Genomic DNA, 56684 nt, shown 5'->3' on the forward strand with positions numbered 1-56684 from the left:
ATAAAGCTTGGCTAATCGCTTTTAATATTTTCTTAATTTTTATTTACTATAATGTATATTATTCAATCATAATGGTAATTAATATGCCAAAATTCAATGAAATTGGTCCAAATGAAGCAGCCAAAATGATAGTAAGGGGCGTATTATTTGGTGCGTCAAGTGACATAAAAGATAAATATCGCTCTTTTGTTGAACCCTTTTTTCTTTCAGAAACAAAACTCGAGACCGAAGAGAAAGTGCCTGAATCGGCTAATAGGTTGTTAGATGCCTTTGTCGATGATCTTAAAGCAATTGAGCCTATTAATTTAGAAACTAGTAAGCTATCAAAAGAAGAAATCAGAATGTTAGTGGCGAAACAAGTCAAAGATGTGATTGAAATAGCAAGAAAATATATTGGCATAAAGGAATTTGAGCACTATGCAAATTATTTGAGCACAATAATGGGAAACGTCGCTAGTCGTAAATTTGTTACTTATAATTATGAAGATAAAGAGAGTGTTCAGGAGTTTACTGACAGCAACTGTAATGATAGCCAATTAGATTATAAAGGCAGGTTCTTTCACCATTTTGAAGTGGACAAAGAGTATGCAGCTAGAATAAATGCCATTAGAGCTCAAGGAAACCAAACAAAAAGCTTAGAAGATATCTCTATTGAAGATGGCCAAGAAATGTTAGAGGATTTTTTAGAATCAAAAGCTGATATCTCTATTGAAGATGACCAAGAAATGTTGGAAGATTTTTTAGATTCAGGGGATGAGTCATCTCTTAAATTTTAAAGTAATGAAAATTCTCCAATAAGATTCATGTTAGGCGGTATAAACTAAATTAACCCTTCAATATAACACGAATCTCTAATGCGTTTTTTCAATTAATTTTAAGATACGATGCTGATCTCTGGATAGCTGGTCTGCAAAAATAACTACTACCTTACACTCTCTTTCGCCACTTAATTCTAATAGAAAGAAAAAGCCACAATCAAGGATGATTCGCATTTTCTGATATCTAAGCTCCATATCAAAACCATTAGTTAAAATCCATTCATCTTTTAGAAAAATTAATTTTTTAAAATGTTTGTAAGGAAAGGGGTTAACATAAATAGAGATATAATTGAATATTAAACCAACTAGTAGGCCAGTCTGAATAGGCCGCCAAACTTGACTATTAACTAATATATAAGCAGCAAAAATATAGATGAGAAAAGTAATACGAAGATAAGTTGATGACCTACTTAACTCGATTGCACATCTGGATAAGTTCGACAATGGCTAATATCTCCTTATCAGCGGGTTTTTCACTACCCATTAACCAACAATATAATTCTGGATCAGACGCAGTGAGTAACTGCTCAAATGTACCGACTTGGTTATCCTGTAGTTTATCTAATGATTGTTCAATAAATTGGTTAAGTAACAGATCAAGTTCAAGCATCCCCCGCCGACAACGCCACTGAATTCTAGATTTCCGAGTTTGATCAATCATCGTCTTTTAATTGTCAAAAATAGCGATATTACACTAAACTTTGTACTCATCGCAAATAAGGTTAATACAACCATGAATCAAGAGTCTTACATCATCAATACACGTAAATATACTGCAGTTCAGGGTCTCAATCGTGAGCTTCTTTTAAATAAAGATAAAAATTATCTTTTTGATTTATCGTATTTAACAGTCTTAAGTGTTGAAGGCAATCAAGCTGAATCCTTTTTACAAGGGCAACTAACCTGTGATGTGCGCGATATAAATCATAATACTATGCGTCAAGGTGCATTATGTAATTTAAAAGGTCGCATCCAAGCTTTACTTGATATCGTTAACACCACAACTTACCAACTTATCTTAGCTACTGATTTAGTTTCAGATACGCTAGCCAGTTTAAGTAAAGTGGCCATGTTATCGCGGGTAAAATTACAAGTTAGAAGTGACTATAGAGTGTATGGATTTTATCACGGTAATAAAAATGACGAGCTACCATTTTATACTCGCTTACCTAAGAATAAATATGACTTATCTATAAATGAAGAGTGTTATTGTTACTGTCTTGGGGAATCGTATTTTATAATTGTTAGTCCTGCGGCTAATCATAATGCTTTGACAATACCTTTTATAAGGAATCAACAATTTTGGGGCTCACTAGCTTGGCATCGCCTGCAAATTAGACAAGCAAAAGTAGAAATTTATCCTAATACGCGTGGTTTATTCTTACCCCATCGGCTTGAACTTCATAGTCAAGGTTATATTAGTTTTAATAAAGGTTGCTATAAAGGGCAAGAAATTATTGCACGGACCCATTATCGAGCTAAACTAAAACATCACCTCGCAGTTTTTGAAATTCATACTAATGAATCGTTTAGTGCGGGAAATAAACTTTTTGATGAATCAGGTCAACGAGAAGTGGGAGAAATTGTTGATTATTGTCCTTTATCAATAGAGAGTAAATTCTTAATTGCTGCTAGTATTTTACACGATCATCCTAATAAAATTATTATTGAAGGTCAAAAGAAGAGTATTGTATTGGAAAAAAATTAACTTAGTTCAATTGCTTACGTGCTGTAACTTATAGGCAGCATCTAGTAATTAAGATCCTTCTCTGAATTCCGCGAACCAGTAGTCGCGGAACATAAGTATAAAAGTTACGGCTTGCGGATAGTAAATTGTCAACATACCGTATTCAATAGTCAATTAAGCTTCTTTTATCGCCTTGATAAAAATCTTAGGTAATGTGCTAAATAATAAAGCCACCCATTTAAATTTTCATTAACTGGCTTAATCAACGTTGAGCACTAGGATTAAAACCACAGTGCTCTAATAATGAAAGAATACTTAATATTAAAAAGATTCTAAGGTTCATATTTAAAATCAAACAACAGTAGTATCTTTTTCAGACATTTGAATGGTCGTTTGAGTAAGAGCTAATAATTCACGTATTGCAACAAAAAACATTGTATAATTGAGTGTAGTTGCAGAACGCAAGTCAGTTAAGACATGACGCCACCTGTTAATAAGTCCTGCGTGATGTTCAGACCACTCTCTAAAACATGTCATATAATCTCGTTTATCATCACCCAATCTGATAATACCAGCAGTTAATTGTCGCTGTTGCCAATCGAGATCATCTCGCAGTGCTTCTCTTGATAATGATTCCCAATTATTTTCAGCCGGATGAGCAATGACCTGATTACGAATCCATGCTAAATCTAAAAACTCACCAATACCAAAATAAACTTCCGCAACGCTTGTTACACTAATATCAAGTTGTTGAGAAACTTCAATAATATCCATCGCGGAGAATAATGGACGTGTCAGAGCTATTTCATGTGCTAAACTAGCCGGAATACCTAGCTCTAAGTACTGATTTAAGTATTCCTCATACTGAGCACGATTATTTTCACCAAATATAACTGGAATTGCACCTTTTAACTCAATTACACCAGGTGAGTATGCTTTAATTGCTTTACCTATATTTAAGCGCATTCGCTGATTACGTAAGAACCAGCGTGTAACACGCCTTAATAAACGTATATAAAGCATAATTAATTCCATCTGCTTATCAGCCGTCACAATCGGCTCAATACTTTCAATCTGCTTCCAAATATTATCAACTTCAAGCACACGCCGAGCGATTATATAAGCACGTACGATAGCAGCTACTGGCGCTCCAGTTTCTTCTTGCATTCTAAATATAAAAACAAAACTCATCTCATTTAAGATAATGTTACTGAGTTTAGTTGCAATAATTTCTCTTTTTAGCGGATGATTTTGCATTTCCTTACTAAACCTTTCTTGCAGCGGCTTAGGGAAATAATTAATTAAAAAGGCTTTAAGATAAGGATCTTCAGGAACATCAGAAGCTAGAATTTGCTCCTTTAGGATCATTTTACTGTAGCAAAGGAGGACGGATATAGTAGGCGGTGTTAAGCCTTTACCCATTAACTTTCGTTCCATTAGCAACTTTTCAGTCGGTAAAAACTCAACTGCTCTATCAATTTTACCCGTACGTTCTAATTCATTTAGGTAACGATTATGCAATTCAACCATGCGTAAACCTTGATTTGATGTAAGACTGATTGCTCGGGTTTGCATAAAATTATCAGCAAGTACTAAAGCGGCCACTTCTTCTGTCATTTCGCTTAATAACTCATTACGTTGCTTAAATGTTAAGTCACCAGCGGTAACAATACTATTGAGTAAAATTTTAATGTTTACTTCTTTATCTGAACAACTTACACCAGCGGAATTATCAATAAAGTCGGTATAAATAAGACCACCATTTAGAGCATATTCAACTCTTGCTAATTGCGTTAAGCCGAGATTACCGCCTTCAGTAACTACCTTACAACGTAACTGGTTAGCATTAATACGGGTAGCGTCATTAGTTCTATCACCTACATCAATATGGCTTTCGTTTTGAGCTTTGACAAACGTACCTATTCCAGCGCTCCAAAGTAAATCAACTCTGGCCTTTAAAATAACTTTTATTAACTCATTAGGTTCAATTTCATTAACAGTAATATCAAATACTTGTTTCATTTCCTTACTAACAGGAATTGATTTTGCAGTTCGATTAAAAACACCGCCACCTTTAGAAATTAATTTTCTCTGATAGTCCATCCAAGTTGAACGGGGTAGGTGGAACAACCGCTCGCGTTCTTTAAAACTCACCTCAGTATCAGGATGTGGGTCAATAAAAATATGAACGTGATTAAAAGCAGCAACTAACTTAATGTGCTTAGAAAGCAGCATACCATTACCAAATACGTCCCCCGACATATCGCCAATGCCAACTACCGTAAAGTTGGTTTTATTAATATCGACATTCATTTCATAAAAGTGACGCTTCACTGATTCCCAGGCACCTCTGGCGGTAATACCCATTTTTTTATGGTCATAACCGACTGATCCGCCTGATGCAAAAGCATCACCCAACCAAAAATTATATTCCAAAGAAATAGCATTAGCTATATCAGAAAAAGTCGCCGTCCCTTTATCAGCAGCAACAACTAAATAAGGATCATCTTCATCAAAGCAGATTACCTGTGGTGGTTTAATAACCGTACCTTCTTTGTAATTATCGGTAATATCAAGCAAACTGCGTATAAATAGTTGATAACAAGCAATCGCTTCAGCTTGTATATCTTCTCTATTACCTGTAGCAGGTAGACGCTTAGGTACAAATCCTCCTTTTGCGCCTGATGGAACAATAACCGCATTTTTAACTTGTTGAGCTTTCATAAGCCCTAAGATTTCAGTACGGAAATCTTCACGACGATCAGACCAACGCAATCCACCTCGCGCAACTTTGCCGCCTCGTAAGTGCACGCCCTCAAATCGAGGTGAATAGACAAAAATTTCAAACATTGGATAAGGTTTAGGTAATCTTGGAATTAGCTTGCTATTAAGCTTAATAGCAATACAAGATTTATGTTTACCCTGATTATCAACTTGATAAAAATTAGTTCTTACAGTTGCAGTAATAGCTTGAATATACTGTCTAATAATTTTATCTTCGTCTAAATTTGAGACATCATCTAATGATTTAAGAATTTGATTTAATTGATCTGTAAACTGCATATCACGAGTCGTAGATTCCTGCGGGTTAAATCGAATATCAAAAAGCTGAACTAATTTCCTCGCAATTGTAGCATTGTTATTGAGTGCAGTTTCTATATATTCTTGGCTAAAAGTAAACCCAATTTGCTTGAAGTACTTAGCGTAAGTACGAAGAACAGCAACTTGGCGCCAATTTAAGCCAGCACCAAGTACTAATTGATTAAAACCATCATTATCAGCCTCGCCTGTCCATATGTGAGCAAAGGCATTTTGAAAGAGATCTTTTATTTCATCAATATCAAAAGACATTTGCTTGGTATATTGCAAAGCAAAATCATTAATCCAGGTAATGCGACCATCTTCAAATTTTAAAACATACGGTCTTTCACTAATAGCACGCATGCCTAAGTGCTCAACTATTGGCAATACATCCGATAAAGGAATAGTGACATCATGCTGATAGATTTTTAAACGAAAATTGTCAGCCAATTCATGCATTGGACGATAAAAATTCATGACTAGCGGGTTATCCTGAGACAAGGCTTCAACATGCTTGATATCATAAACGGCCGTACGAGCTGTGAAATTATCGCGATAATTACTAGGAAAAGCATTTTTATAGCGTGAATAAAGTCGATTGGCTACTTCTTCTCCAAATGCTTCAGACAGAAAATGAAGCAGATCATCCGTCCAAGATCGACCCACCTCAATTAGCTTTCGCTCAATTTCCTTAACATCCCACTGTGCATTATCGTCAGGATTGGTTCTGATTAAGAAATGAATACGGGCTAGAATAGATTCTGTAAACGTAGTAGAAAATGTAATCTCTAAAGCATGAAAGCTTTCTTCTAATATTTTTTCCATTGCATGGCGCAATTCAGAAGTAAAACGATCTTTAGGTACATAAACCAAGCAAGATACAAAACGTCGGTATGGATCGGTACGTACAAATAATCGAATACGTCGACGTTCCTGCATATAATAAATACCCATAGCAATTTCTAACAATTCATCCTCTGAGGCTTGAATGAGTTCATCTCTGGGCAATGTTTCTAAAATATTTAATAGTATTTTACCAGCATGGCTTCGCGGCTCTAAATTAGAGTTTTTCATTACTTGCGCCACTTTATGGCGTAAAAATGGAATATGTTTAGGATTAGTATTGTAAGCAGCTGACGTATAAAGGCCTATAATACGACGTTCACCAATCACCTGGCCTTCCTTATTAAAACGTTTAATGCCAATATAATCGGTGTAAGTACGCCTATGTACAGTGGCTTCAGTATTAGTTTTAGACATGACTAATATGCGTGGCGATAGAGTTAACTCACGTGCCTCAGGAGTCATGGATGAGATACTGCGTGCATTTGATTTACTTAAACTAGGTCTAAGCACGCCTAAGCCCGTCTCAGGTAAAGGCTGCAAAACCACTTCCTCGCCTTTTTCTACTAATTCATAATCTCGCACGCCTAAGAAAGTAAAATGATGATCTTCTATCCAATTTAGAAAGGCTTTAGTTTCTTCAGCCTCAGCTGGGTCAAGAACCCCCTTAAGGTGGTCAATTTCTTCAATCGCTTCACATACTTTTTTACGCATTTCCGGCCAATCTTCAACGACAGCGCGGTTATCATCTAAAACTCTTTCAATATTGCGATGTAACTCTTCAAGAATAGTGGGATTAGTTTGCCTATCAATTTCCATAAAAATAGGTGCTTCTACCAAAACATCAGGCTTCTTTCCACTACCACGAGGTAAAACAGCTATAACATTATTATCAGTATCTCTTCTTACACATAAGCCGCCTAAATAAATAACTAAATGGGAAGCAAGTCCTAGACGCGTAATGACCATACGTAATGAATCTACTAAGAATGGAATATCTCTTGTAATAACTTCAACGACAGTATGTGTCGTTTGCCAGCCGTGTCGTTCAAATTCAGGATTATAAATGCGGACCTTTGTTTCATTGGGTGCTCTGTGTTGCATAAAAGCCCAAAAATTAATAGTAGCACCGTATAAATCATCAATATCCCACTCTTGAAGGTCGTCTAATGCTACAGTACCTAAAAATTGCTGTACAAAAGCAGCACATAGCTCTGCCTGCTCTGGATTCATCTTCTGCTTAATTTTAGTTACTACATCATTAATAATTAAAACTTTGCTCTCTTCAAATTTGTAAGACATTCATTCACCTCATTAGGCATGAAAAAAAATTGTACGAATTATATACCGTTGCTGTAATGCGGTATAGATGAAGCGCTTGTAAATTGTTAATTTTTTAACAACAAGTTTTTTATTTCTCTTAGCCCTTAGACAAGCCCTTTAAAAGACTCATTATACAGTTCAATCTTCTATTTAATATTAGTCTTAATGTTACTCAATGCACACATAAGTATTAAGTTTGACCCAATCAGCAAATCTTATAATATCGGTACTACACATACGTATACAACCATGTGATTGAGGCTTACTTATATCAGTATCATCCGCTATGCCATGAATGTAAATATAACGCTCTAAACTATCTACATTACCCTCTTTATTACGTCCTTTTTCTAATCCATCTAATTGCATAATTCTTGATAAAATCCAGTCTCGCTTTGAATACTTTTTAGCTAATTGAGGAGAATAGATCTCACCTGTCCATTTCCTACCTACAAAAATACTATTTATAGGAGCGTTCCTGCCAATATGCGAATAAATCCGATGCCAACCTCTTGGTGTACACTCACTTCCCTTTAATTCACCTATTCCATTTTTTGCTGTTGAAATAGGATAGATTTCTAAAAGAATATCATTATCATAGCAATACAATTGCTGTTTTTTAATTGAAATAAAAACAAACTGATTAGTCATTTAATTATCTATCCCTAATAACTCTTAACACAAAGTTACTTAATTGAGACTGTTTTAGTATTAACAAACTCAAGAATTCCTTCTCTCGATAACTCTCTGCCATAACCTGAGAATTTCACACCACCAAAAGGCACTCTAGGATCTGACGAAACAAAAGCATTTACAAAGCACACACCTGTATTTATTTCGTTCTTAGCAATGGCTTCACCACGAGCTATGTCACGCGTGAAAATGGCAGCTGCTAGACCATAACGACTCTTATTAGCAAGCGAAATCGCTTCCTCTTGATTTTTACAGCGACTAATAGCAATGACAGGCCCAAATAATTCTTCATCAAAAGCAGGCATACCAGGTTTTACATTTATAAGTATAGTAGGTGGATAATAATAGCCCTTTCCCGCTGGGATCTTTCCACCTGCCAGCAAAACGGCCCCTTTATTAATACTTTCTTCTACTTGTTTATGTAGGGTATCTCGTAAATCTTTACGGGCCATGGGACCAAGCTTAGTAGAAGAATTTTTAGGATCACCCGACGTGTAGGCCGGTAATAATGACAAAATTTTAGAAACTAAATCATCGTGAATGGCTTCTTCAACAATGATACGTTTTGCTGCAATGCAAACTTGCCCACAATTATTTAAACGTGATGCCAGAATATTTTGGGCAGCTAATTCAATGTCTGCGTCAGCCAAAATTAAATAAGGATCATTACCACCAAGCTCCAAAACAGATTTTTTTAGATTTGCTGCAGCAAGACTTGCAACTAAGCGACCTGTTTTTTCGCTACCTGTAAAGCTTAGTGCTGCAATTTTAGGATAAGCAATTGCTTTTGCGGTCACTTCATTTTCTAAAATAATATGTTGAAATAAATGAGGTAAAAATCCCGCATCCTTAAATAATTGCTCAATTGCATCCCCTGCGCCTATTGAATTTGGTGCATGTTTTAAAATAGCGGCATTACCTGCCATAATCGTTGGAATTGCAAAACGAAAAACCTGCCAAAAAGGGAAATTCCAAGGCATTATCGCTAGAATAACACCAATAGGTTCATGGGCCACAAATGTTTTAGTCATTTCTGTTTGTACAATGCGAGGCTTAAGAAATTCTTCTGCATGTTCAGCATAATATTGACAAACCCAGGCACATTTTTCAATTTCTGCTTGACTTTGGCTAATAGGCTTACCCATTTCTTGAGTAATAAGATTACTTAACGTTTCTTTCCTTGCCTGCAATAGATTTATCAAATTAGTCATTAATAAACTGCGCTTTGAAAAAGGTACACGTCGCCATTCTTTAAATGCCAAATAACCTTGGTCAATTACTTGATACATAGCTTCTTCATCACAAGGAGTATAGCTTTGCAATATATCTTCAGTAGCTGGATTGATAGTTTGAATAATCATAGCTCGTCCTTTCAAATTATTTCTAAAGTGTAGACCACGAGTCGACTGAAGCCAATGATATAGATAAAATTGCTAAGTTGATTAAAATATAACAATTAATTTATTGAATCATTATTAAATTATTCTTCCCCTTTGCAAATTCTTGCGTATTCGATTTAATTGTTGTTACTATTTTGCGTGTTGAATTATTTGATCTTAAATTAGTTTTTAATTTAGAAAAAATAACATTATTTTGTACAACTTAATTTTTTTTAATCAAGTTGTTTGAAAAACAAATTTTTAATAGAGAAATTCATTAAAAACTGTCTAAATATTAGACCATTAAAACTATTGCTTAAGGGCTTAGGATAAAAAATGACGAACAAAACGCTAAGCTACCATCCTGCTCATTACCTAGCTGCATGGGCTGTGCATGCTTTTACTGCAAGTGCTGCCTGCGCTGGACTTTTTACACTTATCAAAATTTATCAACATGAATATATTCATGCGCTTTGGTTTATGGCAGCTACCGTTGTTATTGACGCTGTTGATGGTACTCTAGCTAGATTGGTAGGCGTTAAAAGAGTACTACCAAACATTGATGGTGCCCTGCTAGACAATATAGTTGACTATTTAAATTATGTTATTACACCTTGTTTTTTTCTTTTTGTTAAAGCAGATATGCTTCCACCTGATTTAGCAGTTTTAATTATTGTTGCAATTATTATTACTTCATCTTATCAATTTTGCCAAGCTGATGCAAAAACGCCAGATCACTTTTTCAAAGGCTTCCCTTGCTATTGGAACATTGCTATTTTCTATATGTTTATTCTTGATACTTCCATGAACACTAATGCTTTAATTTTATCCATTCTTTGTATTTTAATCTTTGTACCTATTAAATATGTTTACCCCTCTCGATTAGATTACCTTACTGAATCAAAACTATTAAAAGTATTAATGCATAGTTTTTCCCTTTTATATGGGATTTGTTCGGCGATTGTTTTATGGACTTACCCTACCATTAATCGCCTCTGTTTAGTTTTGTCATTAGGTTATATTATAATGTATTTGACTTTAAGTATTTATCGAACTTACTCACCTATGTTGCTTTCTAAAATTGCCTCCTATAAAGATTAATTTAAGGGAAGATATACTCTTATTATCTAAAGAGGCTTTCACCAGTAAATAGCCATTGAAAATACTTTTAATCACATTAAAATAACAACATTACTTAAAGTTGAAAAGGGCATCATGTTTATAAATAGATTAGTTTTACTGGCTATATTTTTAACAATAGATACAATAGCCCATGCTCGCTTCCCCCGGGGTTGTGAGGTGACAGGTTTTGGTTACAATGGTCCGAATCTTGTAATAAATGATAAAGGGGGGCAAACGTTTTATTTAATGCAAAATCGCAGTGATTACCTTATTGAGCTAAGGCGGGTAGAAACAGAAGATGCGTTTATGAGCCCGTCACTAACAGCTAAAATAAATCCTAAAAACTGGGCTGCTTTTGCATCAGATGTAGACAACCTACATTTCCAATGCTTTCATATTGAAGACAATAATACAAAACAAGTTGATTGTCGGGAAGTTTTAGATGTTTGTCAGTATCCGCGAGTAAAATTTGCCCTTAGCAATATGGGCAATTACTGGGTTTCTGTTAATAAAACACAGCGTAGTGTAATTAATGATTCAACAGCTAAAGGCATCTATTTACGCTGGTAAATTTAAAATTAAACTAAGCTGCCAGTATTAGAAAAACCTTATTGGACGAAATTAACTAAATATCATTCTCAATAAACTTAAGCAAACAGTGTTTATTGTTGAAGAAACGTAAAGGGATGCAATGTTAAAAAAGGAGGTTGTTTTTCTTTTTATTGGAATCTTAGGTGCAATTATATCACTTATTGGCTTAACACAAAGTTTTGCACCTGTTTTTTATGTTATTGGATCAACGTTATTACTTATTACGGCTAGTTATTTTAAGTTATTTTATTTTATTGCGCTTGAAATTATTTTAGTGGCTGGGCATGGCGCTCAATTGTTAGGTATAGGGTTTATTGTACAAGCAGCTATACCTATATTACTCTGTATTCAGTTATTGGTTTTTTATCTTTTAAGTGGACGATTAAGTAATATTTTTTTAATTATAGGTATTGTTGGTATTGCTGCTCTATCTATTGGATTATCCTATGAAAATCAGTGGATATTTTTTCTTGGTAGTACAGCAATTGCAATTTTTGCTTATTCTTATTCGTACAGAAAACCACCTGCACTGATATGGGCAATCATGAATACAGTTTTTGCGTTAACAGCACTTATTAGAATTATTTTTTTTCATAATTAGTTTAGGATAAAGAATGGCTAAAACAGCTTCTAAAATGGTACCACTAGGCAGCCCAGCTCCAGCATTCTGTTTACCAGATGTTATTAGCGGGGAAAACATCAATTTAAGTGAACAAGAAGATATTAAATGTACCGTCATTATGTTTATTTGTAATCATTGCCCTTATGTTAAACATATTAATAAAGGGCTCGTTCAGTTAACAAATTCCTATCAGGATCAGGTACGTTTTATTGCTATTAATTCTAATGATATTGAGAGCTATCCTGATGATTCACCTGAAAATATGAAAATCACCGCTTTAAGAGAAGGTTATTCTTTTCCCTATCTTTTTGATGAGACTCAAGAAATTGCAAAGGCATATCATGCTGCTTGTACGCCTGATTTCTTTGTCTATGATAAAAATCTAAATTTGGTTTATCGAGGCCAATTTGACGATTCGCGCCCTGGTAATCAAATTCCTGTTACAGGAGAGTCACTCCGTCAAGTTATTGATTGTCTGTTAGCAGATAAACCTGTCTCAGAAATCCAAAAACCTAGTTTAGGATGTAATATAAAATGGAAAAAGTAGAATTTAACTATAAGTTATCTTTTTATGTTCCAGAAAGTCATTTAGATACAGTAAAAGAAGCCTTATTTGCTATAGGGGCCGGTACGCAAGGCGATTATGATAAAGCCTGTTGGCAATGCTTAGGTCAAGGCCAGTTTCGTCCTACAGGCAATGCAAATCCAGCTATTGGTGAAATCAATAAACTAAATTATGTTCCTGAATATAAAGTAGAGATTTTATGTCGTGCAAAAATCATAAAAAAAGCTGTTCAAGTACTATATGAAAATCATCCTTATGAAGAGCCTGCTTATGATGTTGTTCGAATAGAGAATATTTAAATAGAATTAGAAATAATTATTCTGCATAAATTATAAATTGGCAGTTATATTTTGTAAGGACAATTTAGGTATCCAGATATGACAAAACAGCTCAAAACTTCTTGTTTGAATTTACTTGGCTGCGTCTATCATTGGGCTTAATTGATTGCTATGCACTAGTTAAACTTTTTCTTCAAATATTTTACTACTATTTAAATTAACAGCAATTAGAACAGCTTTTATACATAGCGTGGTATATACCATGATTATTAAAGAAGAATAATTGAGCTAAAAGAAAATGCAATACATAGATTGCTTATCCTGCTTAATAAGACAGCCTTTTACAAATTGATATCGATTTAATCCACCTCTAACATAAACTTAAAACGCGAATTCCGAATTAAAATCGGTTAAAATCAAGAAAAATCAACGCAATAAAGGCAAAACAATCTGTTTGCTATTTGTTTATTTCTTTTCACTAAGTTGTCTATTTCTAACCTGGGTTACAACTTTATTTGCTACCCAGGTTAAGGTTATAAGGTTATTTAGATTATTTTGCTGAAACAACTTGTACTTGAACTTGAGCAGTGATATCGCTATGAACATGGATATCAATTACATAATCACCGACTGAATGAATTGGACCTTCAGGTAGAGAAATCTCACGTTTACTCACTTCAATTTCTTTAGCAATTAAGGCATCTCTAATTTCACTAGCACCAATTGAGCCATAAAGCTTGCCCTCATCACTGGCTAGTGCAGAAATAACAATTGAAGTATCATTTAACTTAGCTGCACGTTGCTCAGCACGCGCTTGATCTTGTTGAGCTTTCTTTTCTAATTCGGCACGACGTTTTTCAAAATACTCAATGTTTTTCTCTGTTGCAAAAACAGCTTTATTCTGTGGTATTAAGTAGTTGCGGCCGTAACCTGCCTTGACTTCCACTCTATCACCTAAATTTCCTAAATTTCTTACTTTCTCTAATAAAATAACTTCCATCATTCACCTCTTGATTCTTGAATTTTTATCTAAGGATAAATGTAACCTTAGATCAAATAAACTATCTAATGAGCCGAAAAACACATAGATTGGGAGCATTATATAGGGCACGATTATAAGTGGCACAAATAATAGAAAAATAGTAATTAAATCTCTTTTTCTAGCCATTATATTAAAAAATAAACTAACCCCAGCAAACATTAGATAAACCACTAAAAGCGGTAGACAGCTAATGGCAATAGGATTATTTTGATATACCCCAAAAGTAGCCATAATTAATAACAATACACCAATACGACTTGCTCGAAACGCAAGCATTTCTTTTCTAAATCCACCTGGATAAAATAACAGCGATTGAATTCCTCGTGCTAGCATTAATGAGCCTAGGGCAGAAAAGACTAGACTTAATACTCTAATACTCAGCAAAGAATTAATGATCAAATTAGGACTAGCGCGTTGCTGGCTCTCTAAGAGTTGCACCAACATGTGATTTGGATCTATTTCCTTTAATGCAGCAAGTAATAGAGCATACTGTTCATTAGCGTAATTAGGTAAAAACCCGTGAACTAAGCTAATAATTATTAGTGCAGCAATTAAAATACCAAATACTACTATTTTCCAATTTGCAGTTAACCTTAATACTAAGGCAGCACTAAAACCTATAATAAATGTTATTATAGTCATAGAAAAAGCGTGCCCTAAATTAGTATTAAATAGATAAGAAATGTAACTTGCAACAATTCCACAAATAAATACCTTAAAGCCATCAATAAATCCCTTCCGTAAGGTAACTAGGGTTATCACTGCTAATGATAGCCAAGTAGTAAGGGGGGTTAAGGCCAATATTGCAGCTACAAAAAATGCCCAAATTTCATTTTTTAATAAATATTGACCCTGATTGCGCAAAAAGGTATTCATAAATTTCTATTATCGATGACTGTCACAATAAGGCAATAGCCCTAAGAAACGAGCACGCTTAATAGCTTGTGCTAACTGCCGCTGAAAACGTGTTGGTACACCTGTAATTCTGCTTGGTACAATTTTTCCAGTCTCAGTAATATAGTTTTTTAATAAATTAATATCTTTGTAATCGATTTCGCTAGAGCCTTCGGCATTGAAACGACACATTTTTTTACGACGGAAATAGGTTGACATCTCAATTCTCCTTAAGCTGCTCTCGTATCTTTATCTTTATCTTTTTTCATTAATGCAGATTCCTCAGTCACTGCATGCTTTTTAAGGATAATCAGATTACGAATAATGGCATCATTAAACTTAAACGCATTCTTTAATTCATCAATTGCGGCTTGATTACATTCAACATTCATTAAAATATAATGTGCTTTATGAACATCTTTAATTGAATAAGCTAATTGACGACGGCCCCAATCTTCTCGACGGTGAATAACGCCGTCGTGTTTGGTAATAATACCTTCGTAACGTTCAATCATACCTGGCACTTGCTCACTTTGATCAGGGTGAACAAGGAATACAATTTCATAATGTCTCATGAATTCTCCTTATGGATTAAAGCCTTCTTTAAATAGGAAAGTAAGGCAAGGGTTTGAAACGGGCGATTTTAACTCATTTTTGTGCAGGGAGCAAACTTCACTATCAATGAAAATTCTTTAATAATCTTAACTAATTTTAGCAAATTTTTATAAGTAGCTGTATTAATTATTTACTTCTATCTAGAAAGATAAATGTATTAAATAAAAGTAAACAAATTATTAAAGACATAACTAAGCTTTAAATGAGCTTAACTTCTTCATTATGCAAGAAATTAGTTACTTCATATATAGAATCTGATTTAAGTTTATAATGACTGGTGATTTTATATAAACCCTTTTCAAACTGTTTGTGTTCAATATGCAAAAACGTTGCTTTTACATAATCCATACGATATAACGTCTTAAAAAAAAGAGATTTATATGGATATCGTTACTGTTAACTTTGAAGAAACGTTAAAAATCACTGTCAAAAATAAGAGTATTTTGCTTGTGGCGTTTAAAACGCTAGAACATGGTAATATTAAATTTGGCGTTGAGGCACCCCGCTCAGTAAAAATTCATCGAGAAGAGATTTACCAAGCAATCCAATTAAAAGAGAAACAAAGTGAAGTTACTTAACTTTACTGCTTTAAAACGTCCTGATAGAGCCTGCTCGATTATAGCAGGATTATTAATAGGCTTACTTTCAAGTCTAGCTTTTTATGTTAATTCACATTATTACCACTATATAGGTAACAATTATTTTCCACCTTTCGCACTATGGGCTGCAATTTGCTTGTTTCTTATTTTAATTGGTCTAAGGTTACAATTTGGTAATAATGACTATTTCATCGAAATCACGCATGCCTTCGCGGGTATTTATCTCACCATGCTACTTATTGCCCTAGCGACTAATGCAGCGCAATACAGTCCCTTTCCACCTATTGATAAATATATTGTTGCTCTAGAGTCTCAATTTTATATTGACTTACCTGCTCTAATGGCTTGGACTAACCAACATCCTAATTTTAAATTAGTACTTGGTTTAGCCTATGATAGTCTAGCTTGGCAAATGGGCTTCTCCCCTTTGTTAGTAGCACTATTAGGTCAGTTTTCCAAAGTTTGGGAATATTTTTGTTTATTATTAATTTCAGCAATAATTGGGTTTACTTTTTACTATTTTTTTCCCACCACAGCACCTGCAAGTATTTTAAAAAGTCCTTTTTTCTTACCGGAACAATATATCACCGGCATAAAATTTATGCAGATTCATAATCATCAACAACCTACTTCCCTTGAAGGCGGTATGGTTGCCTTACCTTCTTTTCATTTTATTTGGGCTTGGTTATGCCTATATATTGTTAGAGGTTTTAAACTCTTATTTATAGTAATGATACCTATTAATTTCTTTCTTGCTTTAGCTTGTATCTTATTAGGCTGGCACTATCCTTTAGATTTGATCGGTAGTGTTCTTGTGCTACTTATAGCCCATTTTATTTATAATTATCTTAAAAAAAGAAGCTGGCTTAACCAATCTTAACTGGAATACCAGAAGGAAAATTAACTTCAGCTTGAATTTGCTTGTTATGCTTATCCAATATACTTCTGTGCTTTGCCAACAGATTAGCCGCTAACAGACTTAAATTCGTGCTTTGCTGTTCAACCAAAACAGGATGCGCTTCAAGAAAAATTGCGCCATTTGCGTAGCCTAGTTTGACAGGTTCATTAATAACTCTGACTGAGGTACCTACTTTTATATAATCAAATAAAAACTCAATATCTTCAGGCATCATACGAATACATCCTGCACTTACACGTGAGCCAACAATATCACGACGGTTGGTACCGTGAATTAAATAAGTTGGCCAACCCAATCTTAACACATGTCTACCAAGAGGATTTCCCTCACCAGGAGGAAATTCCTCAGGAATTGGGGTGCCATGTCGAGCAGCTTCTGCTCTTACATTCGCCGTAGGTCGCCAGTGCGGATCCCGCTCTTTTGCAATAATTTTAGTAACACCAAGAGGTGTTTTCCAACCTTCCCTGCCAATACCAACTGGCATTGTGATGACTACATTATCGCCTGGCACATAATAATAGAGCCTAAACTCAGCTAGATTAATAACTAAACCTTGGCGGGGCCCTGGCGGCAATATATATTGCGAAGGAATGATAACTTTGGTTTGAGGATACAGTGGCCGCAATGGATCTAGTTTTGGATTAGCCTGTACCATTTCATGATAACCAATATCGTAACGTATTCCTACATCACTTAAGGTTTCTCCAGCTTGGACAGTTGCATACTGTATTTTGCCAATTAAATCACTGTGCCCAGAAAGAACCCAAATTGCTGCATAATTGGTTGACGTGATTATTAAAAACAACAAGCAGATAAGATATTTGATAAGTATCATTGAAGCTGCTCTCTTTGTCATAGCGCATGATAACCTGAATACAGAAATTGTATCCTCTGTATTCAGGCTTCCTAACTACTTAATTAACGTAAATTCGGCATAAAAGATATCAGATATTTTTTATGCCGAATTTGTCAATTTTTGATAATTTTCGTTTAGCGACATAAGAAGAGCCTTCAGCTCTCTTATGTCGAACTCACGTTAATTAGAACTCTTACTAAATTGCTTATCAAGTTTAAAACGTTGACCATATTGATTTTCTAATTTAGCAAATAATTCATTTAATTTATCATGACCAAAGTGTTTAGCATAATTCATTGGTCCGCCACGGAAAGGAGCAAATCCTGCTGCAAAGATCATTGCGCCATCTAAAAGATCACTATCTGCTACCACACCTTCTCGTAAACAAGCAGCTGACTCATTTACCATTCGTAAAATTAGACGGTTAGCAATGTCTGAATAAGATTTGTCTGTCTGTGGTTTTTTCTTGATTGGTTTGCCATCTTTATATTTATAAAAACCTTCGCCTGTTTTACGACCAAGCTTGCCTGCTTTAACCATATCACGTAATTTTTGTGGAACAGTACCGCCATAATACTTAGTTAGATTCTCAGCAACTGCTAGACATACGTCCATACCTACTGTATCTGCTAATTCAACAGGCCCCATAAACATACCAAATTCTTTAGCTGCTTCATCAATGGTTTCACCTGAATAACCTTCTTCAAGTAACTGTACGCATTCCATTAAATAAGGCATAAGAACCCGATTCACTAAGAAGCCGGGGCTTGATTTCACAGGTAATGGGAGACGACTAATTTGATTGACAAAAGCGCAAGCTTTATCACGTATTTCGCTTGCTGTTTTATTACTACTGACTACTTCAACTAATTCCATTTTTGCAACAGGATTAAAATAATGAATACCAACAAGGCGACTCGGGTCAGTCATCACTTGACTGATTTCATCTAAAGGAATACTTGAAGTGTTAGTTGCTATAATGGCATCTGCTTTTGCCCTTTCTTCTAGCTGCTTCATAATGGTTTGCTTGACTTCTAAGTTTTCAAACACTGCTTCAATAATGACATCAGCGCCTGCTATGCCAAAACCGTCTGGATCGGCAATCAACCTATCCATTGCTGCTTGAATTAAGCGCGGTTGCTTTAATTTCTTTTTAAATAAGGAATATGCTCTTGCTTTTGCTGAACCAATCTGAGCATAAGACTTATCTTGTAATGTGACTCTAAGCCCACGCAATGCACACCAGGCAGCAATATCACCACCCATCACGCCAGCGCCAATCACATGAACATGCTCCGCTTTAAAGTCACTTGCCTTCGCAAATCCCTTCATACGCTCTCGTAGTAGAAAAGCACGAATTAAATTTTTAGCAGTTTCATTACGAGTAACAAGTTGCTCAACTGAATCTATTTCCTTCAGATAAGCCCGCTCACCGTATCCGCCTTCCTTTTCCCATAAATCAATAACAGCAAAAGGCGCAGGATAATGTTGTTTACGAACCCGTTTAGCTACATTGTAGCGAATAACTGGTGCAAGAATTGGTCGTACCCAAGCATAGTTAGTTAGGGATTGCATAAAAGTGGGCTGATGTTTTTTAGGTTTATTTTTAATAAAATGAATAGCAGCACGCTTTAATTGGCGTATAGGCACAACCTCATCTACAAAGCCCATCCCTTTTGCTTTGAAAGCCGCAATAGGCGCGCCTGTTAAAATAACTTTGGTTAATGCGTCAAAGCCGCCGATTAGCTGAACTAAGCGAACTGTTCCACCCCAGCCCGGATGAATGCCTAACATGATTTCAGGCAAACCTAACCGAGTATCAGGCTCATCAGATGCTATACGATAGTCACAAGCCAATGCTAACTCTAGACCACCGCCCATACAAAAGCCATCAATCATAGCGACCGTAGGTATCTTTAATCCTTCTAAACGAGCAAAGACCGCTTGACCCTTTCTTAAAAAATCAATCGCTTCATCAGGTGTTTGGAATTTGGAGAATGCATTAATATCAGCGCCAGCAATAAAGCCTTTATCTTTCGTTGAATAAATAACTAATCCTTGGGCTGAAGATTGTTTAACAATCTCTTGTAAAATACTATTTAATTCATCTAAAACTTCAGAGTTGATAGAATTTAATGCTGCATCCGCACGATTAATACCTAACCAGATAATATTCTCAGAGTCAGTTTCAATTTCCCAATGTTTATAATTATTCATTATCCTTTCACCCCAGTCACTCTTTCTAAATACATTGCACCGCCCTGGCCACCACCAATACAAATTGCAGCAATACCATGAGTACCATTTGTTTGCTGTAATGATTGTAATGTGTGTAAGACAATTCTTGCTCCACTTGCACCAATTGGATGGCCGACAGCAATTGCACCACCATCTTTGTTTACTTTATTTAGAGATGGTGCACCTAACGCCTGTTTTAAACCTAGCTGCGTACGGCAATAATCAACATCATCCCAAGCTGCTAAACAACCTAGAACTTGAGCTGCAAATGCTTCATTAATTTCCCAGCAGTCTAAATCAGCCGGTTTTAAATTATGCCGCTCTAAAATAGGTGTTGCAGCATGAACAGGTCCTAATCCCATGTGAGCTGGATCTAAAGCTGCCCAGTGAACGTCAACAATCCGACCCAGCACAGGTAAATCGTACTTTTTAACTGCATCGGCACTTGCTAAAACTAATAAACAAGCTCCGTCTGTGACTTGTGAACTATTGCCTGGCGTAACCATACCGTATTTCTTATCAAAGAAAGGTTTAAGGGTTGCAAGCTTCTCTGGGGTAGTATCTTTTCTTAAGCCGGTATCTTCTGTATAGACTTGACCTTTATTATCAATAATCGGTGTAATCTCAGTCATTCTTCCTTCATCATAAGCACGAGCTAGGCGCTGATGGCTCTCATAGGCAAACGCATCCATTTGCTCACGGGTGATATTAAAGCGATAGGCAACTTTCTCAGCAGTCTGGCCCATATTTAAACCCACTATGGGATCCGTTAATCCCCGTAATAGTGCAATAACGGGTGCTAGATATCCTGGCCTAAATTGCATAATTAATCGTGCACGTTGACCTGCGCTTTTAGCAGCCATCCAATTACCTAACCAAGAAGCCATTTTTTGATTAAATAGCAAAGGGGCATGACTCATCGCCTCGGTACCACCGGCTAAAATTAAATTACTCCGCCCTGAGGAAATTTGTAAGGCAGCGTTATCTAGTGCTTGCATGCCAGATGCACAATTACGCATGACAGTAAAGGCAGGCATACGTTCGCCACATCCTAAGCGTAAAGAGATTACCCGAGCAATATTGGCTTCATCAGGGCCTGGCATTGCAGCACCAATAATAACCTCATCTAGATCAGTAGGTGAGAAAGGCTGGCGACTTAGCAGAGACATCCCTGCGGCAACAGCTAGGTCAGATCCGCTAAAGGGCCCTACATTTTTAGCCTTAAGAAAAGGGGTACGATTACCATCGACAACATACACCTCTCTACCGCCTAGATTTGATTTGTGTTTCATTAATCCTCCTATCATTCATCATGCGCCACATAGTAACTGCCAGTCATTCAAATTATAAAGATTACCCCAAACTATTTTTTTAATATCAGGAGTTTACACTAAATTTTGCTAAAGTCAGAATGAAATGGATTATAGAGATCAATCGTTTGTTGGGCCAAGGGTCCAACTTACATAAGATCAATATGACGCCAAGCTTCACTAATTCATTACTATATATGAAAGATAGCAGTTAATTAAATAATATGTAAATGACACTTAGTCATTAAAAATTAATATTTTTTATCATGAATTTTATGCCCGCGATTGACGTAAGAAAAATAACTGTTATACTTCGCCGCATTACCTGGAGAGATGGCCGAGTGGTCGAAGGCGCTCCCCTGCTAAGGGAGTATGGGAGAAATCCCATCGAGGGTTCGAATCCCTCTCTCTCCGCCAGTCGTTTATGCGCCCGTAGCTCAGTTGGATAGAGTATCTGGCTACGAACCAGGAGGTCGGAGGTTCGAATCCTTCCGGGCGCGCCATTTTTAGCTTAATAATCAATAACTTATAAAAAAATTTAAACTTGTAAAAAATGTGGTGTAGCAAAATTGTAACACTTCTTTTTCTACCCTTGTTACATGTAACCATTTTCACCACATGCTAACGAACTAATTCTATTTGCAGCAATTTGTAAATGAGCACTTGAAAGATGTGCATATCGCAACACCATTTCAAAATTTGACCATCCACCTAACTGCTGCAACTCTTGTAAGCTTGTTCCGTTTTGAACATGCCAACTTGCCCAAGTATGCCTCAAGTCATGCCAGCGAAAATTGTCTATACCAGCTCGCTTTAAAGCATTTTTCCAAGCTTTCGTATTACATTGCTGAATTGGTTTGTCCTTATACGTAAAAACATACTTAAGATGTTTACCGAGTCTATTAGTTAATATAGCCATTGCATCTTTATTAAGCGGAACTGGAATGGCTTTCTTTGTCTTCGCTTCATCTGGATGAATCCAGGCATGTTGCTTTTGCATATCAATATCTTGCCACTGCAATCCTTTAACATTAGATGCTCTTAACCCCGTTGCCAAACTAAAAGTAACCATCTCTTTTAAGTGAGGTGGCAATTCACGCAGCAACCGAGTTGCTTGCTCTTGGGTAAGCCACCTTATTCTCTTTTTTTCTACATGTCGCATTCGAATAACAGGAACTTTATCTAACCACTCCCATTCTCTATGTGCTTTACGCAGTATAGCTCTAACAACTTCCATCATACGATTTACTGTAATTGGGGTTACGCCTGTTGCTTCTTTTTTATCAGCAATATTCTCAAGAATATCTCTGGTAATCTCATGCAACTGGTAACTATGTAAATACTTATCCAGCCAACGTAAATGGGCTTTGTCATCTTCAATACTGCGTTTATGGCTACTTTCCTTCAACCATCTTACTACCGCATCTCTCCAAGAATAGACCGTTTTTTTACTGAGCTTTTCAAGACTCCAAAGCTCAGCTTTAAACTTATCATGATACTCTTGAGCAGCTACTTTATTGGAAGTCCCAGTGCTTCTCTGTATTCTTTGTCCATTGTGGGTGATGCTGATCCACCAGACTGAGTTTCTTTTGTATAGCGCCATTTTTCCTTACTCCCATTAATAGCGCCTTGCGATGTAACACCCTCAGCATACTGAGAGCGCATGTACAACACAAGATCTTGCTCAATAAAACGCCAACCTTTTCCAATTTTTACGGCAGGAACCCTGCCGCTAGAAGCCAGACGTCTAACTGTTTCCTTATGAGCACCAAGAAATTTAGATGCTTCGATAATGTTCATTGTTCTAACTGGAAAACCTTGAGATGAAATGAAAGTTTCCTTACAAATAAAATTATTCATGCTTAATCAAAATACTCGATATGAGCATATTTAAACATATCGAGTATTTCCAAGCAAGAGTAACATTAAATATATGAAACTTGTAAATTAAGATGTCACTAAAATTTTTTGCACGCTTTATTTGCTGTCTTATGGCTTCAGAGTAATAATAGTAGTTAGTACATTGATTATTACATTTAGACAAATAAAATGATTATTCATTAAGAAAGAAATAAATTATTAAGCAAGACTTGAATTATAAAAAGTTATTAATTTGACATAAAATCAAAGCTTATGGCTTGTTATTCTAAAATCATCCATCGTTCTATATACAGCGTTTTAATCTATAATTTTATTATAAAAGGAACTTTATAATAAAATTATGAAATGCCCAGCATGTGGATATATTAGAAAAGAAAATGATTACGCTCCAGAGTGGCAATGCCCATCTTGTAAAATTGCTTATAACAAATTTCATAGTAGTGTAGATTTAAATAAAGTTAGAGCAAAATTTAAAACCACTACTGAAAATCAATCATTTTTTAAAAAATATTGGTTACCAATCATTTTAATATTAACCAATGCGTTATTAATCTTCAGCTGGATACACTTTATATATAAACAACATAATAAAAGTACGTCTTCATCGACTTCTTATATACAAACACAAGAGAAGGCACAATTAAACTTAGATGGAATTGACCTCAATAAAGTCGAATCACACCTTGAAGCTGCAAAAAGTTATTCATTAGATTGCAAGTATAATGCACAGATATACCACAAGAAAGATGAGTCCTGCTATAAGATTATAGAATTATTAAATCCAATTAAACCTGATATAGATAAATTAATAACTCGAACTAAGAATCAGGATTTAAATCAATTCAACTACACTGATCGCACTAAACTAAACGATATTCTAAAAATGCTAGAAAATATTTCGAAAGATATAGAAACAGTTGAGCTTTTAATAGATAGGAATTAACTATGGAAATAAAAAAAGTTTTAGGCCTATTAGGATGTATTATTTTATTGATTGGCGTATTTACCCCTCTTGTGGGTAATTTAGACTCTTTTAGCGAAGGATATGGATTTGGCGTAATAATTATTTTGCTCTCTGTAAATGCTTTTATTTTAACCTTGGCCGGAAAATTTAAGTATACTTTTTTTATAGGTTGGTTAACTCTTATAATTGTAGGCGGGATGTTTTTTTACTGTATTTATGTATTAAGTAAGATTAGAAATCAGGCCGAAGCTAGCTTAAGTGGCAATCCTTTTAGAGGGTTTGCTGACTTAGCAATGCAATCATTTCATATAGAATGGGGATGGATTATATTATTTGCAGGATCAGTTTTATTAATTCTAACTGGTATAAAAAAGATTATTAGCTAAATTACTTAAAACAATATAAGTAATAAATGATCACAACCACTAAATAAATATTTGCCTCAAATTAAAACAGACAGTAGCTCTATACCTATGAGTATTTTATCAATACAATATGAATGCAACTTAGACTTAAAGGAAATAACATGAATTTTTTAGACGAAATTGAATTTGCAGTTGGCAATGAGTATCTAAGTGATTATGAGCATATTGATTCAAAATTACTTTCTTCAATTACTAAAGAACAATTAACCAATCTATTAGTACAACCACATTCTAATACAATCTGTGATATAACTGATTAAATGCATACACTCATTGTTGCTGGCTCAGGGATTAAGTCTATTGCCCATTTAACAGCAGAAACTAGGCAAGTTATTAAAAAAGCGGATAAAGTTCTTTATTTAGTTAATGAAAATAATTTCAAAGCCTGGCTTAAGCGTGAAGCAATAGAAGCAGAATCCTTAGAGCCTATTTATTTTAAATCAATTAAACGAGCTGATGCATATAAGGAGATAAGCAATTATATCGTTGATCAATACCATCAAGTAAAAAATCTGTGTGTCATTTTTTATGGACATCCCACTGTTTTTGCGCAATCAGGGTTAGATGCAGTCAAGCAAATCAAAAAAGAAAAAGGAAATGCTATCATTCTACCCGCTGTAACAGCTATGGATTGCCTTTTTAGTGACTTAGAAATAGATCCAGGCCAACATGGCTGCTTTACAATAGATGCTACAGAGCTTTTAATTTATGAACGCACTCTAGATGTGCACGGACATCTTATCATTTGGCAAATTGCGAATTTAGGTCGAGCAGATACTCAAATTACATCTAAAATAAGTGTCTTGCAAAATTATTTGGAAAAGTACTACGCTCCAACACATCCTATTTGTATTTATGAAGCAGCTCTTTTACCAACACACAAACCTAGAGCTGATTGGCATCAGGTAGCTGAGTTAGGATTGCTAAATATTAATCCGTTGTCAACGCTTTACCTTCCACCCACTGAACAAAAGAAAATAAGTCAAGATTATTTAGCTCTTTTAGAAATTGATCCGCAGGATTTTCAATCATCTACTTAACTGAACACAGCCACGAAATAATTTAGCATCGGCTGAAAATGTCGTGCTATTCTGGCTGTAAGAAAATAAGAAGCGTTTATCTTGTTCTAATAATTCTGCAGGCCCTCTTATTGAATGTTGTTCATTCGCTTGATAATGATAAAATGTAAATTTCAGTTCTTTACTTAAATGGTAAAGAGGACTTCCATAAGCATCACTATTTTCCGCAGTAAATTCCTCTTGATAAGCATGCAAAACATTTTTTAATGTTTCAAGTTCAGTAAGAGTACTTTTGCTTTGGTTTGACTTGAAAGTATTAATATCAGTAAATGGACACTGTAATGGATAATAAATCATGTCTCTACACCCATTAAGTGAGGCTGGCACCATGACGGTAGGCGTATAAACTAATCCATAACATTCAGCATAAGCATGCTGAATAGTTTTTAAGGGTAAGTATTGCTCATCATTGGCTGGCTTTGCTCCAATACCAGGCCCCATACAAATATTAAAAATGTATTTTGCTGTATCGATAATAAAAGGCGTCGGCCGAAAACGATTCACCTTTTTGGCATTTAAAAATAAATTATTACTTGACATATCAAACGTATCTCGAATAATTTTTTTCCTTAACGCCTCGGAAAAATAAAGCTTTAACTTAAGCCAATGTTCATCATTTTTAACTTTTTCAATAAAAGATTCAGAAAAATATAAAATTTCACTACACCAATTGTCTGTCTCATTACGCACTATTTCTTGAAAAACTTGGTAGTGTTCATAGGGTAACTTGGGGGCAGGAGTTGTAATTTTAAAATATTTTTGAATTTGCCCATGCTTTCTCGCACAACCAATGTTGGGCAAAAGGTAAGATGAAAGCGCTCCTGACGAAACCGATAAAATGTTATTATCAACGGTCTTATCTTCATCAAATATAATTTTCATATTAAAAATAGCACCAGGGCCTTGAACGTATTCAGGAAAAATACGTTCATTTTCACCAAAATAATGCCATTCACAATATTTGTCTAAAATCATCCCTAAGGGAAGACTGTCTTTACCATAACCTAAGTGCGTATTTAACTCGTTATCAATAGCTGAGCTGCCAATTTTAGCGAGTTGGCCAGAGTTAGTAGGTAGATAAGCATGATTTTTTACACCAAAGTGTGCGCCAAATTGGTAATTAGCTAAAAAGAAAGGAATATTGTTATCAAGTTGAAGTTGCTCTAAGACTTCATAAATGGCGGGATTAACTATTTTAACTTTGTTTTTAACTTCTTCCCAGAATACTCTTTTAATACGGTTCATTCCTAAACACCTTAACAACAGGCTGTAAACTTATAATGTTTAAAGATCTAGATAAATAGCAGCAAGCCTTAATAATAGCCATCTTTAATGATAGAGTCACCACTTTCAGGATGTATAGGAAGTAAAAATGAATAAGCAGCAAGCAAAAATGCCCAAAGGAGTTATCCCTCTCTATTTTATTAAAGCATGCTCTACCTTTTCGTATGCTACTCTTTATTCTTCATTAGCACTGTTTATTACAAAGGAACTAGGTTTAGAGAGCTCTTTTTCAAATAATATTATTGCCTTGTTTTTAGCTTTTAATTATATCATGCAATTATTTGGCGGAGTATTAGGCGGAAGCTACTTAAGTAATCGAGTATTATTTCTTATCACTGTTGTTATACAAAGTAGTGGCTTATTTTTTCTCGCCAAATTTCAGGGTAATCTACTTTATATAAGCTTAAGCTTATATTTAGTGGGGTGTGGGCTTAATACAACAAGTTACTATAATATGCTGACTCAACGTTTTGACGCAAACGATAATCGGCGTGAGAAAGCCTTCTTTTTTAATTATGCTGTGTTGAATTTTGGTTTTTTTGTAGGTTATTTTTGTAGTGGCTTTTATGATTATTCTAACCATTATGGCCCTTTATTCTATTTAAGCTCTTTAGCTAATACATTATCTTTATTTTTTTTGGTCGCTAATTGGAAAGTACTAGCCGATCGAGAAACACCTCTGCTTAAAATTAATAACACATTAAAGCAGCAAGCCAAAAATATTAAAGGCGTTATTCTTATAATGTTCTTAGTTCCTTTAATCTTATTTTGTTTTAATTGGGCAACCTTAAGTAACTATTTAATTATTATACTCAGTCTAATCATGTTTGCTGTAGTTCTCTATTTAAGAAAACAACAGAAAAGCCTTGTTGATAAACAAAAACTACTTGCTTATCTTATTTTAGCAGTCACCTCTATTATATTTTGGATGATATATTATACAGGACCCATGGGCATTACGCTTTTTATTAAAAATAATGTGGATAAACACCTTTTTAATTTTGAAATCGCTACTCAATGGATTTTAAATGTTAACACTGTTGTAATTATTTTAGGGGCGCCTACTCTTTCTATAGTTATCGATAAATTACGCCACAAAGGATTTATTTTCTCAATTTCAAGGCAGTTCTTTAGTGCGTTTATAATGTTATCATTGTCATTCTTTTGCTTAGCTTATGGAATTAAATTTGCTAATAGCGAAGGCTATAGTAGTGTAAGTTGGGTAATAGGACACTACTTCTTTCAAGCTATTGCTGAGTTATTAATTGCACCTGTAGGGTATGCTATGATAGGACGAATCGCCCCTATAAACTTACAGGGTTTGCTTATGGGAACCTGGACAATGACATCTGGAGTTGCCGCAACGTTATCTCATTACTTTTCCAATACCATGACTAAGGCATCTTCCATTCACCCATTAATAACCAATAACAACTACTTATATGTTTTCCAAGAACTAGGAATGTGGGCTCTCGCAGGGGCAATCTTTCTTTATTTCATTGCTAAAAAAATCAGTCAATATATGGATGATTCTAATCAAGAAGAACTTGTTTTAGCTGAAGGGGCTTCTACTTAGTTGTATTTTATTAGTAATTTTTTCGAAGTAAAAATACTAATTTTTTCACCGATCCCATTATGGTTAACTTCTGTTTATGAAAACAGTTTATTGTTGTTAAGTTGTAAACAGGAGTTTTTTACATGGGAAGTCTACTTAAATTATTAACCTCTACTAATCAAACTATCCAGTATAAAAGAGAAGCACAAAAGTATCTAATCGAGTTTATCTTATTTCAAGGTAATTATGATTTAAAAGCCCTAGCTGAACTTTTAGATGTAAATCCACTTTATTTAAGCCAAGTTGCCAGCGGCAAAGTTACATTTGAAGAGGAAGTTGCAAATAAACTATTTAAATGGTTCCTAGTGCTCATTAGTGACTAATTATGCCACTAGAAATTAGGAATATATTTAAAGCGATAGATGACGAATTGGTAGTAACTAAACAAGCCGAGAACTTCTTGAAATAGTTGGGTATAGACTATAAAGAATTAAGAGAGTTAAAAAGGCAATTTGCTAAACCATGTCTTGATTGAACCGAAAGAGAATATCATCTTAGAAGTAGTTTAAGAAACGTCCTCTTACATTATCTATTAAACAATAGACTATTAATTCGCTCTCCTAAGAAATCAGGCGTTCTTATTTTAACTGAGAAAGGACGGCCGTGGCTTAAACATTATCTTGCCATTGAATAAAGTAAGTGTTTGAAACCTTACCGTAACAATATATTTGTTAATAATTCGTAAAAAACCAAAAATATTGCTCTATAACGCAAGCTTATATATTAAAATTTGAACAAGTACAAGTAGATGATGTTATGGAGTGCGAAATGCCAACTAATGCAAAAACTAAAGAAAAGAGAAAGGATGAGCGAGCAAATGCTTTAGATAGCAATCCTTGCAGTATGTGCCGTGCAATGGGCTCAACTGTTTGCAAAGGTCATGGCGGCGGAGGCGGCGGTGGTGGTGGTAATAAAGGTGAAACATCCCAAAAAGATAATGCGCCTACTCCAGAATTTAAACCTACAAATCTAGAAGTCAGAGCATTATCCTCTTACCTAGAGCAGAGTGAAGTTTGGCAAACTGAAGATGATTTCCTTTATAATTTTAATAGTGACTTTGCAGTATTTTCAATGGCATTAGATTTGGGAAAGGGATTGATCCATGTTAAAGCTGATGAATCTCTCGAAGATAAAGATGAAAAGGATCTAAATGAGCTTTATGATAAAATTGAAGAGGAACTCAAACTATTTACTCAGGAAGTCAAGGCACAAAATATTAACGTCTCAAGAAAAGGGAATGACCTGAAAATTAGTATCCCCGATCAAAAATTATATGATCAATTCGTTACTAAGCTTTTGAATAAAAACCTTGTTCCAAACAATAACTATAATGCAGATCTTACTTATAAGGCAAATCCCGTTACTAACCAAAAAGTTGATCTTGCTTATAAGGCGAATCCTGTTACTAACCAAAAAGTTGATGTGAAAGAAGCGGCGGATGCTACTTATAAATCACCCAATCCATTTGATATATCGAAAGGACCAAGGCCTAAAAATGATTTAGAGAGTAATTAAACTAGACTTACATTTATTAAAAATTGAAAGCAAATAACTAATCTTTGCTTCTAATCTAATAAAAAAAACGCGATACACTCTTTAAAATAAGTTTACTTGTAGCGGTAAAGACTGCAACTACCAGTCACAAAGATTTGTTTTATAATGAATATATATTTAGATTGTTTTTAATACAGTATGCCTAATCCGTCTGTTGATACTTTACAAAAAATAACAGTACCTGCTCATATACCAGCCATAAGCTATGCTTATGTTGAGCCCAAAGAGCAAAACAACACTGAATTTGAAAGTACTGCAATAGCTTTTGGCAAAAAAAACGCCGACTCCCCCGCTACTGACGTAAATAATAATACCCAATTTCCGGCCTCCTCCCTTAGCAAAATTGTATTTACTTATTTAGTATTACAATGGGCTGAGGAAAATAAAATTAAATTGGATAAACCAATTTACGAGATCGTCAAGGAAAAACAATTCGAAGTGCGCAAGCAATTAGATGAGGCTCCAAAAGAAACTACACAATTAGAGAAACAAGTTAAACAATTAGATAATGTTTTGGAATATGAGAGATTCGTGGATAAGGGAAAATATCCTGAACAAGCAAAAAAGTTAACCATTAAACATGTATTATCCCATACCACAGGCTTGCCAAATGTAGGGGTTAACCCACATTCAACCTTGGCATTTAATTCAGAACCAGGTGAGGAATATTCCTATTCAGGTGAATCTTTTCTTTACTTACAAAAAGTCCTTGAGGCCACAACGGGGAAAAACTTAGAAGAGCTAGCAAAACAGTATATGTTTGACCCTTTAGAAATGGAAAACTCAACTTTTTTGCCTCAATCAGAGAACACGCCCACTATTGTTAAAGTTCATACAGAACTAGGCCAACCAAAAAATATTTATATAGGCGACCCGCCAGTGCATGCGGCGGGCTCCCTAATAACAACAGCTCAGGATTTTTCAAAGTTAATGGTGGCTTGGTTAAAGAATATGGGAGACGCATTTAAGCCAACGAGCGCTGATAGTTTTCCAACTTGTGGTTTAGGTTGGCATATCTATAACTATAAAAATAAAGATAACAAAGATGAGATAATCGCCTACCAGTATGGTGAAAACCCTAATACAAAATCCTTTGTTGCAATTAATGTAACACATAAAAAAGGTGCTGTTTTTTTTACTAATTCTGAAAATGGAATGAGAATTGCAAACGAGCTATTCAGTTCTGCTGATTTAGCGCCAATTGGTAACACAGAAGAGCTATTTAAACGTATGCCTAATTATCCTCAAGGCTGCAATCCAGTTTGGCAAAATACGCTTGAAGGGTTGATCGCCGAAAATCAAGGAAAATTTGACCTTGCAAGAGATAAGTTTACCAAAGCGCTTGAGTTTTCAAATAATCACGAATCCACTAGACTCCGTTTAGAATGGTTTAATCAAGCTCACCCGCCTACTTCCGAAGAGCAGACATTTGAGAAACCACTACAACATTTTGAAGGCATGTTAACAAACAAATATAATGAACAGAGAAGACTATTTATTAGAGAAGGTAATTTAATTCAGGAGCAATTTGGTAAAGAAATAAAGCTTGTTAGAGTATCAGAGACTGATTTTTTACCTGAGAAAGATCAATCTTTTAGAATAAGATTTAATGGCAATCAAGTAATTATTGATTTTATCGAGGGCCCTCCTAAGCAATTCGATAACCACCCTTTACAAAAGTCTCAAGAAGGATTATCAGAAAATCATTCAGTAAATGAAATAACCAATACAACCCATTTAGAGTCTGCTAGAGAAGTAAATCAAAGATATCGAAATGTTGTGGACGGTGTTCGGAATGAGGCAGATACGGTAAAACAAGAAAATTCATCTTCTTTTCAAACTAATCAATAACGTAGTTATTATATATACTAATTTTTAGATAATAAGAACTTCAGAATTTACGAAAAACTCATTGATGATTTGACTAGCTTAATATCAAGGAAAAATTAAATAAGCAGATCCCGCTGCAACCTTGAAATAATAGTACTGCAGTTTACTCTATAATGTCTGCATGTTAAGGAAATTCGTGTGAAAATTAAAATAATTTTGGACATAATATTGACATACCCAATAACCTTATTTTAAAATTGAACGTTAATTAGAGAACATGTTTTAACAATAGGTTCATATCGTCATGGAAATTACATCTTAAGTACGCCCAATCTATAGGGCAAAGCGAACAAAGTCATTTTTGACTTTTTTGTTTTTTTAATGTCCTAACAGACATACTTAAGAGTAAATCATGAACCACAAATCAATTCTATCTAAAGACATACGTCTTATTCATTCTCAAACCAATTTTGAAGCTAATGATTTGCCTAATCACTTAGGCTCTTTTATATGGTATTTTTTAAAGCCCTATCGAGCTATCGTTTCTCTGTTTATCCTGCTTGCTGTGTTAGCTGGATTATGGGGGCCATTTAATAGTTTGTTGGTGAAATCCTTCATCAATACATTAACAGCGAAGGCAAACATTGATATGTCTTCTCTGTATTGGATAGCTGTATTATTGGTAGCGAACTTTATTATTTTCGATAATATTACTTGGCGAACGCTTGGGTATTTAAACTATAAATACCAAGCGTCTATCAAAAACAAAATTATTAGCCAAACGTTTGAGTATGTATTGGGAGCAAGTTCGCAGTTTTTTCAGGATAATTTATCGGGACGCATTGCCGATCAAATCACAACCCTTGCTGATAATATTGAAATTATTCTACACCGCGTATCGATGGATTTTCTGCGCGGCTCATCCCTGCTGATTGTCTCATTTATTATGGCATATTCTGTCAATGTTTTGTTTTTTTACATATTATTACTTTGGTTCATTGCTTTTGCATCGTTTAGCGTTTGGATGTCCAGGCGTTTAGTAAGACTGTCTGACGATTATGCCAGTTCAGAATCACAGTTATCTGGCCAATTGGTAGATAGCCTATCTAATCAAGCCAATATTCGCCTATTTTCACAAAAACGTTATGAAGTAAATCGAATGAATCATTTCTTTCATTTAGTGCAAAAAGCGTTTCAACGAAAAGAGCTTTTTATTGTTTTATTATGTTGTGTCCAAGGTGGGATGATTGCAGTAATGATGAGTTTGGCTTCCTTTACTCTAATCCACTTGTATAGCAAAGGGCTGATTAGTATTGGTGATTTTGCATTAATCCTTGGTATTTCAATGGAACTGGGGCATATGATGTGGTACACCATGTCCCAAGTAGACCAATTTAACCAAGCCTTAGGGAAAGCAAGACAAAGCTTAAACGCCTTGATAATAGCACACGACATTTCAGATAAAAATAAAGGGGCTCCATTAGTAATTACTCAAGGAAGCATTGAGTTTTCTAAGGTTAAATTTCACTACCATGGTGGGCAATGTCTTTTCCAAAATAAATCAGTCACAATTGCGCCTGGTCAGAAAGTAGGTTTGGTGGGTTTTTCTGGAAGCGGCAAATCAACTTTTGTGAATCTCATTTTAAGACTCTATGATGTTGTGGATGGCCAAATTTTAATTGATGGTCAAGACATAGCTGGCGTTACTCAAGAGAGTTTAAGGCGAGCTATTGCCATGATTCCGCAAGACCCAACTCTTTTTCATCGCAGTCTTATAGATAATATCCGTTATGGCAAGTCAGATGCTACTGATGGAGAAGTTATTTTAGCTGCCAAAAAAGCACATGCTCATGAGTTCATCCATCTCTTGCCAGAAGGCTATGACGCCTTAGTTGGCGAGCGTGGTGTTAAACTTTCAGGCGGACAGCGTCAACGTATTGCCATTGCGCGTGCCATCTTAAAAAATGCACCCATTTTAATACTCGATGAGGCAACTTCCCAGCTCGATTCCATCACCGAAGCAACGATTCAGGAAAGTCTCTGGGAACTTATGCAAGGAAAAACAACATTGGTTATTGCACATCGCTTATCAACCCTTTTACAGATGGACCGAATACTAGTTTTTGATAAAGGGCACATTGTTGAGGATGGCACACATCATGAATTACTTAAGCAAAATGGTTTGTATAAAACCCTCTGGAATGCTCAAGTTGGTGGTTTTTTGCCAGATAAGCAAAATGAGGAACGTCAGAATAACTTCGCTAATGAGGTAGTTTATGAATAAGCATATTCAAGAAGGAGACTAAGTTATGTCTGCTAAACAAGAGCAACGACGTATCGAAGTTGTACCTTACAATACTAGTTGGCCTATGCAGTTCGTTCAAGAAGCAGAGAGAATTACCAAAGCGTTAGGTAATAATTGCATCGATATTCATCATATTGGGTCAACATCCGTACCTGGTTTGGCTGCAAAACCAGTGATTGATATGATTCCTGTTGTGTTAGATATTACCCAGGTAGAAAACGCCAATGCTGCCATGCAAGCGCTTGGCTATGAAGCAAAAGGAGAATATGGCATTCCTTTCCGCCGCTATTTCCAAAAGGGTGGTAATCAACGAACACATCATGTCCATATTTTTGAGCTTGGAAATTCCGAAATTGAGCGGCATTTAAAATTTAGGGACTGGATGAGAATGCATCCAGAAGATAAAGAAGCTTATGCACGTTTAAAACAAGAGTTAGCGCGTCAACACCCCTATGATATTAACGCCTATTGTTTGGGAAAAGAGAACTTTATTACAACCATTGATAAAAAAGCAGGATTTAATGGATTAAGAGTGGTTAAGGCGTTAACGCCACGCGAATGGGATAAAGTACGCTATTTTAGGCAATTTTATTCTTTTGATGCAGCTGGGCTTTCAGATCCTTATACTTGGACTTTTGAGCATAATGCTCATGTTCATTTTGTTTTATGTCAAGGAAGTGACATCATTGGTTATGCTCACTTGCAACTATGGCCTCATCACAGAGCAGCACTACGGATTATCGTTATTGATAAGCCTAAAAGAAACCATCAATACGGTAGCCAATTCCTGGCTTTATGCGAAAAGTGGCTCAAAGACCAGAGCTATCATAGCTTGCATGTTGAGTCTTCACCGGCTGCGCTAAACTTTTATAGAAATAATGGTTATATCGATATGCCGTTTGATGATCCGGATGGCTATGAAGGGGATGCTCGAGATATTGCGGTAGGAAAGATTTTATGATTCAAATTGAAAAAATAACGGGTGAATTGGCTCAAGCCACGTGTCAAACAATTACAAAAGATTTACCTGAATACTTTGGTTTACCAGAAGCTAACAAGCACTATGCAATAGGTGTAAAAACACGTACTAATTTTGCAGCGAAAGATGAAGATAACACTATTGGTCTAGTTTCGATTGATTTTCCTTACCCCAATAATGCCAATATTTATTGGATGGCTGTAAAACGTGATTTTCATCGTCAAGGTATAGGTAAACAATTAATTGAAGCAGCTTGTCATTTTGCTAAAACACAAGGCGCTATAACCATAACTGTTGAAACACTAAGTCCTTCTGAATCAGAAGAGAACTATCTTAAAACATACTTATTCTATCAATCAGTTGGTTTTCATGCTCTTTTTGATTTAAAGCCGAAGGGGTATGAATGGAATATGGTGTATATGGTAAAAAACTTAGACCTATAGCAATAAACCGGCGTTAGATTTCTGGCGAATAGCCATGTCAGGATTTAGCTATGACGATTACTTGGAAAAGTGTACAAGGTTCCTTATGATTCTCATCAATCTAATGGATATATCTTAAGTTCCAATCAAGGCAGGATTAACCTCATGACTCAATTATATTTTATAGGTGGTGCTAGTGGCAGTGGTAAAACAACAGTAATGCCACATTTAAAAGAGCTTTTGGGCGATAATATTGCCGTTTATGATTTTGACGATATTGGTGTTCCTGAGAATGCCGATAAAAAATGGCGTCAGGAGTCAACTGAAAAATGGATCAAAAAATTACTAAGCGAAAGCAAAGATGCTTGTTTGTTAGGACAAATCGTTTTAGGTGAAATCCTAAGCAGCCCTTCTGCCAAGCAGATTGATAAAATTAACTTTTGTCTTTTAGATGTGAGAGATTTTGAACGTATTCAGCGCCTCAAGAAACGTAACACCTATGGCGTAGATCAGAATATGCTTAACTGGTCTGCGTGGCTTCGTATGCATCATCAAGATCCAAAATGGGCTGTGCATGTTATTCAAGAATCTGCGGCAAGCATCATGGATTTTAGTCGATTCAACCAGTTAACAAATTATAGTGATTTAGCTAATATTCAGATTCTTGATACAACAGAGCTCGACTTAAAGGAAGTGGCTTGGAAGATAGGAGATTGGATAAAGAGCACAGCTAACTTCGATTTGTATGTACCAAATACAAACTATAAGTTGGAACTAAATGCCGAAGATTCATTTAAAATTGTGGATCAAAAGTTGTTTGAGTTTAATAAATCATGTGTCCCTGCTACACAAAAGCCAGAAGTCATTGATATAAACGTTACGATCAAAAATGGTGATGAGACTATAGCAGGTATTTGCTCAGACGTTTATATATGGAAGATCCTTTATATCAGTGTCTTTTTTGTTGAAGAAAGATACCGTAATCAAGGTTTTGGTACAATTTTACTTAACAAAGTTGAAGAAAAGGCTAAACAATTAGGTGCAACCTTAGCTCACCTTGATACCTTTGATTTTCAAGCAAAAGATTTTTATCTCAAACACGGATACGAAGTGTTTGGTACTCTAGATGACTGTCCAGAGGGTCATAAACGTTATTATATGAAAAAGGTTTTATGAAATTATATTTCACCTGCTAATAGTTAGTTTCATAAATGAAAGGTGCTATTGTTTCTACTACCATTCTTTACTACCGGTATTATTTGATGACGCCAATGTACAAATTATTTAGTAATAGTAATTCTTAATGTTAATTAGCCTATAAATATTTAAACTTTATTAGGTAAAAATAGAAATGGTTAAGCTTTCTTATTAAAAGCTATTAGCTGTTCAAGAAGTTGGTAATTATATTGATATAATTTTTTATGGCTTGTGTTCCAGGTTCCTGTTTTAACCATGAAACCAATCATACCAATTACCTTGCTTAAACTTAGAATTGGCAACATTTTATCATAATCAGGTAGAGGCCGAACGCTGGCATAACCTTGCAAAAATAATTGTTTAGCCTCAAGTGAAGAAAAGCATCGTGAATGCTCTAAAGAGTAAAAGTCTTCCTCAGCAAAACTAGCCCGCCCGGAAGCCCAATCAATTATTCCACTTATTTTATTATTCTCAACGAGGATATTCCCAGGACGAAAATCGCGATGCGTGATACAAGGCCCGTCTACTTTTTTAAGCAAATAAAGTTGTTCATTAATATAATAACGGCAGCGCTCAAGTAAATCTTGCGGTAAGTGGGTAGCGCACTCGGTCAGTCCTTCTTCAAATTTAAACATAAAATGATTGCATGGGTTAGAATTCAAGGGTGCATGAATTAAATCACCATAGCCTTCTACACAATTTGCATGAATTTCGGCTAACAGTACACCAACTCGATAAGCCATAACCAAAAAATCAGACTGTCTAAGCAAATCACCAGGCAAGCATTCCATTAACAATGCACCATATGAATTCTCAGACGGCGGAATACTCGCAACTAGATGCGGTACTGGTAATTTATTAGCAAGATAATTAAGAAAATAGTCTTCCCGATAATAGTCATCAGAGCGTGTACTTATCTTTAGAATAAGTGGCGAGCTAAAGGGGAATATCACTTTATAAACAATGGCAACCATCGTATCATCGTGCTGAATATGCACAAATGTCGCATCTTCTAAACCTAATTGCTCTTTATAAAAATTAATGCAAACAACCATAAGTATTATATTTAATTAACTGTTCATTTCTTATTGTGAAAGAATGAATCTAAATAAAATTATCCTAAAAAGCTATAATTTCCCTATTAATCTAAATCTAAACTATATAAACACTCATATCGATTTTTATAAGGGCTAGCTATAGGGTAACATCTAAAACCACATTGCTGATAAAATCCAACTGCTTCATCATCCGTTTCTGCTTTTAACTGTTTTAATGAAAATGAATGGATAACTTCTTTGATTAATTGCCATGCAATTCCCTGCCTTCTATAACACTCAACTACAGCAAGATGCTTAATAACGCCTAAATTACCTTCCAGATAAATACCAATGATTGCAATAAGATGGTTTTCAATAAACCCACCAATTAAGTAATGATCCTGCTGATTGTAATTTTGCAAAATCTTTCTAATTTTGCTTTTAGTTGCATTGCCAATACTAAGAGCAATTACACTATCAATACTCTTATAATCAGGTGTTATTTTATTTAGAGATAGTGCTTTTTTCATTGGTTAAATTACTTTATATCAGGTAGTTAAATTCTTGCTTAAATTATAAATTTATAACGCCCTATTTATCTTAATTTCAAATCCTATTTAATAGTCAATTGTTTCTTTGTTACTCTCAAATGTAAAAATATTGCGAGGATATTGGTTCACTTCACGACTTACTTCTTGAAAATTATGATTAGTATATTCACCCACAATTTTGCGCCAAAAGCGATAAGCACCTTCATTACCAGGCATTACAAAAACTTCCCAGCGCCCTTGAAATTGATTAAAGCACTTAAAGGCAATCTGCCTACCTAATCCAAGCCCCTTAAATTTTCTAATAATAAAAAATTGCGCCATATTGTAATCATTATTTATATCACTTACCTCTTTATCGATAATAGCAAATCCAGCAAGCTCGCAGTTGTAACGAATCAAAAAAGGATAGGTATTTTCCTGTTTAAAATAACGTATATAATCCTGACCAATATCATAAACACCGGTTTCCTCGATAGGCCACTGCATATACTCACTTAAATCATAGGCATAATAAGAAGCCATTTTTTGAATTATGGGATAGTCATCTATAGTAGCAGGTTGTAATTGTATTTGGTCTAGAGAAAGAATGATTTTTTTAATTTCATAACAAGGAACTGGATTATTACCGAAATTAATTATTCCAAGATAGCTCATACCTGATTTTTCTAATACCCACCTTGATTGTTCATTTTCAGGATGAACCATAGCAACAATTCGAGCTAGCTTTTTTTCTCTAAAGCCCCATTCAATTAAAGCATTCGCTAATTCAGTCGCGTAACCCTTGTGCCAGTATTCTGGAAGCAAACGATATGCAAGCTCAATTTCAGGTTGATTAACATCAAATCCTAAATGAATCAATCCTGCCTGACCAATAAAATCGCCATTCTCTTTCTTAAACGCATTAAAAAATCCTAAACCATATTCTTTAAAATAATTTGGAGCAAGCTTAATAAATTCTTTGACTTGCTCTTTTGTTTGTACTTTACCATTACCAATAAATTTCATTACCATAGGATTAGAGCGTAGATTAAATAAGCAAGATAAATCTTTGGCTGTCATTGTTTTTAGAACTAATCTTTTCGTTTCTAAAATAATTGTCATTTGCTTTCTCAATCGATCTCTTCTTTATAAATTCCTAAAATAAGAATTAACGTTAAGGGAGTTAATTAATAACTACTTTCAGATAATTGTCCTATTTAAGCTAACTACTGTTCCTATAATCTTAATATTGATATCCGAATTAACTGATATTTTTGCCCAATCCTCATTCAGCGCAATTAGCTCAAATTCAGGATTTATCTTTGCAGCAGAAAGCTGCTTATATTTACGAATTAAAATGTCTTTATCTTCATTAAGCTGGGCGACAATAAAATCACCTGGCTTTGGTAAAATTTGTGGATCAACAATAAGAATATCCCCTATCCTAAATTCTGGAATCATACTTACATCTTTTACTTCTAAAGCAAAAGCATATTCGCTTATTCGCTCGCCCAATCTAGACCCTATCGGAATTAGATCGACTTTTTCTGAATACTGTTCTTCCTTAATTTCATTAATACGCTGAATTGGATTACAAGCCTGCTCATAAGTTAAAATTGGAATTAAAGCGCCTAATCCAGGCGATTTTTTTAAAGCACCTTGTTTATCATCGGATAAACACATTAAAAAAGCAGGCGAGACTTCTAATGCTTTAGCAAGCTGCTTTATTTCCATTGGGCCTGGCGTTCGCTCACCGCGCTCATAATTATTAATACGCGATACATTTAAGTCATCCGTTAATTCAGCTAATGCTTTTCTAGTTAAGCCTTGGGCTGTCCGCTCATCCTTAATACGCTTTCCAATTTTCTCTTTGATACTCATAAGTCACCCGGGATCCATTCACTTCAAAAATATCATATCAGATATTGACTAGTTCTCAATATGTGTTAATGTCTAATTTTAATTACTCGAATTGAGTATTAATATACGAATCGAGCTCAATATAAAAACTTTTATTCATTTCTGTACCCGAAATGATGTGTTATTGGACTACAAAATTGAAGAGGATGCAATGTACTTCATGATTAATGGAGAAGAATTAGCGGCTCTGTACGAACTACCCCATGTACAACAGCTCGCTTATTTAAGAGGAGTTAGACCTTACATGAATGTAAAAACAGGACTTGTTGGACTTGATCGGGGTATTAGTCATCAATCTATTGCCGAGCAACTATTTGTTGCATCTCATCAAGGAATAAAAAGTGTAACTTACTCCCGGGCGCAAACTAGGCGTGCACTTGCAGGACTAGAGCGAGCTGGCTTAATTCAAATGCACTCCACTAGCGAGAAATTAATTTTAAAATGTTTGTTAGCCTCGGTGGAGAATTTTATTCCAAAAAAAGCCGTCACAAAGCCGTCAGCCCAAACCGTCACCTTAAATACTATTAAAAGCCTTGAAAATACTGACCAACACACAGTTAGTCACTTAAAAGCCGACATAGGTAAATTCCAAAAAGCCGACACACCTCATAAAGATAATAATTATTTATATTTTTTAGAAAAATTCGAAAAATTTTGGGTAAGTTATCCACTAAAAAAATCTAAGGACAAAGCCGAAGAAGAATTTTTAAAAATTAACCCTGATAACGCTTTGCTTCGAGAAGTATTAACTGCCCTTAACGCACAAATTAAAAATCGTGATGAATTAGAGCTTGCAGGAATATGGGTTCCTCCTTGGAAGTACCCTGCCAACTGGCTTGCACAGCACTGCTGGAAGGACGAACTCACCCCTGTCACAACTCTGGAGCGTAACCATGCAAAAAATACAACACATTCTCGAAAAAAGTCCTCAGATGACTTTTTCTGGCAAATCTGCACCAGCACTGACTTCAACTTTGATGAAGACAAGTCAAGACAACCAAGCGCGGATAATGTCTTCCCCTTCAACTGCAACTGATGATCAAGATAAACGCATTGATGCGCTCTTCGCTCGATTAGGCGCAATTTATGGACATATCTGGTGGAGTAATTTTAAAAGTGAAAAGTCCCTTCAAATTAGCAGAAAAGAATGGTCTTCCGGTTTAAAACGCTTTGATAACCTCACTCTTAAAGAGGCACTACTTACCTTTCGTGAGCGTCATCCTTTCCCACCCAGCTTGCCGCAATTTATTGAATGCTGCAAATCGATATCTAATCGAAAAATAGTTCGCAAACCTAAAGAAGAGACAATTAAACGAGCTCTAATAGAGGTAGCAGAATTTAACATCAAAGCCATGCTAGGTATTTTAAAACGTTAACTAAGGAGTTATTCATGCTTATACTCACCCGCCGAACTGGCGAGCAGATTTTAATCGATAAAGGGCAGATAGAAATTAAGATCTTGTATATCCGTAGAGGTAGAGTTGCTCTAGGTATCCAAGCCCCTCACGATATTGATGTTGATCGTAAAGAGATTTTTCTTAAGAAAAGAGAAAGCCTTGAACAGCTTGCTAAGCAGCCAATAGTTACCGAACAAAATTAAATTCCTAATATAAATTTGGCAGGGGGTTTTGTATATGTTTAAAGTTAAAGTAGTTTTATTTATCGCTTTAAGTGCCTCTGGGTTTGCGACACAAGCTGCCAATGTAACGCAAATTAATCGCTACGCAACCGTAGCTAACAAACCCTTACCCGCACAAATCAATCCCCTTTCAGCTATTCAGCAAATACGCTTCTCGCAGAATATTACCACCATTGCCGATGCAGTTGATTATTGGCTGCAATATTCTGGCTATAAGTTAGCACCTAAAGAAAATCAACCAAGTATATTGCAAACGGTGATGAATAAAAAACTACCGCAAACTCAAAGGAATCTAGGCCCTATGTCTATTAGAGATGGCTTAGAAGTACTGGTTGGCTCACAAGTATTTGTCCTATTAGAAAATCCTTTAAAACGTGAAGTTAATTTCCGTCTAAGGCCTGTTTATCAACAAAAAGGTAACTATTAATATGACCTATTTTAAACAGTACTTTAACTATTTAGCTTTTATAACCTTAACTCTGATGCTGGCTAGAGCAGAGATTATTTTTAGTAACAATACTGAAAAGCTTGCTAAAGACACAAGAATTAATAACATCATAATAAATGAAATCCAATCTCACCTCACGAATATCTATCAAGTAATAAAGCAGCCTCATGAAAAAGCTGATTTAACATCAATTAATCAGACACTGGACTCTCTAATTAATAAAATTGAGCACTTTAAGGCAAATGAAGGAAATCAACTTAGTCAATTGTTAGCTGATAATTGCAACGCATTAACACAAAAATTAGAAAGCATTTATCACGTCGTTAATGCTTTAGATCGAAAACAAAATCCAATCCACTATCTTCCTGCTTCAGTTTTACCTTTCCAACTTCTAAGCATTGACAGCATACAGCAAGTAAGCGTTGCTAGTGTAAGTTACGATTTCAAAACAATCCCTTTAGAACAAGGCGATTCATTAGTTAGCTGGAAAGTTGTTCATATTGATTTTGCTAAACAATTTGCAGAGTTTGAAAATAAAAATAAAGAGCATGTTGTCCTTCAATTAGATGATAAAGGAGAGCAGCATGTTTAAGCCTAAAGTATTTTTAATTCTCTGTCTGATAACTCAAGTGGCACAAGCTGAAATTAAAATCGCAGATATTAAGACTGAAAATTTAAATACGTTAGCAATACAAGATAAAACCCTAGGACGTGCAGGCTTAACAACCAATCAAGATGACATAACTACGGATCAAAACTTCGATAAGCTTATTTTAAATCCAGCGCAACTCCATGAAGCGCAGGTTTGGGGATTAACCCTTGAAGAAGAGAAACGTTATGTCCTTCTCATGCAAAATAGAAGTAAGGTTTACTATAAAGGTTTGCGGTTAAATCCTATAGACATCCTTGGCCTTAATGCCCGTACTGAAGCAGAACGCAATCACTTTGCTACTCTTGCAGCAGCGCAAGAAGCGCAGAAAGTAGCAAAAAACATTGCTTGGAATAATGCATTTTATAAAGCCTATAACGAACTTTTCGCCAATGTTCCTGTCGTAGGCAATTTTGATCCAACTCCATTTTCTCCCTATGCGCACAAGCCTGTGCAATTAACAGGAGGCGATATCCTTTATCTTTTTATTAAACCTGATGAATCTGTTGTATCGATTCTTCTAAGTTTAATTGATGCGATTAACACAACGCCTAACACTTTTTTACATATCATGCTCTTAGAAAGTGATGATATGGCTATTCAATTATGGGCGAATCAACATCAACTTTCACAGCAACTAGTGAATAGTGGACGTATTACTCTTAATCATGGCGAACTAAATTTTCGAGCCCTGACAATTAAACATAAGTTAACTCCTCTCCTGCTCCTATCCAAAGATGGCAAATCTAGCATAGTCGATTTAGGGAGATTTTAGATGAAAAAAGTAGTGCTGTTTATAGGTAGTTTATTAGTAGTGACTCTATGTTTTGCCTATCCGGTTGGAGAAATACAAGAACAAACCAATAGAGACGCTTTCAAATTAGAAGAGAAATTAGATGCCCGCTTACCTGCGACAAGTCTCGCCCAAGTAGGTCAAGTGAATAAGCGTAAAATAGAGCTTACTCAATTCTCTCAGCCTATTTTTATTCTAGGAGGAGATCCTTTCTCTTTTGATTGGCTAAAAAAACACGCCGAGGAATTAGAAGAAAAACATGCTCTTGGATTTATTACCAACATAGATAGCTCTAGTCGTTTAGAAGAGTTCCAACGCTTAGCAAACGTTCCCTTACTACCTGCAAATGTTGATGATCTCTTAGCTATTTTCCATGAAAAGCATTATCCCCTTATTTTGCATGGAGATGAACTATGGCAGTAGAAAGGGTCAAACAAATTCGTTCTAAAAGCTTTTGCCTAAATTTACTTCTACTTACCTTTTTAGGATGGTTAATTTTATTTGGCTGGGCCTTAAGCCTATGGAGCTTACAGAATTTCAATACTGCCTGGCAACGCACTTATCAATTAGCCAAACAACAAGCATTTACGATTAAAGAATTTCATGATGCCCAAATAACTCAATATATTGAATCTAAGTTAAGAGCACTGCCTACACAAAAGCTAGCAGATAAAATAGATAACACTTATCTCAAAGTAAAAAATGAATTGAATAGGTTGCTTCCTAATACAAATTCCGATCTCGACAACATTTTTATTAAAATAATTAAGTTAATCCAGCAACTTTGGAGTCTTATCTGTATAACCACTGCAGTAATGTACGTCAAGATCATCATACTAGTAGCGAGTATTCCCTTATTTGTACTTGTCACAATCGCAGGCTTAATCGATGGATTAAACCAGAGGGCAATTCGTACAGCATCCCTAGGAAGAGAATCATCTTACGTTTTCCATCGATTAAATCATTATTTTAAACGCAGTTTATTCCTTCTCTTAGTTTTGTGGTTTGCGATGCCTGTTAGTGTAACTCCTGCATTTGTTTTTGTGCCCGTGAGCATTCTTTTAAGTGTAATGGTTTCAATAACAGCTAGCAGATTTAAGAAATATTTATAGGAAGATGAAATGAAAAAATGGCTTCTACTATTTACGCTAAGTTTAAGTACCTGCCTCTATGCCAGTGAAACAGAATTAAATCAAATTCTCGTGCGTGTTATCAACCAGATTAACGCCATTATGCCCTTACTAGATGAAGCAAAAAATGAAATTGAGCCTAATACTCGCGTCCGATTACATATTGATTCATTTAAAAGCTCTGATGGCTCACTTCACTTAGGATTACGTCAAGATTTATTAGCAATTCGCAGTGCATTAATTGATTACATTAATAAACCAGCAATAGAGCCTAAAACTATTAAACCACTGGCTCTTGATTTCATTGGGAAGTAATAAATGAGCAAAATCGATATTGCGAAATCATTTGCAGAGAGCTTTAAGCAAGCTACCGGAGACATAGCAGCCAGTTCTTTCTCTAGCTGTATTCGCTTTATCGCTATTATGTTCACCATCATAGCTATTATTTGGTGCATTAATCATTTCATGGATAGCGCAGAAAAAGCGCAAGAAGGATTCCTCGTTGTTCTTGGCTCGCGTCTAGTGCGATTAGTCATAGGACTATGTCTTTTCATACTCATTTTAATCGTTAAGGGGAATTAACTATGAAACATCAAATCAGTCAAGTAAGACAATGGACACAACGCCTAGGTCTTACCTTTATTGGTTTAAATTATGCGCCAGCTTTGCTAGCCGATAACTGGTTTCCTAAAGTATCCAATGCAGATGATATCAGTGATGGAAATAAAAGCTTGATGGCAGTGACGAGCAACTACGTTAAACAAGGGCTTGGACTTTTGTTGTTTATTGCGTCTGTTATTAGCTTTATTAAATTCATCACAACTGTTCAGCATGGCATTGAAGAAGCCAAGAAAAATGACGGCTCGATGGTGTCATTTGGTATGTTTGCCGTCATGGGTATTACCTATCTTGCTATTAGTATTGTTGCAGGATACGTCGGTTATCTCATGATTACCAAATTTAAAATTTAGGAAGTACATGATGAACCGACCCTCCTCAAGGCACCTTTCACATGATTATGAAGCTTATAAGGGCCTAAGTTTACGTGAACTATTTTGGATAGTTTTAATCGTTACCCCTGCAACTAGCTTCCTACTAGCCTGCCTTGGGTTCTTTTTAAATTATCCGCTAGCCTTAGGATGTGTCGGCTTTTTATTAGGTTTTATTTTAGCCATAACTCTTGTTCCTAAACGGATTGCTCGTCTTAAAGCGGGCAAACCTCATGGTTATGTGATGAAAAGAACTATTCTCTGCCTTGCAAGATTAGGCCTTAAGCGTTCTCCTTACCTCCACTATCAAGGAATTTGGCAAACCAGCAAATTAGTAGGTAATCATGAGATTTAAGTATTGGAAAACAATTGACAGTTTAAATCATATCAATCGATTGCTATTAGCCCTTAGTACTTTACTGCTGGCTATCATTTTAGGGTTAATCATGACACTAGTTTCTTTGCCTAAACGCTTTGAATTTTGGTTAGCTCCTTCAATGGCTGCTAATGGTGGTTTAGTTAAAGCCAATGAGATTCCAGCAGAATATATTCAAGGCTTTGTGGCAACCTTAATTCCTGCTTTAAATACTTGGTCAAACGGCGGTAAAAAAGAATTTGCTTCCCAACTTGCTGGCTTCCATTACTACTTTACACCGCGTCATCGACATCTATTAGATCAAACCCTTAAAGCATATAAGGATGCGCAACTTTTTAATCGAATGCAAATAGCGAGCCTCTATCGCTTTATTGAAAATGGCGATGTAAAGCCATTAGGAAATAACGCGTGGGAAGTCCATCTTATTTTACGCATCACACAACGGCTCAAAAACGAAAGCCCAATCGTCATAGCCGATAAAGTTGTAGATTATCATGTGCGTGTAGTGAAAGTGAATTTATCCCGCCTTGAAAACCCATTTCAATTAGCCCTAGATGGTTACACCCAACCTGAAATGCTTTTAGAAGATCTGCTTGCTAACTCATTAGAGGATAAGTCACATGAATCAATTTAAAACTTTACTTACCTTAATCTTATGTACTATTAGCCTTAATGCTTTTTCATTCGAAGCAGAGCATGTCTTATGGGACAAAACCCCAATTCCTGTCACACTATCTTTAAATGAAGAACGGCTTATTCATTTTGCGCAGCCCATTAGTATTATTGATAATGAGGCAGCTGACAAAATAGCCATCTTAAAAGTTCAAGATAGCCTTTATATCAAAGCCAAAGAGCCTTTCGTAAATCAACGTTTACTGGTGCAATTAATGCCTCAAGGTGAGGTTATTATTTTAACATTATCGACAACAGATTCAGTCAATGCAACTAAACCGATTGACATATTGCTTGAAAGTTACAAGGCAGAGCAAGCTAGTGCAGCAAATACCACAGATTTTGATTTCAATGCCATCACATTAACTCGGTTTGCCATCCAATCCCTTTATGCACCCCTAAGACTTTTAACCATGCCTGAAGGGATTAACAGAGTACCTATGCAAACAAGGCGGTTTGTTAATCTAGTTTATGAAGCTAGCGTTGACGCACGCCCTTTAATTTCTTGGCAAGCTGAAAGTTTATACGTAACAGCAATTGAATTAAAAAATGGTTTAAAAAGAGAAGTCATTCTAGATCCCCGTCGTCTTTTAGGCCATTGGCAAACAGTCACCTTTTATCCCACTAACATCCTAGCGCCACGCGGCAAGAATGACTCAACCACAGCCTTTCTAATTTCAGAGCGCCCTTTTAGTGATGCATTAGAGGGTAAGCCGGAGTTCGTACGATGAAAAAGAATTTAAGTTTAAAGGTATTAACAGCAAGTGTCGTTGGTGTCACAACTTTAATCCTTCTTAACCATAGTTACAGTCCAGCATCTACAGCACAAGAGCAGCCGACTAATACTAACAATTTTAATGAAGCTATTGCGAGCCAATTTAATGACAACATCCGTGATGTAGCTGCTCGCTTACAAGAAACAGAACAAAAACTCACAAAGTTAGAGTTGAATCAAAAAGAAAATAGTATCTCTTCAAGACAACAATCCTCACAAGAGAATAAATTAATCAAGGAAATTAATGCATTAAAAGAACAATTGCTCACTTTAAAATCGTCTCAAGAACGCGACTTAGAAACTTATCCTATTGAAAATCCAAAATTGCCAAAATCAGAGAATAATAATATTAAAGATATCGACCAATTAATAATCAAGCAAGAAAGTAATCAAGTGGAGCTCGCTTACTGGGAACGCCTAAAAGCTAATCAAAAAACCAGTTCAAAAAACCCGACTAAGCCAGAAACAAAGAAAGAAAAGAATATCATCCCCTATTACACCATTCCAGCAGGCGCTGATCTAAGCCATACCACCCTACTCTCAGCTTTAATAGGAGAAGTGCCTGTAGAAGGCAAACTCATGCAGCCTCTCTTCCCTTTTTCAGCCATCATTAATCGTGGTGAATTAATGGCCGCTAATGGCATTGCCCTACCACCTAATATCACTGGAATGAAGGTCAATGGCTATGCCATTGGCGTGGGATCATTTCTCGATAACCTAAGTTGCGTACGCGCTTATGTCACCTCTGCATTATTTGTTTTTGCTGATGGTCATTTTGTCACCGTAGGTAAAGAGCACTTGTCTAATACCACAGACCTTATTAACAATGAAAGCTTAGGCTATTTAACCAATGCCTTTGGCAGTCCTTGCATCAAAGGTCAGTACTTTACTAATGCCCCACGTGTCTTAACAGCACTAATGGCGGCAGACGGTGTTAAGGGGTTTGGTAATGCCTTATCACAAGCACAAATGTCTTATACCGCTAATGCAGATGGGGCAACCAGTATACCGACAGGCTCAATAGGAAGTTATGCAGCCGGTGGTGCTTTATCACAAAGCTCACTTAAAGGGGCTGAGTGGGTTGAAAAACGTGTTCAAGGTAGTTTCGACATGGTGTTTGTACCAGCAAGCGTCTTAACACCAGCAGGATATAAACCTAATCAATTATACCTTCATATTACCCAAACCATTCACCTCGATAAAGACATTAACGGGAGAGTATTAGATTATGGTCAATCGCAAAAAACATTACATGATTTTAGTTTGCACTAGTGCGCTTGCTTTAAGTGCCTGTGCATCATCGATAAAGTCAGCCAGTCCATTACCTGAAGGTGGTTTAACAGTCAGTGAACTTTATCAGCAAAGCGTTGACAATCCAGGTGAACGTTGGACAGTCAAAGTAAAAAGACCTGTTCAATATAAAGGCTATACGCGTAGTGCTACTAATGAAATTGAGGCGTTATTTAAACCTCTAGATAACCCACAAATTCCTATTTATATCTTTCCACATGTAATGTTAATTGGTGATGAACAGTTAATAAAACCGGGATATACCACTAGCTTTTTTCTTTATAAACAAAATCAATTTGCACTTGCCTCTGAACGTTATTAAGGAAAATTATGAAGCCATTAATAAACTCCTTAAGTAATTGGCTAATTGGAGAAGCCTCGCGATCACCGCAGACTAAAAAAACCGTCAAAGCTCTCTATGAAGATAAACGCCCTTCACTACCTGACCAGTGGGCCATTGTTGATTTCTGTGATAAAGAAAATCTGTTCTTATTGCAAGATGGTATTAGTATTGGTTCAGGCTTTGAACTTGCCAGCATTCCTGCGGAAGCGGCAGCGCCTGAGCATTTAGAAGCTATTTTTCAAAAAGTCAAAGAAACCTTTGCTTCAGTAGTACCACTTTACAAAGAAGATCCCTGGGTTATGCAGATGTATGTTAATGATGACTACAGCCTAAAGCCAGTCTTAAACCACATTGAATCTTACCTCGAAGCAAATCTTGCTGAATCCTCCTTTACCCAAGATTATCTCGCAAGACTTGATGATTTAATGACTAAGATGGTAAGGCCGGAAGGTCTTTTTCATGATCCAAAAACAAACATGCCCTATCGTGGCCGGCGAAGGCGAATTCGTGTCTTATTTTATCGGTTGTATCAACAGATCAATACGACACGCGAAAAAGCGTTGGCTGAACATCAAGAAGTCATGGCGCAAATTCAAAGTAAGTTGCGCTCGCCAGGATTACAATTAAAACGCTTAACAGGAAAAGATTATTATTACTGGTGGCTGCGTTGGTTTAATCCTAACCCTCAATTAACAAATGGCGATGTTGATAAACTATTAGCACGTTTTCCTTATCCAATTAATAAAAAACCTGCAGGCTATAATCTTGCTCAAGCGGTATTTTTTACGCCACCGCAAAGTAATACTCAAAGTTTTATCTTTGATAATATCTACCACCGTATTTTATATATTGATGGCTTAAGAGAAGCACCTGATATTGGTTTACTATCCTGCGAGAGACCTCAAGCCAATCCTAAACATCGTTATGCGCTACTCGATAAACTTCCTGAAGGCGCTACTTATACGATTCAAGTTATTTTTAGTAATGATGAGGCACTCGATACCCATTTAATGCGTTTAGAAAAAGGCATTATCGGTACTAGTTTAAAACCTTCTCAAGTGAAGCAAGATATTAAAACAGCGCGGGATGAATTAGCTATAGGCAATCGTCTCTTTTGGGTTAATCAAGCGGTATTTTACAGAGCAGAAACGGAAAACAAGGCATACCTAATTGAGAAAGAACTAAAAGATTTATTTATTGAGGCAAAAATGCCTTTAATTTCGTCTCAATACGACTTACACCCCTTAAATAGTTATCTTTGTGCTTTACCTTTTAATTTTGTTCCTCAATTTGCACGCCAATACTTACGCTTTGACCGCTTACTTTATGCATCAGAATTAGCAGCCCTTCTACCTGTCTATGGGCGCAACCAAGGGGCAAAACACTTGCCCTGTTTTACTTTTTTCAATCGATTAGGCGAGCCTGTTTTATTTGATGTGTTGCATAATGATTTTATTAGTCAAAATTCTCACTGTGCTATCTTTGCTAATTCAGGAGGGGGTAAATCAGTATTAATTGGCTGGATGATTAACTCCTTAATGGCCATTAAAAATGCGCGCATTGTATTATTTGAAATGGGCAATTCCTTCGACCGTATGCTCATTCATTGCAAAGCCCATGGCAAAAAAGCCAGGCAATTGCTGCTTTCAAATCAAAAAGACAAAGCCGTCCCTTTAAATCCTTTCTGTGATGCTTATAAAGCCATTCCTGAAATACAAGCCAATCGCTATGAAGATGTAGCTCAACATTTAGAAGCATTAAAGCAAAAGCAATCAGAGCCTGCTTCAAGGGCAGAGCTTGCTTGCAGCGAAGATTCGCGCAGTTATTTATCAGAACTTGCGCTTGCGTTACGTACCATGATTACTGAAGCCAATGTCCGTGAGGAAGAATCCTTTACTTTAGCTGATGAAACGTTACTTATTGAAATTCTAAGTGATGCCATTATGATCTCAGCTAATACGGGCATTCCACAAATGCTAACGGAGCATGTATTAAACGCCTTTGAAAGAAGGCTTGCGAAAGAAACATCACTTCGCAAAAAAGACCGCATTCAAGACATGACCGACCGCTTAAAAAGCTATGTTATTAACAATAGTAAAGCACGATTTTTTAACGTCCCAACTGAGCCGCTAGATGATTTTGATATTTTTCATATTGATATCTCAGCCATTAAAGATGATAAAGGAAAACTCGCCTTAGTGATGGTCTCTTTACTTCCACGAATACTGGCTATGGCAGAACGTGCTCAAGATGATAAACGGCCCATGTTTTTAATCATCGATGAAGCGCATCTGCAATTTGAAATTGATGTGATAGTGGCTTATGCGACTTTAATTGCTAAAGTCGCTCGAAAACTTGGGTTATGGCTTATCCCTGTTACCCAAAATATTGCTGACATGAATTCAGCCAAAGCCACCAAAATATTATCGCTTATTGAAACATGGATTACTTTAGGCCTTGATGAAAATGAGCTTGCTGATATTAAACGATTTAAACAATTAACGCCTGAGCAAGAAGCCCTTATTCGTAATATTGATTCGCAAAAGGGCTTGTATGCAGAAGCGGTGTTATTAGGGTCACGCTATCAAGGGTTATTTCGTGTCATTCCGCCCCGCTACCTCCTAGCCCTGCTTTTAAATGAAAAATCTGAAAAAGCAGAACGCCATACTTTGGAGAAAGAACATGACGTCCTTAAAGCTGCTGAAATTATTGGCCATCGCCTGGAAAACCAAAGCCGAAATTTATATCAAGAGGACTGCTTTTATAATGATTAGTTCCTTACCGTTATTTAATATTGCAGCACTACAAGCGAAAGAAAGCATTAAGCCGCCACATCCGATTAATACCTTCACTATTGCAACTCGCGTATTGAGTAAAACACTTCAAAATTCCCATTATAAAATAATTGGCAGCTGTACATGGGCTGTTGGAAAATTTCCGCCTAAAATAATTGCTTCTCCAGCAGTAGAACAATTTTTACCTGACTTAATTGTTACGGTTGCGAATCAGCCCGAAACTAATCCGTGGGTTGAAGCCAAGGCCTTATATGAAAACCCAGCAAGTCAGGCGCTCTACCAACGTACTTATAAATTAGCGACAGGCTCTGACTTAGGTTTTGGTGATGATGCTAACCAAATCACAAGTATGCACATTAATGACGAACGTACACGCGTAGTTGATGTGATTGGCAGTCCGGCAGGCCTCTATCGCTTACCGTATCTTTCGCACAAAGCAGAAACTAAATTTGGCTATCCCTATTATATTAGTGAGGCAGATGCTGTATCTGACAGAACACAAATAGCAGAAATAGCTTATATGCTGACTCACCCACACTTACTCATTAATCATGATATTGGCAGCTCAACCCAACTTTGGGGTCATGAAATTCCAAGATTGATGCGCATAACCCAACCTTCACGTTTTCGCGCATCAGTAGTGGCGGCCATGCATGCGGTTGATATCGTGACCAATAAAAACAGTTTACATGTTGTTCAAGGCACTAAAAACACCTGTGGCAAAAACTGTGTAGTTGCTAATGTGATTTTTGACCCCAAACAAAAAAATGTAATTTGGCAAGAAGTTTACCCTAGAAATCGCAATATCAACGCTGCCAAGGCAGATGATTTTGGTATTGCGGATGAAAAAGATGGCAATGGCAATTATGTGTTTGTTGTTTGGCGTAAATATCGTGGCTGTGTAACGCATCGTGGTAAATACATACCGTCCTTATCCTTTCCTAAAGTTAAAAAACCACAAAAAAGGTAGGTGTAGCAATGAAAAAACCTTTCATTTTTCTTATAAGTAGTTTGACCTCATTCATTGTTACTGCAGGCTCATTTCTTCCGAATGAATCAGAGTATTATTATAAATTAGGCGGCACTTCTAATTTGTATATACCGCCCGTTAATAATGACCAAACCATTACAATTGGGGGTAACGTTAATGGGCGACTAGGCTTTACTTGCAATGGCTTTAATCCCGTGGTTTCCATTACCAATACCTTTCAAGATATGAAATCTTCTGCGATGAATATTCCTGCTGGCATTATTGAAAATTTAAAAGGCGCAGTTGCTGGATTTCCCCTCTATAAATTACAACAATCTATGCCTGCTCTTTATAACGTGTTACAAAATACCGCGGCAGGCGCTCAAAATGAATTCTCAATTAAAGTTAAAGATTGTCAGGACGTTAAAAAAACCTTAGAAGAAGGCCAATCTCCAATGGAAAGTATGCTATCTATTTCAGATAGTCAAGGTTGGCTTGAAGCAGCTAAACGTGCTAAAACCAATAATGTTGACGTACGTGAAACAGCAAAAACGATTGCTCAAAAAAGAGAAGAGTATGGCCTACCTTGGATAGGTCGTGAAAAGGGCAACGCTGGTGGGAAGTTTCAAAGGCCAATTAAAGTCATTAATGATGTAGTTATTGCAGGCTATAATATTTTACTTAATCGAACGCCGCTTGATAATCAACAAGCACCTACGACAAAAATACCTTTAACTCAAACTTGGAAAAGCCCGCTCGAGGCTGCTAACTGGGCAGTTAAAGTTTTAGGCGATATTCATGTCAGCGCTAACGATGACAAAGCAAAAACTGCAAATCACGATGCTAAAGCAGGACTCGGTCTTTCTGCCTTATTACAAAGTTGTGATAGCAGCAATACATGCACCAATAATGTTTCTCAAGCGCTTTGGCAATTAGTCGATAAAAAGTGGCCTTTAACTGAAGAAAAACTAAAACTGGTCAGCGCTTCAAATCTCATGATTACCGATGAAATTATCATGACCCTACAGCGCATGCCCCGAGAAAAACAAATCTTAACTGTCTCTAAGCTTGCCGAAGAAATTGCCGTGCAAAACATGCTAGACAAAGCACTCATGATGCGACGTATTTTACAAGCAGGTCTACAGGTTCAAGAAGTCCAGAACTTAAAGCCTGCTCTAGACATGGTTCGCTTTGCCCTTAAAAAACTTGATGATGATGTCCACTCGCTTGCCTTTGAAAATGAAGTTCGTAAAAAGATGATGACAGAGACATTAGGATTGTTAATGGATATTCGCGCTCAAGATATTGCTAAAGGTTTACCAGGTGATGATCATGAACAATCTACCGTAAAACATGGTGCGGTTTATTTAAAACCTGAAAATAAAGGGGTCTAAACATGGTTGTCTTTAGTCCTTTATCACTTTACACCACCTATCTAGGCTGGCAACAGTATGAAGTAATTTTTAATGCACTTTGGCAAACAGGACTACTATATTTAGGTTTTTTAATGGTAGCTTATCGCTTCTTAAAAAATGTATTAGCTCCTTCAGGCTCAACGCACCACGCCGCTGAATATGCGCTTAATAATTTTTTATATGAACTAGCAGTTACATTTTTAATCTGTGCAATTTTTGTCTATCCTTGCGTACCCTTAGAAGAAAAAGCTTTAAATTTTAAACCGATGTGTGGCGTTAAAAAGGATGGCAATGTTAAAGCGTCTAAACTAGGAGATACTGGCACAACTTATGATGAAGCATTTGCAGATGTATTAACATCAAATGTCAAAATGCCAATTGGCTTTGCCATTCTACAGAGCTACATGTCAGGATTAACCTATAGTTTAATGAAAGTAACTGGATGTACCGATAGCCTACAAGCCATAGAAGGCGACTTAGTTTCAACTTACCTACCAAATGATATACGAGAATCTGCCTTAAAATTCCATCGTCAATGCTTTTTAGAAGCAAGAAATAGTTATTACAATGAATCTCAAGATAAAGCTAAAATAGATGACATTCTTAAAAAATATGGTGGTGAAGAAGATCTTAAATGGGTAGGTTCAAAAGTCTATCAAACCTTGTATTACGATAAAATTCATGCTCGCCAGCCCATAACTGGCTTTAGCTTTAAAGAAGCACCTAATGGTAACTTAGAAAATGCAGCTAAGCGTGGTGATATTGATGCAGAACATTTACCTGAAGAAGGCTATCCAACCTGCAATCAATGGTGGTTAAAACTCCGTAATGACTTAGTCGATGTTGCTAATCATGCAGGGGTATTTGATAACCACCTTAATTACTATGCGGTTTTAGATAGAGTAAGAGCCTTTAAAACTGGCCATCCTAAAGCATGGAGTTCCAGCTTAAGTTCTGAAGACTATGTTGCCAAAATGCTACTTAATGACAGTCGAGACATGCAGGCAAATAGTGTTAAAAACTTAATGGATAATACCAATGGCGCATTCGGTAATGTGATTACACATAGCTTAGTCAATGCTGGCCAATGGGCAAAATCTTGGACTGCAACGCCACTAAAAAGAGAAGCAATTATGCAAACGCTACCCATTATGCAGGCATTTCTCTATTTCTTTTTAATTATTATGACACCTTTAATTTTAGCATTAAGTGGCTACAGTCCTAGAGCATTAGGTAGTTTATGTGCCTTGTTTATCATGGCTATCTTTATTCAATACCTTTGGCATTTAGTAGGATTTGTAGAGCGCAGTGTACTCGATCCACTGGGTAAAAACGAAGCTCTATCTGCCATGCGTAATATAGCAGTCATGTTTTATTTTACCGCACCATTCTTATTGTTAAAGCTTTCCAGTCATTTTGGTGGCGAAGCAGGCGCAGGACTTATGGGATTAATTAATGAGGCTAATACACATAGTGAAAATGTAGCTCATTCGGGTGCTCAAGCTTTAAAGGCAGGCGTTAAGGTGGCTAGTGCAGGAAGATTATAAAAATTACCCCTTTATTGCTTTATTGTATTCAGCAGCACTTATCAGGCCTTTCTTATAAAGATCTTGTGCTTGATAAGGTAAATAGCGTGAGTTAGAACGGCGATCAGAAGCAAACATCGCTATTACTTGTAGTGTTAAAAAAGCTATTTTCCAAAGGACTCTTAATGCCGTAAAGGCCATGGATTTATAACTTTTGATAGGTTTAATCATAAGGAGACATTCCATGTTTTATTATTTACGTTCAATCATTATAGTCTTAATTAAATTAATCATACCAGCCTCCCTGCTATTATTAATTGCACCGAAATTAGTACACTTAAGTAAGCCATTAAATGAACTACAAACCTTTCTACAAA

The 56684-nt window shown here is 35.9% G+C and carries 62 protein-coding genes and 2 tRNA genes (1 of these 64 cut by a window edge); 44 read left to right on the top strand and 20 right to left on the bottom strand.

Annotated features, from left to right (window positions below; all coding sequences use genetic code 11):
• Positions 1-83 precede the first annotated feature (83 nt).
• The gene (locus tag ACQUW5_RS02025) at positions 84-776 is read left to right on the top strand and encodes a hypothetical protein (RefSeq protein ID WP_444989503.1); all 693 of its coding nucleotides are present in this window, start codon (positions 84-86) and stop codon (positions 774-776) included.
• A gap of 75 nt (positions 777-851) precedes the next feature.
• On the opposite strand, the gene ACQUW5_RS02030 is transcribed toward ACQUW5_RS02025, so the two are convergent.
• On the bottom strand, positions 852-1262 hold the full coding sequence (locus ACQUW5_RS02030) for a hypothetical protein (RefSeq protein ID WP_444989506.1): 411 nt from the start codon (positions 1260-1262) through the stop codon (positions 852-854).
• Positions 1225-1476, bottom strand: a complete 252-nt coding sequence (locus ACQUW5_RS02035) for an FAD assembly factor SdhE (RefSeq protein WP_444989612.1) — start codon at positions 1474-1476, stop codon at positions 1225-1227. The genes ACQUW5_RS02030 and ACQUW5_RS02035 overlap by 38 nt, the downstream gene beginning before the upstream one ends.
• A gap of 75 nt (positions 1477-1551) precedes the next feature.
• Here ACQUW5_RS02035 and ygfZ point away from each other — a divergent pair, with 75 nt between their 5' ends.
• Entirely contained in the window at positions 1552-2526 is a 975-nt protein-coding gene (ygfZ, locus tag ACQUW5_RS02040) for a CAF17-like 4Fe-4S cluster assembly/insertion protein YgfZ (protein ID WP_444989508.1), read from the top strand.
• A gap of 330 nt (positions 2527-2856) precedes the next feature.
• Here ygfZ and ACQUW5_RS02045 read toward each other — a convergent pair whose 3' ends face one another.
• From ACQUW5_RS02045 to ACQUW5_RS02055, 3 genes are all read right to left on the bottom strand, one after another.
• Complete coding sequence (locus ACQUW5_RS02045) at positions 2857-7731, bottom strand: NAD-glutamate dehydrogenase (protein ID WP_444989510.1); 4875 nt, start codon at positions 7729-7731, stop codon at positions 2857-2859.
• 189 nt (positions 7732-7920) lie between these two features.
• A complete protein-coding gene (locus ACQUW5_RS02050) occupies positions 7921-8403 on the bottom strand; it encodes a L,D-transpeptidase family protein (RefSeq protein ID WP_444989512.1) in 483 nt (160 codons plus the stop codon).
• 35 nt (positions 8404-8438) lie between these two features.
• A complete protein-coding gene (locus tag ACQUW5_RS02055; protein WP_444989513.1) occupies positions 8439-9806 on the bottom strand; it encodes an NAD-dependent succinate-semialdehyde dehydrogenase in 1368 nt (455 codons plus the stop codon).
• A 354-nt stretch (positions 9807-10160) separates the two neighbouring features.
• Here ACQUW5_RS02055 and pcsA point away from each other — a divergent pair, with 354 nt between their 5' ends.
• The 5 genes from pcsA to ACQUW5_RS02080 all read left to right on the top strand — a co-directional run bounded on the left by pcsA (position 10161) and on the right by ACQUW5_RS02080 (position 13023).
• Positions 10161-10925, top strand: coding sequence for a phosphatidylcholine synthase (pcsA, locus tag ACQUW5_RS02060; protein ID WP_444989515.1), 765 nt, complete (start codon positions 10161-10163; stop codon positions 10923-10925).
• 114 nt (positions 10926-11039) lie between these two features.
• A complete protein-coding gene (locus tag ACQUW5_RS02065) occupies positions 11040-11516 on the top strand; it encodes an enhanced entry protein EnhB (RefSeq protein WP_444989517.1) in 477 nt (158 codons plus the stop codon).
• Positions 11517-11637: 121 nt separating this feature from the next.
• Positions 11638-12138 (top strand): hypothetical protein, encoded by a 501-nt coding sequence (locus ACQUW5_RS02070; RefSeq protein WP_444989519.1) that lies wholly within the window; start codon positions 11638-11640, stop codon positions 12136-12138.
• A gap of 13 nt (positions 12139-12151) precedes the next feature.
• Entirely contained in the window at positions 12152-12706 is a 555-nt protein-coding gene (locus tag ACQUW5_RS02075; protein WP_444989521.1) for a thioredoxin family protein, read from the top strand.
• Positions 12694-13023 (top strand): YqfO family protein, encoded by a 330-nt coding sequence (locus tag ACQUW5_RS02080; RefSeq protein ID WP_444989523.1) that lies wholly within the window; start codon positions 12694-12696, stop codon positions 13021-13023. The genes ACQUW5_RS02075 and ACQUW5_RS02080 overlap by 13 nt, the downstream gene beginning before the upstream one ends.
• A gap of 529 nt (positions 13024-13552) precedes the next feature.
• On the opposite strand, the gene rplI is transcribed toward ACQUW5_RS02080, so the two are convergent.
• From rplI to rpsF, 4 genes are read right to left on the bottom strand one after another with little or no spacing between them, the layout of a single operon-like run.
• On the bottom strand, positions 13553-14002 hold the full coding sequence (gene rplI, locus ACQUW5_RS02085; RefSeq protein ID WP_444989613.1) for a 50S ribosomal protein L9: 450 nt from the start codon (positions 14000-14002) through the stop codon (positions 13553-13555).
• Between the two features lie 3 nt (positions 14003-14005).
• Complete coding sequence (locus ACQUW5_RS02090; RefSeq protein ID WP_444989525.1) at positions 14006-14920, bottom strand: hypothetical protein; 915 nt, start codon at positions 14918-14920, stop codon at positions 14006-14008.
• A 9-nt stretch (positions 14921-14929) separates the two neighbouring features.
• The gene (gene rpsR, locus ACQUW5_RS02095; protein WP_115331351.1) at positions 14930-15157 is read right to left on the bottom strand and encodes a 30S ribosomal protein S18; all 228 of its coding nucleotides are present in this window, start codon (positions 15155-15157) and stop codon (positions 14930-14932) included.
• 11 nt (positions 15158-15168) lie between these two features.
• Complete coding sequence (gene rpsF, locus ACQUW5_RS02100) at positions 15169-15513, bottom strand: 30S ribosomal protein S6 (protein ID WP_444989527.1); 345 nt, start codon at positions 15511-15513, stop codon at positions 15169-15171.
• Between the two features lie 420 nt (positions 15514-15933).
• On the opposite strand from rpsF, the gene ACQUW5_RS02105 reads away from it, so the two are divergent.
• Positions 15934-16131 (top strand): carbon storage regulator, encoded by a 198-nt coding sequence (locus ACQUW5_RS02105; RefSeq protein ID WP_444989529.1) that lies wholly within the window; start codon positions 15934-15936, stop codon positions 16129-16131.
• Positions 16118-17032 carry a phosphatase PAP2 family protein gene (locus ACQUW5_RS02110; RefSeq protein ID WP_444989531.1) on the top strand — a complete coding sequence of 305 codons (915 nt, stop codon included), beginning with the start codon at positions 16118-16120 and terminating at the stop codon, positions 17030-17032. Before ACQUW5_RS02105 ends, ACQUW5_RS02110 begins: the two co-directional genes overlap by 14 nt.
• Here the strand turns inward: ACQUW5_RS02110 and ACQUW5_RS02115 are convergent.
• The 3 genes from ACQUW5_RS02115 to ACQUW5_RS02125 all read right to left on the bottom strand — a co-directional run bounded on the left by ACQUW5_RS02115 (position 17019) and on the right by ACQUW5_RS02125 (position 21457).
• Positions 17019-17906 carry a L,D-transpeptidase family protein gene (locus ACQUW5_RS02115; RefSeq protein ID WP_444989533.1) on the bottom strand — a complete coding sequence of 296 codons (888 nt, stop codon included), beginning with the start codon at positions 17904-17906 and terminating at the stop codon, positions 17019-17021. The two genes, ACQUW5_RS02110 and ACQUW5_RS02115, sit on opposite strands and share 14 nt — an antisense overlap.
• 201 nt (positions 17907-18107) lie before the next feature.
• Positions 18108-20144, bottom strand: a complete 2037-nt coding sequence (locus ACQUW5_RS02120) for a 3-hydroxyacyl-CoA dehydrogenase NAD-binding domain-containing protein (RefSeq protein ID WP_444989535.1) — start codon at positions 20142-20144, stop codon at positions 18108-18110.
• On the bottom strand, positions 20144-21457 hold the full coding sequence (locus ACQUW5_RS02125) for an acetyl-CoA C-acetyltransferase (RefSeq protein WP_444989537.1): 1314 nt from the start codon (positions 21455-21457) through the stop codon (positions 20144-20146). The genes ACQUW5_RS02120 and ACQUW5_RS02125 overlap by 1 nt, the downstream gene beginning before the upstream one ends.
• A 345-nt stretch (positions 21458-21802) precedes the next feature.
• Between ACQUW5_RS02125 and ACQUW5_RS02130 the strand changes: the two genes are divergently transcribed.
• Both ACQUW5_RS02130 and ACQUW5_RS02135 read left to right on the top strand, forming a co-directional pair.
• A tRNA-Ser gene (locus tag ACQUW5_RS02130) sits at positions 21803-21892 on the top strand.
• Between the two features lie 9 nt (positions 21893-21901).
• Positions 21902-21978 (top strand) — tRNA-Arg (locus tag ACQUW5_RS02135).
• Between the two features lie 92 nt (positions 21979-22070).
• Here ACQUW5_RS02135 and ACQUW5_RS02140 read toward each other — a convergent pair.
• Both ACQUW5_RS02140 and ACQUW5_RS02145 read right to left on the bottom strand, forming a co-directional pair.
• Positions 22071-23078, bottom strand: coding sequence for a tyrosine-type recombinase/integrase (locus ACQUW5_RS02140; protein WP_444989539.1), 1008 nt, complete (start codon positions 23076-23078; stop codon positions 22071-22073).
• On the bottom strand, positions 22985-23275 hold the full coding sequence (locus ACQUW5_RS02145; protein ID WP_444989541.1) for a helix-turn-helix domain-containing protein: 291 nt from the start codon (positions 23273-23275) through the stop codon (positions 22985-22987). The genes ACQUW5_RS02140 and ACQUW5_RS02145 overlap by 94 nt, the downstream gene beginning before the upstream one ends.
• A 421-nt stretch (positions 23276-23696) precedes the next feature.
• On the opposite strand from ACQUW5_RS02145, the gene ACQUW5_RS02150 reads away from it, so the two are divergent.
• The 4 genes from ACQUW5_RS02150 to ACQUW5_RS02165 all read left to right on the top strand — a co-directional run bounded on the left by ACQUW5_RS02150 (position 23697) and on the right by ACQUW5_RS02165 (position 25785).
• Positions 23697-24299, top strand: coding sequence for a hypothetical protein (locus ACQUW5_RS02150; RefSeq protein ID WP_444989543.1), 603 nt, complete (start codon positions 23697-23699; stop codon positions 24297-24299).
• A gap of 2 nt (positions 24300-24301) precedes the next feature.
• Positions 24302-24706: a hypothetical protein gene (locus tag ACQUW5_RS02155; protein ID WP_444989545.1), complete on the top strand. Its 405-nt coding sequence runs from the start codon at positions 24302-24304 to the stop codon at positions 24704-24706.
• Positions 24707-24846: 140 nt separating this feature from the next.
• Positions 24847-25005 (top strand): hypothetical protein, encoded by a 159-nt coding sequence (locus ACQUW5_RS02160; RefSeq protein ID WP_444989547.1) that lies wholly within the window; start codon positions 24847-24849, stop codon positions 25003-25005.
• On the top strand, positions 25006-25785 hold the full coding sequence (locus tag ACQUW5_RS02165; protein WP_444989549.1) for an SAM-dependent methyltransferase: 780 nt from the start codon (positions 25006-25008) through the stop codon (positions 25783-25785). It begins immediately after the preceding gene.
• Here the strand turns inward: ACQUW5_RS02165 and ACQUW5_RS02170 are convergent.
• Positions 25774-27069 carry a hypothetical protein gene (locus ACQUW5_RS02170; RefSeq protein ID WP_444989551.1) on the bottom strand — a complete coding sequence of 432 codons (1296 nt, stop codon included), beginning with the start codon at positions 27067-27069 and terminating at the stop codon, positions 25774-25776. The two genes, ACQUW5_RS02165 and ACQUW5_RS02170, sit on opposite strands and share 12 nt — an antisense overlap.
• Before the next feature lie 127 nt (positions 27070-27196).
• Between ACQUW5_RS02170 and ACQUW5_RS02175 the strand changes: the two genes are divergently transcribed.
• The 8 genes from ACQUW5_RS02175 (at position 27197) to ACQUW5_RS02210 (ending at position 36989) form a co-directional block, all read left to right on the top strand.
• A complete protein-coding gene (locus ACQUW5_RS02175) occupies positions 27197-28684 on the top strand; it encodes a peptide MFS transporter (RefSeq protein WP_444989552.1) in 1488 nt (495 codons plus the stop codon).
• A gap of 122 nt (positions 28685-28806) precedes the next feature.
• Positions 28807-29046 (top strand): hypothetical protein, encoded by a 240-nt coding sequence (locus tag ACQUW5_RS02180; RefSeq protein ID WP_444989553.1) that lies wholly within the window; start codon positions 28807-28809, stop codon positions 29044-29046.
• A 445-nt stretch (positions 29047-29491) separates the two neighbouring features.
• Positions 29492-30238 (top strand): hypothetical protein, encoded by a 747-nt coding sequence (locus ACQUW5_RS02185; protein ID WP_444989554.1) that lies wholly within the window; start codon positions 29492-29494, stop codon positions 30236-30238.
• A gap of 177 nt (positions 30239-30415) precedes the next feature.
• Entirely contained in the window at positions 30416-32128 is a 1713-nt protein-coding gene (locus ACQUW5_RS02190; protein WP_444989555.1) for a serine hydrolase domain-containing protein, read from the top strand.
• Positions 32129-32519: 391 nt separating this feature from the next.
• Positions 32520-34391: an ABC transporter ATP-binding protein gene (locus ACQUW5_RS02195; RefSeq protein ID WP_444989556.1), complete on the top strand. Its 1872-nt coding sequence runs from the start codon at positions 32520-32522 to the stop codon at positions 34389-34391.
• 25 nt (positions 34392-34416) lie between these two features.
• Positions 34417-35373 (top strand): GNAT family N-acetyltransferase, encoded by a 957-nt coding sequence (locus tag ACQUW5_RS02200; protein WP_444989557.1) that lies wholly within the window; start codon positions 34417-34419, stop codon positions 35371-35373.
• The gene (locus ACQUW5_RS02205) at positions 35370-35834 is read left to right on the top strand and encodes a GNAT family N-acetyltransferase (RefSeq protein ID WP_444989558.1); all 465 of its coding nucleotides are present in this window, start codon (positions 35370-35372) and stop codon (positions 35832-35834) included. The genes ACQUW5_RS02200 and ACQUW5_RS02205 overlap by 4 nt, the downstream gene beginning before the upstream one ends.
• A 144-nt stretch (positions 35835-35978) precedes the next feature.
• Positions 35979-36989, top strand: a complete 1011-nt coding sequence (locus tag ACQUW5_RS02210) for a GNAT family N-acetyltransferase (RefSeq protein ID WP_444989559.1) — start codon at positions 35979-35981, stop codon at positions 36987-36989.
• Positions 36990-37168: 179 nt separating this feature from the next.
• Here ACQUW5_RS02210 and ACQUW5_RS02215 read toward each other — a convergent pair whose 3' ends face one another.
• From ACQUW5_RS02215 to ACQUW5_RS02230, 4 genes are all read right to left on the bottom strand, one after another.
• Positions 37169-38065 (bottom strand): aminoglycoside phosphotransferase family protein, encoded by an 897-nt coding sequence (locus tag ACQUW5_RS02215; protein ID WP_444989560.1) that lies wholly within the window; start codon positions 38063-38065, stop codon positions 37169-37171.
• Between the two features lie 86 nt (positions 38066-38151).
• Positions 38152-38577, bottom strand: coding sequence for a GNAT family N-acetyltransferase (locus ACQUW5_RS02220; protein WP_444989561.1), 426 nt, complete (start codon positions 38575-38577; stop codon positions 38152-38154).
• An 87-nt stretch (positions 38578-38664) separates the two neighbouring features.
• Positions 38665-39699 carry a GNAT family N-acetyltransferase gene (locus ACQUW5_RS02225; protein ID WP_444989562.1) on the bottom strand — a complete coding sequence of 345 codons (1035 nt, stop codon included), beginning with the start codon at positions 39697-39699 and terminating at the stop codon, positions 38665-38667.
• A 78-nt stretch (positions 39700-39777) separates the two neighbouring features.
• Positions 39778-40458, bottom strand: coding sequence for a helix-turn-helix domain-containing protein (locus ACQUW5_RS02230; RefSeq protein ID WP_444989563.1), 681 nt, complete (start codon positions 40456-40458; stop codon positions 39778-39780).
• Between the two features lie 163 nt (positions 40459-40621).
• On the opposite strand from ACQUW5_RS02230, the gene ACQUW5_RS02235 reads away from it, so the two are divergent.
• The 20 genes from ACQUW5_RS02235 to ACQUW5_RS02330 are packed head-to-tail and all read left to right on the top strand — an operon-like array spanning position 40622 to position 56328.
• Entirely contained in the window at positions 40622-41533 is a 912-nt protein-coding gene (locus tag ACQUW5_RS02235) for a hypothetical protein (protein ID WP_444989564.1), read from the top strand.
• Positions 41508-41873 (top strand): Vir protein, encoded by a 366-nt coding sequence (locus ACQUW5_RS02240; protein ID WP_444989565.1) that lies wholly within the window; start codon positions 41508-41510, stop codon positions 41871-41873. Before ACQUW5_RS02235 ends, ACQUW5_RS02240 begins: the two co-directional genes overlap by 26 nt.
• 14 nt (positions 41874-41887) lie before the next feature.
• Positions 41888-42097 (top strand): carbon storage regulator, encoded by a 210-nt coding sequence (locus tag ACQUW5_RS02245; RefSeq protein WP_444989566.1) that lies wholly within the window; start codon positions 41888-41890, stop codon positions 42095-42097.
• 34 nt (positions 42098-42131) lie between these two features.
• Positions 42132-42563, top strand: coding sequence for a PFGI-1 class ICE element type IV pilus protein PilL2 (gene pilL2 / locus ACQUW5_RS02250; protein WP_444989567.1), 432 nt, complete (start codon positions 42132-42134; stop codon positions 42561-42563).
• Between the two features lies 1 nt (position 42564).
• Complete coding sequence (locus tag ACQUW5_RS02255; RefSeq protein WP_444989568.1) at positions 42565-43176, top strand: hypothetical protein; 612 nt, start codon at positions 42565-42567, stop codon at positions 43174-43176.
• Positions 43169-44008: a TIGR03759 family integrating conjugative element protein gene (locus ACQUW5_RS02260; protein ID WP_444989569.1), complete on the top strand. Its 840-nt coding sequence runs from the start codon at positions 43169-43171 to the stop codon at positions 44006-44008. The genes ACQUW5_RS02255 and ACQUW5_RS02260 overlap by 8 nt, the downstream gene beginning before the upstream one ends.
• On the top strand, positions 44009-44449 hold the full coding sequence (locus ACQUW5_RS02265; protein ID WP_444989570.1) for a PFL_4695 family integrating conjugative element protein: 441 nt from the start codon (positions 44009-44011) through the stop codon (positions 44447-44449).
• A complete protein-coding gene (locus ACQUW5_RS02270; protein ID WP_444989571.1) occupies positions 44440-45138 on the top strand; it encodes a TIGR03747 family integrating conjugative element membrane protein in 699 nt (232 codons plus the stop codon). Before ACQUW5_RS02265 ends, ACQUW5_RS02270 begins: the two co-directional genes overlap by 10 nt.
• 9 nt (positions 45139-45147) lie before the next feature.
• On the top strand, positions 45148-45471 hold the full coding sequence (locus tag ACQUW5_RS02275; protein WP_444989572.1) for a hypothetical protein: 324 nt from the start codon (positions 45148-45150) through the stop codon (positions 45469-45471).
• A 3-nt stretch (positions 45472-45474) separates the two neighbouring features.
• On the top strand, positions 45475-45738 hold the full coding sequence (locus ACQUW5_RS02280; RefSeq protein ID WP_444989573.1) for a hypothetical protein: 264 nt from the start codon (positions 45475-45477) through the stop codon (positions 45736-45738).
• 2 nt (positions 45739-45740) lie between these two features.
• Positions 45741-46127, top strand: a complete 387-nt coding sequence (locus tag ACQUW5_RS02285; RefSeq protein WP_444989574.1) for a hypothetical protein — start codon at positions 45741-45743, stop codon at positions 46125-46127.
• Positions 46128-46137: 10 nt separating this feature from the next.
• Positions 46138-46500: a TIGR03750 family conjugal transfer protein gene (locus ACQUW5_RS02290; RefSeq protein ID WP_444989614.1), complete on the top strand. Its 363-nt coding sequence runs from the start codon at positions 46138-46140 to the stop codon at positions 46498-46500.
• Complete coding sequence (locus ACQUW5_RS02295) at positions 46490-47155, top strand: DUF2895 family protein (protein ID WP_444989575.1); 666 nt, start codon at positions 46490-46492, stop codon at positions 47153-47155. Before ACQUW5_RS02290 ends, ACQUW5_RS02295 begins: the two co-directional genes overlap by 11 nt.
• The gene (locus ACQUW5_RS02300) at positions 47142-47924 is read left to right on the top strand and encodes a TIGR03749 family integrating conjugative element protein (protein WP_444989576.1); all 783 of its coding nucleotides are present in this window, start codon (positions 47142-47144) and stop codon (positions 47922-47924) included. Before ACQUW5_RS02295 ends, ACQUW5_RS02300 begins: the two co-directional genes overlap by 14 nt.
• A complete protein-coding gene (locus ACQUW5_RS02305) occupies positions 47921-49240 on the top strand; it encodes a TIGR03752 family integrating conjugative element protein (protein WP_444989577.1) in 1320 nt (439 codons plus the stop codon). The genes ACQUW5_RS02300 and ACQUW5_RS02305 overlap by 4 nt, the downstream gene beginning before the upstream one ends.
• On the top strand, positions 49197-49580 hold the full coding sequence (locus tag ACQUW5_RS02310) for a TIGR03751 family conjugal transfer lipoprotein (protein ID WP_444989578.1): 384 nt from the start codon (positions 49197-49199) through the stop codon (positions 49578-49580). The genes ACQUW5_RS02305 and ACQUW5_RS02310 overlap by 44 nt, the downstream gene beginning before the upstream one ends.
• An 8-nt stretch (positions 49581-49588) precedes the next feature.
• Positions 49589-52375: a conjugative transfer ATPase gene (locus ACQUW5_RS02315; protein WP_444989579.1), complete on the top strand. Its 2787-nt coding sequence runs from the start codon at positions 49589-49591 to the stop codon at positions 52373-52375.
• Entirely contained in the window at positions 52368-53366 is a 999-nt protein-coding gene (locus tag ACQUW5_RS02320; protein WP_444989580.1) for a TIGR03756 family integrating conjugative element protein, read from the top strand. The genes ACQUW5_RS02315 and ACQUW5_RS02320 overlap by 8 nt, the downstream gene beginning before the upstream one ends.
• A gap of 8 nt (positions 53367-53374) precedes the next feature.
• Complete coding sequence (locus ACQUW5_RS02325; protein WP_444989581.1) at positions 53375-54760, top strand: integrating conjugative element protein; 1386 nt, start codon at positions 53375-53377, stop codon at positions 54758-54760.
• A gap of 2 nt (positions 54761-54762) precedes the next feature.
• Complete coding sequence (locus tag ACQUW5_RS02330) at positions 54763-56328, top strand: conjugal transfer protein TraG N-terminal domain-containing protein (RefSeq protein ID WP_444989582.1); 1566 nt, start codon at positions 54763-54765, stop codon at positions 56326-56328.
• Positions 56329-56331: 3 nt separating this feature from the next.
• Here ACQUW5_RS02330 and ACQUW5_RS02335 read toward each other — a convergent pair whose 3' ends face one another.
• Positions 56332-56538, bottom strand: coding sequence for a hypothetical protein (locus ACQUW5_RS02335; RefSeq protein WP_444989583.1), 207 nt, complete (start codon positions 56536-56538; stop codon positions 56332-56334).
• A 13-nt stretch (positions 56539-56551) separates the two neighbouring features.
• Between ACQUW5_RS02335 and ACQUW5_RS02340 the strand changes: the two genes are divergently transcribed.
• Positions 56552-56684, top strand: the start of a protein-coding gene (locus ACQUW5_RS02340; protein WP_444989584.1) for a hypothetical protein. The gene runs 197 nt beyond the window's last position; 133 of the gene's 330 nt are visible here — the first part of the coding sequence; it begins with the start codon at positions 56552-56554; its stop codon lies off the right edge, out of view.

It is taken from the genome of Legionella pelazae (assembly GCF_052527395.1).

What these genes read in the sequence shown, in the direction of transcription:
- ACQUW5_RS02325 (WP_444989581.1), top strand. Translation starts at nt 53,375, where the DNA reads ATGAAAAAACCTTTCATTTTTCTTATAAGTAGTTTGACCTCATTCATT.
- ACQUW5_RS02280 (WP_444989573.1), top strand. Translation starts at nt 45,475, where the DNA reads ATGAGCAAAATCGATATTGCGAAATCATTTGCAGAGAGCTTTAAGCAA.
- ACQUW5_RS02155 (WP_444989545.1), top strand. Translation starts at nt 24,302, where the DNA reads ATGGAAATAAAAAAAGTTTTAGGCCTATTAGGATGTATTATTTTATTG.
- ACQUW5_RS02335 (WP_444989583.1), bottom strand. Translation starts at nt 56,538, where the DNA reads ATGATTAAACCTATCAAAAGTTATAAATCCATGGCCTTTACGGCATTA.
- ACQUW5_RS02160 (WP_444989547.1), top strand. Translation starts at nt 24,847, where the DNA reads ATGAATTTTTTAGACGAAATTGAATTTGCAGTTGGCAATGAGTATCTA.
- ygfZ (WP_444989508.1), top strand. Translation starts at nt 1,552, where the DNA reads ATGAATCAAGAGTCTTACATCATCAATACACGTAAATATACTGCAGTT.
- ACQUW5_RS02195 (WP_444989556.1), top strand. Translation starts at nt 32,520, where the DNA reads ATGAACCACAAATCAATTCTATCTAAAGACATACGTCTTATTCATTCT.
- ACQUW5_RS02245 (WP_444989566.1), top strand. Translation starts at nt 41,888, where the DNA reads ATGCTTATACTCACCCGCCGAACTGGCGAGCAGATTTTAATCGATAAA.
- ACQUW5_RS02290 (WP_444989614.1), top strand. Translation starts at nt 46,138, where the DNA reads ATGAACCGACCCTCCTCAAGGCACCTTTCACATGATTATGAAGCTTAT.
- ACQUW5_RS02275 (WP_444989572.1), top strand. Translation starts at nt 45,148, where the DNA reads ATGAAAAAATGGCTTCTACTATTTACGCTAAGTTTAAGTACCTGCCTC.
- ACQUW5_RS02230 (WP_444989563.1), bottom strand. Translation starts at nt 40,458, where the DNA reads ATGAGTATCAAAGAGAAAATTGGAAAGCGTATTAAGGATGAGCGGACA.
- ACQUW5_RS02220 (WP_444989561.1), bottom strand. Translation starts at nt 38,577, where the DNA reads ATGAAAAAAGCACTATCTCTAAATAAAATAACACCTGATTATAAGAGT.
- ACQUW5_RS02105 (WP_444989529.1), top strand. Translation starts at nt 15,934, where the DNA reads ATGGATATCGTTACTGTTAACTTTGAAGAAACGTTAAAAATCACTGTC.
- ACQUW5_RS02125 (WP_444989537.1), bottom strand. Translation starts at nt 21,457, where the DNA reads ATGAAACACAAATCAAATCTAGGCGGTAGAGAGGTGTATGTTGTCGAT.
- ACQUW5_RS02265 (WP_444989570.1), top strand. Translation starts at nt 44,009, where the DNA reads ATGAAAAAAGTAGTGCTGTTTATAGGTAGTTTATTAGTAGTGACTCTA.
- ACQUW5_RS02200 (WP_444989557.1), top strand. Translation starts at nt 34,417, where the DNA reads ATGTCTGCTAAACAAGAGCAACGACGTATCGAAGTTGTACCTTACAAT.
- rplI (WP_444989613.1), bottom strand. Translation starts at nt 14,002, where the DNA reads ATGGAAGTTATTTTATTAGAGAAAGTAAGAAATTTAGGAAATTTAGGT.
- ACQUW5_RS02045 (WP_444989510.1), bottom strand. Translation starts at nt 7,731, where the DNA reads ATGTCTTACAAATTTGAAGAGAGCAAAGTTTTAATTATTAATGATGTA.
- ACQUW5_RS02165 (WP_444989549.1), top strand. Translation starts at nt 25,006, where the DNA reads ATGCATACACTCATTGTTGCTGGCTCAGGGATTAAGTCTATTGCCCAT.
- ACQUW5_RS02180 (WP_444989553.1), top strand. Translation starts at nt 28,807, where the DNA reads ATGGGAAGTCTACTTAAATTATTAACCTCTACTAATCAAACTATCCAG.
- ACQUW5_RS02330 (WP_444989582.1), top strand. Translation starts at nt 54,763, where the DNA reads ATGGTTGTCTTTAGTCCTTTATCACTTTACACCACCTATCTAGGCTGG.
- ACQUW5_RS02075 (WP_444989521.1), top strand. Translation starts at nt 12,152, where the DNA reads ATGGCTAAAACAGCTTCTAAAATGGTACCACTAGGCAGCCCAGCTCCA.
- ACQUW5_RS02210 (WP_444989559.1), top strand. Translation starts at nt 35,979, where the DNA reads ATGACTCAATTATATTTTATAGGTGGTGCTAGTGGCAGTGGTAAAACA.
- ACQUW5_RS02270 (WP_444989571.1), top strand. Translation starts at nt 44,440, where the DNA reads ATGGCAGTAGAAAGGGTCAAACAAATTCGTTCTAAAAGCTTTTGCCTA.
- ACQUW5_RS02025 (WP_444989503.1), top strand. Translation starts at nt 84, where the DNA reads ATGCCAAAATTCAATGAAATTGGTCCAAATGAAGCAGCCAAAATGATA.
- rpsR (WP_115331351.1), bottom strand. Translation starts at nt 15,157, where the DNA reads ATGTCAACCTATTTCCGTCGTAAAAAAATGTGTCGTTTCAATGCCGAA.
- ACQUW5_RS02215 (WP_444989560.1), bottom strand. Translation starts at nt 38,065, where the DNA reads ATGGTTGTTTGCATTAATTTTTATAAAGAGCAATTAGGTTTAGAAGAT.
- ACQUW5_RS02050 (WP_444989512.1), bottom strand. Translation starts at nt 8,403, where the DNA reads ATGACTAATCAGTTTGTTTTTATTTCAATTAAAAAACAGCAATTGTAT.
- ACQUW5_RS02240 (WP_444989565.1), top strand. Translation starts at nt 41,508, where the DNA reads ATGTCTTCCCCTTCAACTGCAACTGATGATCAAGATAAACGCATTGAT.
- ACQUW5_RS02320 (WP_444989580.1), top strand. Translation starts at nt 52,368, where the DNA reads ATGATTAGTTCCTTACCGTTATTTAATATTGCAGCACTACAAGCGAAA.
- ACQUW5_RS02185 (WP_444989554.1), top strand. Translation starts at nt 29,492, where the DNA reads ATGCCAACTAATGCAAAAACTAAAGAAAAGAGAAAGGATGAGCGAGCA.
- ACQUW5_RS02120 (WP_444989535.1), bottom strand. Translation starts at nt 20,144, where the DNA reads ATGAATAATTATAAACATTGGGAAATTGAAACTGACTCTGAGAATATT.
- ACQUW5_RS02205 (WP_444989558.1), top strand. Translation starts at nt 35,370, where the DNA reads ATGATTCAAATTGAAAAAATAACGGGTGAATTGGCTCAAGCCACGTGT.
- ACQUW5_RS02170 (WP_444989551.1), bottom strand. Translation starts at nt 27,069, where the DNA reads ATGAACCGTATTAAAAGAGTATTCTGGGAAGAAGTTAAAAACAAAGTT.
- ACQUW5_RS02295 (WP_444989575.1), top strand. Translation starts at nt 46,490, where the DNA reads ATGAGATTTAAGTATTGGAAAACAATTGACAGTTTAAATCATATCAAT.
- ACQUW5_RS02055 (WP_444989513.1), bottom strand. Translation starts at nt 9,806, where the DNA reads ATGATTATTCAAACTATCAATCCAGCTACTGAAGATATATTGCAAAGC.
- ACQUW5_RS02190 (WP_444989555.1), top strand. Translation starts at nt 30,416, where the DNA reads ATGCCTAATCCGTCTGTTGATACTTTACAAAAAATAACAGTACCTGCT.
- ACQUW5_RS02260 (WP_444989569.1), top strand. Translation starts at nt 43,169, where the DNA reads ATGTTTAAGCCTAAAGTATTTTTAATTCTCTGTCTGATAACTCAAGTG.
- ACQUW5_RS02080 (WP_444989523.1), top strand. Translation starts at nt 12,694, where the DNA reads ATGGAAAAAGTAGAATTTAACTATAAGTTATCTTTTTATGTTCCAGAA.
- ACQUW5_RS02300 (WP_444989576.1), top strand. Translation starts at nt 47,142, where the DNA reads ATGAATCAATTTAAAACTTTACTTACCTTAATCTTATGTACTATTAGC.
- ACQUW5_RS02150 (WP_444989543.1), top strand. Translation starts at nt 23,697, where the DNA reads ATGAAATGCCCAGCATGTGGATATATTAGAAAAGAAAATGATTACGCT.
- ACQUW5_RS02140 (WP_444989539.1), bottom strand. Translation starts at nt 23,078, where the DNA reads ATGGCGCTATACAAAAGAAACTCAGTCTGGTGGATCAGCATCACCCAC.
- rpsF (WP_444989527.1), bottom strand. Translation starts at nt 15,513, where the DNA reads ATGAGACATTATGAAATTGTATTCCTTGTTCACCCTGATCAAAGTGAG.
- ACQUW5_RS02310 (WP_444989578.1), top strand. Translation starts at nt 49,197, where the DNA reads ATGGTCAATCGCAAAAAACATTACATGATTTTAGTTTGCACTAGTGCG.
- ACQUW5_RS02175 (WP_444989552.1), top strand. Translation starts at nt 27,197, where the DNA reads ATGAATAAGCAGCAAGCAAAAATGCCCAAAGGAGTTATCCCTCTCTAT.
- ACQUW5_RS02315 (WP_444989579.1), top strand. Translation starts at nt 49,589, where the DNA reads ATGAAGCCATTAATAAACTCCTTAAGTAATTGGCTAATTGGAGAAGCC.
- ACQUW5_RS02225 (WP_444989562.1), bottom strand. Translation starts at nt 39,699, where the DNA reads ATGACAATTATTTTAGAAACGAAAAGATTAGTTCTAAAAACAATGACA.
- pilL2 (WP_444989567.1), top strand. Translation starts at nt 42,132, where the DNA reads ATGTTTAAAGTTAAAGTAGTTTTATTTATCGCTTTAAGTGCCTCTGGG.
- ACQUW5_RS02305 (WP_444989577.1), top strand. Translation starts at nt 47,921, where the DNA reads ATGAAAAAGAATTTAAGTTTAAAGGTATTAACAGCAAGTGTCGTTGGT.
- ACQUW5_RS02065 (WP_444989517.1), top strand. Translation starts at nt 11,040, where the DNA reads ATGTTTATAAATAGATTAGTTTTACTGGCTATATTTTTAACAATAGAT.
- ACQUW5_RS02070 (WP_444989519.1), top strand. Translation starts at nt 11,638, where the DNA reads ATGTTAAAAAAGGAGGTTGTTTTTCTTTTTATTGGAATCTTAGGTGCA.
- ACQUW5_RS02145 (WP_444989541.1), bottom strand. Translation starts at nt 23,275, where the DNA reads ATGAACATTATCGAAGCATCTAAATTTCTTGGTGCTCATAAGGAAACA.
- ACQUW5_RS02115 (WP_444989533.1), bottom strand. Translation starts at nt 17,906, where the DNA reads ATGATACTTATCAAATATCTTATCTGCTTGTTGTTTTTAATAATCACG.
- ACQUW5_RS02285 (WP_444989574.1), top strand. Translation starts at nt 45,741, where the DNA reads ATGAAACATCAAATCAGTCAAGTAAGACAATGGACACAACGCCTAGGT.
- ACQUW5_RS02255 (WP_444989568.1), top strand. Translation starts at nt 42,565, where the DNA reads ATGACCTATTTTAAACAGTACTTTAACTATTTAGCTTTTATAACCTTA.
- ACQUW5_RS02090 (WP_444989525.1), bottom strand. Translation starts at nt 14,920, where the DNA reads ATGAATACCTTTTTGCGCAATCAGGGTCAATATTTATTAAAAAATGAA.
- pcsA (WP_444989515.1), top strand. Translation starts at nt 10,161, where the DNA reads ATGACGAACAAAACGCTAAGCTACCATCCTGCTCATTACCTAGCTGCA.